Origin of the sequence: Hyphomicrobium sp., assembly GCF_003987855.1 — a bacterium.
GTDB lineage: Bacteria > Pseudomonadota > Alphaproteobacteria > Rhizobiales > Hyphomicrobiaceae > Hyphomicrobium_B.
Genome location: NZ_RXIZ01000006.1, coordinates 1 through 57269, shown reverse-complemented (window position 1 = coordinate 57269; position 57269 = coordinate 1). Strand labels below are relative to the sequence as shown.

The 57269-nt window shown below is 61.3% G+C and carries 54 protein-coding genes, 2 tRNA genes and 1 other RNA gene (1 of these 57 running past the window's edge); 35 read left to right on the top strand and 22 right to left on the bottom strand.

Features of this window, described 5'->3' with window-relative positions; translation table 11 throughout:
* The 6 genes in view from EKK30_RS04690 to EKK30_RS04665 are tightly spaced (at most 30 nt apart) and all read left to right on the top strand, a layout consistent with a single transcriptional unit that may run on beyond the window.
* Positions 1–1158: the 3' portion of a type II and III secretion system protein family protein gene (locus tag EKK30_RS04690; protein ID WP_290981003.1), read on the top strand. Its footprint begins 426 nt before the window's first position; 1158 of the gene's 1584 nt are visible here — the last part of the coding sequence; its start codon lies off the left edge, out of view; it ends in the stop codon at positions 1156–1158.
* A gap of 17 nt (positions 1159–1175) precedes the next feature.
* Entirely contained in the window at positions 1176–1913 is a 738-nt protein-coding gene (locus tag EKK30_RS04685) for a CpaD family pilus assembly protein (protein ID WP_290981000.1), read from the top strand.
* A 22-nt stretch (positions 1914–1935) separates the two neighbouring features.
* The gene (locus tag EKK30_RS04680; protein WP_290980998.1) at positions 1936–3231 is read left to right on the top strand and encodes a CtpF protein; all 1296 of its coding nucleotides are present in this window, start codon (positions 1936–1938) and stop codon (positions 3229–3231) included.
* A 13-nt stretch (positions 3232–3244) separates the two neighbouring features.
* Positions 3245–4738, top strand: coding sequence for a CpaF family protein (locus tag EKK30_RS04675; RefSeq protein ID WP_290980995.1), 1494 nt, complete (start codon positions 3245–3247; stop codon positions 4736–4738).
* A complete protein-coding gene (locus EKK30_RS04670; protein WP_290980992.1) occupies positions 4731–5717 on the top strand; it encodes a type II secretion system F family protein in 987 nt (328 codons plus the stop codon). The genes EKK30_RS04675 and EKK30_RS04670 overlap by 8 nt, the downstream gene beginning before the upstream one ends.
* A gap of 30 nt (positions 5718–5747) precedes the next feature.
* Positions 5748–6734 carry a type II secretion system F family protein gene (locus EKK30_RS04665; protein WP_290980989.1) on the top strand — a complete coding sequence of 329 codons (987 nt, stop codon included), beginning with the start codon at positions 5748–5750 and terminating at the stop codon, positions 6732–6734.
* Positions 6735–6891: 157 nt separating this feature from the next.
* Here EKK30_RS04665 and EKK30_RS04660 read toward each other — a convergent pair whose 3' ends face one another.
* Positions 6892–7869 (bottom strand): tetratricopeptide repeat protein, encoded by a 978-nt coding sequence (locus tag EKK30_RS04660; RefSeq protein ID WP_290980986.1) that lies wholly within the window; start codon positions 7867–7869, stop codon positions 6892–6894.
* A gap of 210 nt (positions 7870–8079) precedes the next feature.
* Between EKK30_RS04660 and EKK30_RS04655 the strand changes: the two genes are divergently transcribed.
* Positions 8080–9501 (top strand): M17 family metallopeptidase, encoded by a 1422-nt coding sequence (locus tag EKK30_RS04655; protein ID WP_290980983.1) that lies wholly within the window; start codon positions 8080–8082, stop codon positions 9499–9501.
* Positions 9498–10391 (top strand): NlpC/P60 family protein, encoded by an 894-nt coding sequence (locus tag EKK30_RS04650; RefSeq protein WP_290980980.1) that lies wholly within the window; start codon positions 9498–9500, stop codon positions 10389–10391. The genes EKK30_RS04655 and EKK30_RS04650 overlap by 4 nt, the downstream gene beginning before the upstream one ends.
* Here the strand turns inward: EKK30_RS04650 and EKK30_RS04645 are convergent.
* The 8 genes from EKK30_RS04645 to EKK30_RS04610 all read right to left on the bottom strand — a co-directional run bounded on the left by EKK30_RS04645 (position 10360) and on the right by EKK30_RS04610 (position 20468).
* Positions 10360–10896: a hypothetical protein gene (locus EKK30_RS04645; RefSeq protein WP_290980977.1), complete on the bottom strand. Its 537-nt coding sequence runs from the start codon at positions 10894–10896 to the stop codon at positions 10360–10362. The two genes, EKK30_RS04650 and EKK30_RS04645, sit on opposite strands and share 32 nt — an antisense overlap.
* Positions 10897–10924: 28 nt before the next feature.
* Complete coding sequence (locus EKK30_RS04640; RefSeq protein WP_290980974.1) at positions 10925–11563, bottom strand: glutathione S-transferase family protein; 639 nt, start codon at positions 11561–11563, stop codon at positions 10925–10927.
* Between the two features lie 19 nt (positions 11564–11582).
* On the bottom strand, positions 11583–13214 hold the full coding sequence (locus tag EKK30_RS04635; protein WP_290980972.1) for an ABC transporter ATP-binding protein: 1632 nt from the start codon (positions 13212–13214) through the stop codon (positions 11583–11585).
* Complete coding sequence (locus tag EKK30_RS04630) at positions 13214–14425, bottom strand: ABC transporter permease (RefSeq protein WP_290981325.1); 1212 nt, start codon at positions 14423–14425, stop codon at positions 13214–13216. Before EKK30_RS04630 ends, EKK30_RS04635 begins: the two co-directional genes overlap by 1 nt.
* Positions 14422–15543: a microcin C ABC transporter permease YejB gene (locus EKK30_RS04625; protein ID WP_290980969.1), complete on the bottom strand. Its 1122-nt coding sequence runs from the start codon at positions 15541–15543 to the stop codon at positions 14422–14424. The genes EKK30_RS04630 and EKK30_RS04625 overlap by 4 nt, the downstream gene beginning before the upstream one ends.
* A complete protein-coding gene (locus EKK30_RS04620) occupies positions 15543–17444 on the bottom strand; it encodes an extracellular solute-binding protein (protein WP_290980966.1) in 1902 nt (633 codons plus the stop codon). Before EKK30_RS04620 ends, EKK30_RS04625 begins: the two co-directional genes overlap by 1 nt.
* A 4-nt stretch (positions 17445–17448) precedes the next feature.
* A complete protein-coding gene (locus EKK30_RS04615) occupies positions 17449–19746 on the bottom strand; it encodes an extracellular solute-binding protein (protein WP_290980963.1) in 2298 nt (765 codons plus the stop codon).
* Positions 19747–19898: 152 nt separating this feature from the next.
* Positions 19899–20468: a cytochrome c family protein gene (locus EKK30_RS04610; RefSeq protein ID WP_366927319.1), complete on the bottom strand. Its 570-nt coding sequence runs from the start codon at positions 20466–20468 to the stop codon at positions 19899–19901.
* A gap of 168 nt (positions 20469–20636) precedes the next feature.
* Here EKK30_RS04610 and EKK30_RS04605 point away from each other — a divergent pair, with 168 nt between their 5' ends.
* The 12 genes from EKK30_RS04605 (at position 20637) to truA (ending at position 30850) form a co-directional block, all read left to right on the top strand.
* Positions 20637–21371, top strand: a complete 735-nt coding sequence (locus EKK30_RS04605; protein ID WP_290980961.1) for a 3-deoxy-manno-octulosonate cytidylyltransferase — start codon at positions 20637–20639, stop codon at positions 21369–21371.
* Between the two features lie 27 nt (positions 21372–21398).
* Complete coding sequence (locus EKK30_RS04600; RefSeq protein WP_290980958.1) at positions 21399–22310, top strand: prephenate dehydratase; 912 nt, start codon at positions 21399–21401, stop codon at positions 22308–22310.
* Positions 22311–22441: 131 nt separating this feature from the next.
* Positions 22442–22537: signal recognition particle sRNA small type (ffs, locus tag EKK30_RS04595), an RNA gene on the top strand.
* A 123-nt stretch (positions 22538–22660) separates the two neighbouring features.
* On the top strand, positions 22661–24490 hold the full coding sequence (locus EKK30_RS04590) for a DNA polymerase III subunit gamma/tau (protein ID WP_290980955.1): 1830 nt from the start codon (positions 22661–22663) through the stop codon (positions 24488–24490).
* A 38-nt stretch (positions 24491–24528) separates the two neighbouring features.
* Entirely contained in the window at positions 24529–24849 is a 321-nt protein-coding gene (locus EKK30_RS04585) for a YbaB/EbfC family nucleoid-associated protein (protein WP_290980952.1), read from the top strand.
* Between the two features lie 144 nt (positions 24850–24993).
* Positions 24994–25599: a recombination mediator RecR gene (recR, locus tag EKK30_RS04580; RefSeq protein WP_290980949.1), complete on the top strand. Its 606-nt coding sequence runs from the start codon at positions 24994–24996 to the stop codon at positions 25597–25599.
* A 27-nt stretch (positions 25600–25626) separates the two neighbouring features.
* Positions 25627–26991, top strand: coding sequence for an MATE family efflux transporter (locus EKK30_RS04575; protein ID WP_290980946.1), 1365 nt, complete (start codon positions 25627–25629; stop codon positions 26989–26991).
* 88 nt (positions 26992–27079) lie between these two features.
* Positions 27080–28054 (top strand): NAD-dependent epimerase/dehydratase family protein, encoded by a 975-nt coding sequence (locus EKK30_RS04570; protein ID WP_290980944.1) that lies wholly within the window; start codon positions 27080–27082, stop codon positions 28052–28054.
* Between the two features lie 48 nt (positions 28055–28102).
* Positions 28103–28609: a peptide deformylase gene (gene def, locus EKK30_RS04565; protein ID WP_290981319.1), complete on the top strand. Its 507-nt coding sequence runs from the start codon at positions 28103–28105 to the stop codon at positions 28607–28609.
* Between the two features lie 84 nt (positions 28610–28693).
* Positions 28694–29629 (top strand): methionyl-tRNA formyltransferase, encoded by a 936-nt coding sequence (gene fmt / locus EKK30_RS04560; protein WP_290980941.1) that lies wholly within the window; start codon positions 28694–28696, stop codon positions 29627–29629.
* Positions 29630–29706: 77 nt separating this feature from the next.
* On the top strand, positions 29707–30021 hold the full coding sequence (locus tag EKK30_RS04555; RefSeq protein ID WP_290980938.1) for a hypothetical protein: 315 nt from the start codon (positions 29707–29709) through the stop codon (positions 30019–30021).
* 67 nt (positions 30022–30088) lie between these two features.
* The gene (gene truA, locus EKK30_RS04550; RefSeq protein WP_290980935.1) at positions 30089–30850 is read left to right on the top strand and encodes a tRNA pseudouridine(38-40) synthase TruA; all 762 of its coding nucleotides are present in this window, start codon (positions 30089–30091) and stop codon (positions 30848–30850) included.
* Here the strand turns inward: truA and folE are convergent.
* The 4 genes from folE to mgtE form a co-directional block, all read right to left on the bottom strand.
* A complete protein-coding gene (gene folE, locus EKK30_RS04545) occupies positions 30837–31430 on the bottom strand; it encodes a GTP cyclohydrolase I FolE (RefSeq protein ID WP_290980932.1) in 594 nt (197 codons plus the stop codon). The genes truA and folE overlap by 14 nt on opposite strands.
* A gap of 163 nt (positions 31431–31593) precedes the next feature.
* Entirely contained in the window at positions 31594–34785 is a 3192-nt protein-coding gene (locus EKK30_RS04540) for an efflux RND transporter permease subunit (protein WP_290980929.1), read from the bottom strand.
* 42 nt (positions 34786–34827) lie between these two features.
* The gene (locus EKK30_RS04535; RefSeq protein WP_290980926.1) at positions 34828–36048 is read right to left on the bottom strand and encodes an efflux RND transporter periplasmic adaptor subunit; all 1221 of its coding nucleotides are present in this window, start codon (positions 36046–36048) and stop codon (positions 34828–34830) included.
* A 285-nt stretch (positions 36049–36333) separates the two neighbouring features.
* Positions 36334–37704 carry a magnesium transporter gene (gene mgtE, locus EKK30_RS04530; RefSeq protein ID WP_290980923.1) on the bottom strand — a complete coding sequence of 457 codons (1371 nt, stop codon included), beginning with the start codon at positions 37702–37704 and terminating at the stop codon, positions 36334–36336.
* Positions 37705–38051: 347 nt separating this feature from the next.
* Between mgtE and EKK30_RS04525 the strand changes: the two genes are divergently transcribed.
* Positions 38052–38282: a hypothetical protein gene (locus tag EKK30_RS04525; RefSeq protein ID WP_290980920.1), complete on the top strand. Its 231-nt coding sequence runs from the start codon at positions 38052–38054 to the stop codon at positions 38280–38282.
* A gap of 36 nt (positions 38283–38318) precedes the next feature.
* Here the strand turns inward: EKK30_RS04525 and EKK30_RS04520 are convergent, their stop codons facing one another.
* A complete protein-coding gene (locus tag EKK30_RS04520) occupies positions 38319–39608 on the bottom strand; it encodes an energy transducer TonB (RefSeq protein WP_290980918.1) in 1290 nt (429 codons plus the stop codon).
* Positions 39609–39701: 93 nt separating this feature from the next.
* Positions 39702–40409 carry a TetR family transcriptional regulator gene (locus tag EKK30_RS04515; protein ID WP_290980916.1) on the bottom strand — a complete coding sequence of 236 codons (708 nt, stop codon included), beginning with the start codon at positions 40407–40409 and terminating at the stop codon, positions 39702–39704.
* Between the two features lie 92 nt (positions 40410–40501).
* Between EKK30_RS04515 and EKK30_RS04510 the strand changes: the two genes are divergently transcribed.
* Positions 40502–41167, top strand: a complete 666-nt coding sequence (locus tag EKK30_RS04510; RefSeq protein ID WP_290980914.1) for an O-methyltransferase — start codon at positions 40502–40504, stop codon at positions 41165–41167.
* 11 nt (positions 41168–41178) lie between these two features.
* Here the strand turns inward: EKK30_RS04510 and EKK30_RS04505 are convergent.
* Positions 41179–41253, bottom strand: a tRNA-Thr gene (locus EKK30_RS04505).
* A gap of 203 nt (positions 41254–41456) precedes the next feature.
* Here EKK30_RS04505 and EKK30_RS04500 point away from each other — a divergent pair.
* The 5 genes from EKK30_RS04500 (at position 41457) to EKK30_RS04480 (ending at position 45490) form a co-directional block, all read left to right on the top strand.
* Complete coding sequence (locus EKK30_RS04500) at positions 41457–41684, top strand: hypothetical protein (RefSeq protein WP_290980912.1); 228 nt, start codon at positions 41457–41459, stop codon at positions 41682–41684.
* A 113-nt stretch (positions 41685–41797) separates the two neighbouring features.
* The gene (gene murA, locus EKK30_RS04495) at positions 41798–43090 is read left to right on the top strand and encodes a UDP-N-acetylglucosamine 1-carboxyvinyltransferase (protein ID WP_290980909.1); all 1293 of its coding nucleotides are present in this window, start codon (positions 41798–41800) and stop codon (positions 43088–43090) included.
* A 93-nt stretch (positions 43091–43183) separates the two neighbouring features.
* A complete protein-coding gene (locus EKK30_RS04490; RefSeq protein WP_290980907.1) occupies positions 43184–43654 on the top strand; it encodes a DUF2948 family protein in 471 nt (156 codons plus the stop codon).
* A 34-nt stretch (positions 43655–43688) separates the two neighbouring features.
* Positions 43689–44987 (top strand): histidinol dehydrogenase, encoded by a 1299-nt coding sequence (gene hisD, locus EKK30_RS04485; RefSeq protein ID WP_290980905.1) that lies wholly within the window; start codon positions 43689–43691, stop codon positions 44985–44987.
* Positions 44988–44992: 5 nt separating this feature from the next.
* Positions 44993–45490 (top strand): UPF0262 family protein, encoded by a 498-nt coding sequence (locus EKK30_RS04480; RefSeq protein ID WP_290980904.1) that lies wholly within the window; start codon positions 44993–44995, stop codon positions 45488–45490.
* A 9-nt stretch (positions 45491–45499) separates the two neighbouring features.
* Here the strand turns inward: EKK30_RS04480 and EKK30_RS04475 are convergent, their stop codons facing one another.
* Together EKK30_RS04475 and EKK30_RS04470 are read right to left on the bottom strand one after the other, a co-directional pair.
* Positions 45500–46780, bottom strand: a complete 1281-nt coding sequence (locus EKK30_RS04475; protein WP_290980902.1) for an adenylate/guanylate cyclase domain-containing protein — start codon at positions 46778–46780, stop codon at positions 45500–45502.
* 32 nt (positions 46781–46812) lie between these two features.
* Positions 46813–47520: a Crp/Fnr family transcriptional regulator gene (locus EKK30_RS04470; protein WP_290980900.1), complete on the bottom strand. Its 708-nt coding sequence runs from the start codon at positions 47518–47520 to the stop codon at positions 46813–46815.
* 147 nt (positions 47521–47667) lie between these two features.
* Between EKK30_RS04470 and EKK30_RS04465 the strand changes: the two genes are divergently transcribed.
* From EKK30_RS04465 to EKK30_RS04455, 3 genes are all read left to right on the top strand, one after another.
* Complete coding sequence (locus tag EKK30_RS04465) at positions 47668–48417, top strand: Maf family nucleotide pyrophosphatase (protein ID WP_290980898.1); 750 nt, start codon at positions 47668–47670, stop codon at positions 48415–48417.
* A gap of 7 nt (positions 48418–48424) precedes the next feature.
* Positions 48425–48649 carry a DNA gyrase inhibitor YacG gene (yacG, locus tag EKK30_RS04460; protein ID WP_290980896.1) on the top strand — a complete coding sequence of 75 codons (225 nt, stop codon included), beginning with the start codon at positions 48425–48427 and terminating at the stop codon, positions 48647–48649.
* An 89-nt stretch (positions 48650–48738) separates the two neighbouring features.
* Positions 48739–48814, top strand: a tRNA-Phe gene (locus tag EKK30_RS04455).
* Between the two features lie 62 nt (positions 48815–48876).
* Here the strand turns inward: EKK30_RS04455 and EKK30_RS04450 are convergent.
* The gene (locus EKK30_RS04450) at positions 48877–50136 is read right to left on the bottom strand and encodes an MFS transporter (RefSeq protein WP_290980894.1); all 1260 of its coding nucleotides are present in this window, start codon (positions 50134–50136) and stop codon (positions 48877–48879) included.
* A gap of 367 nt (positions 50137–50503) precedes the next feature.
* Here EKK30_RS04450 and EKK30_RS04445 point away from each other — a divergent pair, with 367 nt between their 5' ends.
* Together EKK30_RS04445 and EKK30_RS04440 are read left to right on the top strand one after the other, a co-directional pair.
* Positions 50504–51037 carry a tetratricopeptide repeat protein gene (locus EKK30_RS04445; RefSeq protein ID WP_290980892.1) on the top strand — a complete coding sequence of 178 codons (534 nt, stop codon included), beginning with the start codon at positions 50504–50506 and terminating at the stop codon, positions 51035–51037.
* A 132-nt stretch (positions 51038–51169) separates the two neighbouring features.
* A complete protein-coding gene (locus tag EKK30_RS04440; protein ID WP_290980890.1) occupies positions 51170–51862 on the top strand; it encodes a helix-turn-helix domain-containing protein in 693 nt (230 codons plus the stop codon).
* An 11-nt stretch (positions 51863–51873) separates the two neighbouring features.
* Here the strand turns inward: EKK30_RS04440 and EKK30_RS04435 are convergent, their stop codons facing one another.
* Together EKK30_RS04435 and EKK30_RS04430 are read right to left on the bottom strand one after the other, a co-directional pair.
* A complete protein-coding gene (locus tag EKK30_RS04435) occupies positions 51874–52398 on the bottom strand; it encodes a hypothetical protein (RefSeq protein ID WP_290980888.1) in 525 nt (174 codons plus the stop codon).
* A 104-nt stretch (positions 52399–52502) separates the two neighbouring features.
* Positions 52503–52703, bottom strand: a complete 201-nt coding sequence (locus EKK30_RS04430; RefSeq protein ID WP_290980885.1) for a hypothetical protein — start codon at positions 52701–52703, stop codon at positions 52503–52505.
* Positions 52704–52922: 219 nt separating this feature from the next.
* On the opposite strand from EKK30_RS04430, the gene EKK30_RS04425 reads away from it, so the two are divergent.
* The 3 genes from EKK30_RS04425 to cbiB all read left to right on the top strand — a co-directional run bounded on the left by EKK30_RS04425 (position 52923) and on the right by cbiB (position 56393).
* Positions 52923–53741 carry a rhodanese-related sulfurtransferase gene (locus EKK30_RS04425; protein WP_290980882.1) on the top strand — a complete coding sequence of 273 codons (819 nt, stop codon included), beginning with the start codon at positions 52923–52925 and terminating at the stop codon, positions 53739–53741.
* Positions 53742–53889: 148 nt separating this feature from the next.
* Positions 53890–55377, top strand: a complete 1488-nt coding sequence (cobA, locus tag EKK30_RS04420) for a uroporphyrinogen-III C-methyltransferase (RefSeq protein WP_290980879.1) — start codon at positions 53890–53892, stop codon at positions 55375–55377.
* Between the two features lie 41 nt (positions 55378–55418).
* Complete coding sequence (gene cbiB / locus EKK30_RS04415; RefSeq protein WP_290980876.1) at positions 55419–56393, top strand: adenosylcobinamide-phosphate synthase CbiB; 975 nt, start codon at positions 55419–55421, stop codon at positions 56391–56393.
* Here cbiB and EKK30_RS04410 read toward each other — a convergent pair.
* A partial coding sequence (locus tag EKK30_RS04410; protein WP_290980873.1) for a cobyric acid synthase occupies positions 56377–57269 on the bottom strand: 893 nt, incomplete at its 5' end. The genes cbiB and EKK30_RS04410 overlap by 17 nt on opposite strands.

Here is a 57269-nt window from a genome sequence, read left to right as displayed (position 1 = left end):
ATCAAGGTCGAGATGCTCAATCAAACCGTGATCCTCACGGGCACGGTGAAGAACCCGATCGACTCGACGCGGGCGGGCGACATCGCCACCCAATTCATCTCCCAGCAGCTGACGTCGGTCTCCGTGACCGCGAAGGAAGGCGTTGCCGTCGCCGACAGCCAGACCAACCAGATCAAGGAAAACGTCATCAACATGCTCTCGGTGGAGGCCGAAGAGCAGGTGATGCTCAAGGTCACGGTCGCCGAGGTTCAGCGCACAGCGCTGAAGCAGCTTGGCGTGAACGTCGGCGCGATGGTGCAGTCGGGCAGCTTTGCGACGCAGATCTTGACCGAAAACGCTTTTCCCATAACGACATCGCAAGGGTTGGGTCAGCTACCTCAGATCGGCATAGGCGTAGCGACGGCGGCGGGATGCAAGCTTGGTGCGCTTTGCACGGTCAATTCAGGAGCGGGCGGTACGTTCCAAAACAGCGGCGTGACTTCTCAGTGGGGTACCGGGGGCAACACGGTGCAAACAGCCATTCGCGCGCTTGAACGCGATGGTCTCATCCGCACGCTCGCCGAGCCTAACCTTACCGCGATCTCGGGAGAGCCGGCGGAGTTCCTGGCTGGCGGCGAGGTGCCCTACGTCACCGGCGTCGATACGCAGACGGGCGTCAGCTCGGTCGCGTTCAAGAAGTTCGGTGTGCAGCTGAGCTTTACGCCCGTCGTTCTTTCGGAAGGCCGCATCAGCCTCAAGATCGATACGAGCGTCAGCGATATCTCGCAGTTCATCGCCAACAATCCGGTGTTCGACACCAGGCAGGCGAAGACGGTCGTCGAACTGCCGTCCGGCGGATCGCTGGCGTTGGCCGGCTTGATCAGCACGAAGACGCAGCAGAACATCGACGGCTTGCCCGGCGCGAAAGACATTCCGATTCTCGGTACGCTGTTCCGCAGCCGCGATTTTCAAAACCAGGAATCGGAACTCGTGGTCATCGTGACGCCGTACGTAGTGCAACCGACGTCGCGTCAGCAGCTTGCGACGCCGGCGGACGGTTTGGCGCCGGCGACGGATCTCAAGGCGGACTTTCTTGGTCACCTGAACCGCATCTACGGCAAAGGACCCAGCATGCCGTCCGGCGGTCTCAAGGGCGACTACGGTTTCATCGTTGAATAATCGGGGCAAGACGCGTCATGCAGATCAAGAGCACGAGTGCTGGCGTCCCCTCGAGAGCGGGGCTCGGCTTTGGGAAGTTCGTGGCAATCGCCCTTCTCTCGACGCTGGCGTCGGGTTGCAAGCATGACGGCGCGGACGGAAGTCAGGTCGCCGGCTGGACCTTGACCGATCCCGAGCAACGCCATCCGATCCTCGTCTCGCAGCAGCCCGCAACGCTTTCGCTTCGCGTGCCTTCGAGCGCCGATGGGCTGACGCCGCCGCAGCGGGCGCGCGTATTGGAATTCGCAAGCCACAGCTCGACGTCGGACGCTGGCAACAGCCGCATCGTCATCTCCGCCCCTGGCGGATCGGCGAACGAGGGTTCGGCGATGCAAGCCGCCGATGAAATTCGGCAGCTGTTGATCAACACCGGCTACTCGGAAACGAAGATCGCCGTTGAGGCCTACCAGGCATCGGGCCGCGATGCGCCCGTCCGGCTGTCCTACATGCGCTATGTCGCGCAGGCACCCGAATGCGGCGACTGGTCGGAGAATCTGGCGCGCTCCTATCAGAACCTGCCCTATCCCAACATGGGATGCGCGGCTCAGCGCAATCTTGCCGTTCAAGTCGCGAACCCCGCGGATCTCCTCGGGCCGCGCACGATGACGGCACGCGACTCGAACCGCCGCGACACGATGTACAACAAGTACGTTAAGGGTGAAACGCTCGGTGCGGCCAAGGAAGCTAAGACCATCCAATCCGTAGAAGATCAGTGAGCCTTCGGAGACGAGTAGATCCATGTCGACGCAAGCTACCGAGCTAGAGGAACCCTATTTTGAGGACGAGGCGGGCCAAGGGCTGCATCCTTGCGATCGCGCACGGCCAATTCCGCGCATTTCGATACAAGCGTTTTGCGACGACCTTCGCATCGCTCAGGCCCTGCAGCACGCTTCTGTCGATCGGCGGCTGACGAAGGCGCATGTCAGCGTGCACATGGGCGGCATTGCCGCGGCGATCGCGCACTACTCAGAGAACCCGACGCCCAACCTCATCATCGTCGATAGCGAACTTAGCGGCGGCGAACTTCTATCGGATCTCGATCGTCTCGCAGAGAGCTGCGACGTCGGCACGAAAGTCGTCGTGGTCGGCCGTCATAACGACGTGATGCTTTATCGCGAACTGCTCAAGCGCGGCGTCGCCGAATATCTCGTTGCACCCGTCGAGGCCATGGACCTCATGGAGTGCATTTCCAATCTCTACAACAATCCCGAAACCGATCCCGTCGGGCAGGTGTATGCCTTCATCGGCGCCAAGGGAGGCGTCGGTTCTTCGACGATCTGCCACAACGTGGCATGGACCATGTCGGAGAGCTTGAAGACGAACGTCACGATCGCTGATCTTGACCTCGCCTTCGGAACAACGGGGCTAGACTTCAACCAGGATCCGGTTCAGGGCATCGCCGAAGCCCTGTCGGCCCCGGAGCGACTGGACGATCAGCTTCTCGATCGTCTGCTGACCAAGTGCTCCGAGCATCTATCCATTTTCGCGGCGCCGGTCGTGCTCGATCGCGATTACGACTTCTCGCCGGAAGCATGCGAGACCGTTATCGACGTCGCGCGGCAGAACGTTCCCTTCGTCGCCATCGATCTCCCGCATGGCTGGTCGCAATGGTCGAAGCGACTTCTCGCGCAAGCCGACGAGATCGTCATTACGGCCGTTCCGGATCTTGCAAACCTCAGAAACGCGAAGAACATCATCGATCTGATGAAAGTCTCGCGCCGCAACGACGTGAAGCCGTACCTGATCCTGAACATGGCGAATTTGCCGAAGCGGCAGGAGATCAGCGTGCGCGAGTTCGAGCAGGCGCTCGATCTTAAGGTTCTAGCCGTCATCGACCACGACAGCGAAGCCTTCAGCCAGGCGGCAAACAACGGGCAAATGCTGGAAGAATTCAACGCCAAGGCGAAAGCGGTCGAAAAGTTTCACGATGTGGCGATGAAACTAACGCGTCGTAAAGATACGCGGTCCGAAAAGCAGAACTCTCGTCTGTCGGCCCTCGCGCCGATCCTGGAGAAGCTGAAACGCAAGCGTTGAGGACGTCAGCCTAATGTTTGGAAGACGCTCGAACGAACCGCAAGCTGACCGGCGCGTGGCGCCGCGTGCCCCCGAGCCGCAGGCTGCTAGCGCTCCGGCGCCCGAAACCCGTGCGCCAGCGCAGCCAGTACCGGCGGCAGCTCCGGCGCCAAAGCGCGCTGAACCCGTAGCGGAAGCGCCGCAGCGCCGGCATTCTGAAGAATACTATGACGTGAAGACGACCGTCTTCAACGCACTCATCGATACTATCGACCTCACTCAACTTTCCAAGCTCGACAGCGTCGCCGCGCGTGAAGAAATTCGCGACATCGTCAGCGAGATCATCCAGATCAAGAACGTCGTGATGTCGATCTCGGAGCAGGAAGAACTGCTCGAGGACATTTGCAACGACGTGCTGGGCTATGGTCCGCTCGAGCCGCTTCTTGCGCGCGACGACATCGCCGACATCATGGTGAACGGGGCCGCCACGACTTTCATCGAAGTCGGCGGCAAGGTTCAAAAGACCGGCGTGCGCTTCGCCGACAACCAGCAGCTGATGAATATCTGCCAGCGTATCGTCAGCCAGGTCGGACGGCGCGTCGATGAATCCAGTCCTATCTGCGACGCGCGCTTGCCGGACGGTTCGCGCGTCAACGTCATCGCGCCTCCGCTCGCAATCGATGGGCCGGCACTCACCATCCGAAAGTTCAAGAAGGACCGCTTGAAGCTCGAACAGCTCGTCAAATTCGGGTCGATCACGCCCGAAGCCAAGACGATCTTGGAGGTCATCGGGCGTGTCCGCTGCAACGTGATCATCTCAGGCGGCACCGGTTCGGGAAAGACGACGCTTCTCAACTGCCTGACGGGCTCGATCGACCACGACGAACGCATCATCACTTGCGAAGACTCCGCCGAACTTCAGCTGCAGCAGCCGCACGTCGTCAGGCTCGAAACGCGGCCACCCAACCTCGAAGGCGAGGGCGAGATCCGCATGCGCGATCTCATCAAGAACTGCCTTCGTATGCGCCCCGAGCGGATCATCGTCGGCGAAGTCCGCGGTCCTGAGGCGTTCGATCTGCTTCAGGCTATGAACACCGGCCATGATGGTTCGATGGGAACCTTGCACGCCAACAGCCCGCGCGAGGCGCTGAGCCGACTTGAATCGATGATCATGCAGGGCGGCTACGCGCTGCCGGTGAAAACGATCCGCGAAATGATCTGCGGGTCGGTTGACGTCATCATCCAGGCGTCGCGCCTGCGCGATGGCTCGCGCAAGATCACGCACATCACCGAAGTCCTCGGGATGGAAGAAGAGACGATCACGCTGCAAAACCTGATCATCTACGAAATCACGGGCGAGGACGCGCATGGGAAGCTGATCGGCCGCCATCGTTCCACCGGCATCGTGCGTCCCCGGTTGTGGGAACGTGCCGAATACTACAACGAGACGGGAAGGTTGGCGGACGCGCTCGTCAAATCGGAAGTCGAGGACGTGCACGGAACGCCACTGGGAGATCGCAATGGCTGATCTCGACCTCGGGTTTCTCGCGCCAATTCTGATCGCGCTGGCTTTCGCCGGCGCCGTGTTCGCTGTTGCCTATCCCTATTTTTCCGACGACCGGCAGAAGGAAAAGCGGGTCGAGATCGCCGCGCGCACGCGAGATCGCCGGGCGCAAGCAGCGGCCGACATTCAGAGCAGCCGCAAGAAGTCGGTTGCGGAAACGCTGAAAGAGATCGAGACGCGCGAGAAGGCGAGCAAGAAGATCACGATGAGCCTGCGCCTTCTCCGCGCTGGATCGAAGAGAAAGCCGCGCGACTTCTACGTGATCAGCGCTTTGATGGGCTTGCTGTTCGCGGTCATAGCTGTTGGCCCAATGGGCTGGCCACCAATGGCGGGTCTTGTCGCCGCGTTCGTCGGCGGCTTCGGATTTCCGCGCTGGTTTCTCAACAAGATGACGACGCGCAGGCAAAACAAGTTTCTTTCCCATCTCGCGAACGCCATAGATGTCATCGTGCGAGGCATCAAGTCGGGCCTGCCGGTCAACGAGTGCATGAACATCATCGCGCGCGAAAGCCCGGAGCCGCTCGCCGGTGAGTTCCGGGAACTGGTCGATCAACAGAAGCTTGGCGTCTCGCTGGCCGACGGCCTGGATCGCATGTGCGATCGCATGCCGCTTCCCGAGGTTCGCTTTCTGACCATCGTCATCAGCATCCAGCAGCAGGCGGGCGGCAACCTTTCCGAAGCGCTCTCAAATCTCGCGTCGGTTCTACGCGACCGGCACAGTCTGTCGCTGAAAGTAAAGGCACTGGCGGCCGAAGCAAAGGCATCCGCGGCGGTGCTCGCGGCACTTCCGCCGGGCGTCATGACAATGGTCTATTTGTCTTCACCGGATTACCTCCGACCGCTTTTCACGACCACCGTCGGTCACTTCCTGGTCGCGTTCGGCGGGCTCTGGATGATGACGGGCGTTCTAATCATGCGGAAGATGATCAATTTCAAGTTCTAGAAACGGGCACGGATAGCACGGCATAGCGCGATGACCGACTTCGTCGAAACGATCATGAACCCGCAATTCATCGCGACGGCGCTCGCCGCGGTGTGCGTTTTCGCGACGGTGCTGACAGTCGCTCTTCCCATGCTGCAGCGTGACCAGATGAACCGCCGCATGCGGGAAATGGCCATCGAACGCAGTAAAATGCGTTCGGCGCGAATTGCCGAAATGGCTTCCAAGGAGCGCCAGCAGGGCACGAGCCGGCTGCGTTCGACGCCCAAAGGCTTCATGCAGCAGGTGGTTGATCAACTGAAGCTGCGCGAACGGTTCGATAACGAAGAGCTGCGTGAAAACCTGAAGCGCGCCGGTTTGCGCGGTCAGGCGAACATCGTCGCCTTCATGTTCTTCCGCGTGGCGGCGCCGATCATCATCTTCTTCCTGGCGCTCTTTTATCTCTTCGTGCTCTACGACAGCGGCTATCCGGCTTCCGTCAATTTGCTGATCGCGTTGGGTGCCGGGTTTCTCGGCTTCTACGTGCCGAACATGTTCATCTCGAACCGCGTGCAGAAGCGGCAGATGTCGATCAAGCAGGCGTGGCCGGATGCGCTCGACATGCTCTTGATCTGCGTCCAGTCAGGCATGTCGGTCGAAGCCGGGTTTGCCAAGGTCGGCAAGGAAGTCGCCAACCAATCTCTCGAGCTTGCCGAAGAAATGGCATTGACGACCGCCGAGCTCTCCTACCTGCAAGACCGTCGCCAAGCCTACGACAATCTCGCCAAGCGCACCGGACTTCCGGGCGTCAAGGCGGTGACGACGGCCCTCGTCCAGGCCGAGCGCTACGGTACGCCGGTCGGTCAGGCGCTGCGGACGATGGCGAAAGAGAACCGTGAAATCCGCCAGTCGGAAGCTGAGCGAAAAGCTGCCGCGCTGCCGCCGAAACTCACCGTGCCGATGATTGTGTTCTTCCTGCCGGTGCTTTTTATCGTCATCCTCGGTCCCGCCATCATCAACTATATGTCGATGAAGAATTAGGATTAGCCCTGTCTGGGCGTCAAAATCGGTGTTGCGTCAGCCCTGGCCGTCTTCGGACGGCTGGGGCCTTTTGCTTTTCAGATCATCGCGCGAAAGAAAATGCCCGGAGCACTTGGCTCCGGGCTACGCGAGAAATTCGCAATCTTCTGAAGCAGTGTCAGTGCGAGGCCGTCGCGCTGGAATTTTCCGTGGTCGTCTGCCAGACGCCCTGATTAACGGGCAGTTGGCCATCGTCGGCGGAGGCTCTTTGCACGACCAGTCGCGGCGTCGTCGTTGGGCTGACGGAGGTATTGTTGGCGAAGCTGTTGGCGTCGGGCATGGCGGTCGTCGGCGCGAGCTTCACCATTTCCTTCAGGTAATCGGCGTTGGCGGAGGCTGTATCTGAGTTGAGAACGGCGGTGGCGACGGCCTTGGACTCATCGTAGCGGCCTTGCAAACCAAGCACGAGCGCGAGGTTCTCGCGAACCTTCGGTGTGGCGCCGGGAAGCACAATTGCCTGGCGGAGGATGCTCTCGGCTTTTTTCGCATCGCCCGTCATCGCGTAGGCCATCGCGAGATTGTTCATGACGGTCGGATTGTTCTGCGAAAGGGTCAGGGCGCGCTCGTAGAAGGGGATGGATTCGGCGTACTTGCTCTGCTTCGCGAGAACCGTACCGCGCGCGGAGATGACACGCCAATCCGGCTTTTCGAGATTATCGGCAATCGTCAGCATCTGGTTGGCGAGGCCGACCTGTTCCATCTCGAGCGCAAGGCGGCCGTACTCACCGGCGAGCTCCGGGTCATTGCCATGCAGGAGCGATGCCTGCTGCAGCACAGCGAGAGCCTTCTCCTTCTCGCCGAGTGCCTTCAGGTCCTTCGCGTAGTTCAATGCAGGCTTAAGCTGCGAGGGGTTCTTGGAATACTCCTTGCCCCAGTAGATCGTTGCCTTCTGCAACTCGGACTGCGGGGACGTCGGCTGGCTGTTGTCGGCGGTCGCGCCTGTCGTCGTGTCGCTCGGCTTCATGGCGATGCTCGGCAGCATGTCGGTCGACATCGAGCAGGCGCCGAGGAGCAGGGATGAAGTCAGGACCGCCATGATTCCGAAGCGGCGCGGGCGTGTCGAGGCTGGCAAAAGATGGGCCGCTCGTGGCGTCATAACAGTCTCCGTGGGATGATTCGCAAGCTACCCGGCGAATCGATGAGACCGTCAGTTTCTGGGCCAGGGGTCAACAAACGCTTAAGGTTTGCCCCGGACCTGTGATACCTGCAAACGCCGAAGCCACCCGTATCTGTGGTGCAACTGAATAAGTTGGGACGGGACGGCCAATCGGCTTCGGAATGCCTGAGAAAAGCGAACGAGAGACTTATGGTTGAGACGAAAGCCTGGTCGGCGGCGGAGATGTTTGCGCTTGGTGCCTCTGATGCGAGCGACATTCCGATCCATTTTATCGGTTCCGACGGCGGCGAAAAGAATGGTGCGCTCGACGCTGCGCAACAGGCGTGGCTTGCCGCGCAAAGCTTTTCAGGCAGCGCCAAACGCGCGGTCCTCATTCCCAATGCCGAAGGCAAGCTCGCGGCGGTGGCCTTCGGAACCGGCAATGGACAGCAAGGCGAGCCCAGCGGACCGTCGGAGCTTTTGACGGGGTTGCTCGGCGCGTCGCTGCCCGCAGGCACCTACCGGATCGCATCAGAACTCTCGCAGACTGATCTTGCGGCGCTCGCCTGGGGGCTCGGCGGTTATTCGTTCACGCGGTATCGCAAGAGAGAGGGTAACGGCGCGCGCGCAAAATTGAGGCTGGCTGAAGCTGGCGCCTCCGGCGTCGTCAATACGGCCGAAGCGGTTTGGCTCGGGCGCGATCTTATCAACACGCCGGCGTCCGACATGGCACCAGCCGATCTGGAAGCAATCGCGCGGGAACTGGCGGATCGGCACGGCGCCAAGATCTCGGTGATCATCGGCGATGATCTCATTGCGAAGAATTTTCCGCTCATTCACGCTGTCGGCAGGGCGAGCCCGCGCGCGCCTCGCCTCATCGACATGACATGGGGACCTGCGGGCGCTCCGAAGATCACGCTCGTGGGCAAGGGGATCAGCTTCGATACCGGCGGTCTCGACATCAAGCCCGCAAGCGCCATGCTTCTGATGAAGAAGGACATGGGCGGTGCGGCGACGGCGTTGGCGCTGGCTCACATGATTATGGGGCAGAAGCTCAACTGCCGCCTGCGCGTTCTGATCCCGACGGCGGAGAACTCGGTCGGCGGCGATGCCTTCCGTCCGGGCGACATCCTCAACAGCCGGTTGGGCCTCAGCGTCGAAATCGGCAATACCGATGCGGAGGGGCGATTGGTGCTGGCCGATGCGCTGGCCCTCGCCGACTCCGAGGAGCCGGATTCGATTTTCGTTTTTGCCACGCTGACGGGTGCGGCGCGGACTGCGCTCGGGCCGGACCTGCCAGCGTTCTTTACGGATGACGAAGGCTTGGCGCAGAGCTTGCCACCGCTTGCGGCGTCAATCGGCGATCCTGTCTGGCGGCTGCCGTTGTGGGAAGGTTATCGCCGCAATCTCGACAGCGACATCGCCGATATCAACAACGTCTGGGAATCGCCGTTTGCAGGCGCGATAACAGCAGCGCTGTTTCTGAAGCGGTTCGTCAGCAAGGCGCGGCGCTTTGCACATTTCGATCTTTATGGCTGGCGTCCGGCGGCGAGACCTCTTGGTCCGAAGGGCGGTGAGCCGCAGACGGCGCGAGCGGTGATGGAACATCTCAAGCGAGAGCTGACATCGTGACCACGGGATTGCCGCCGCGCCCCACCGGATCGCTTGATCCGCGGCGCAACGCCTTCCGCCCCGATCTTGCGGCGCAGTCGCTGGAAGGCGTGGTGCGGGCGGAGCGTTTTGTTGCGGGCGAACCCGGTTTCGTGGTTCGCGCATCCGTTCCGCTTCGGAAAACGCCGGAACCGAGCCGTGGGTTTGAAACCGAGGTGTTGTTCGGCGAAAGTCTCACGATCTTCGAAGACGTGAACGGCTGGAGCTGGGTGCAACTCGCACGGGACGGGTACGTGGGCTATGTGGCCTCCGACGCAATCCGCCGTGGAATCAAGCACGCGACGCACCGTATACAAACGCTCGGCACGTTTCTTTACGGTGTGCCGAATATCAAGTCGCCGCCGATCATGCATCTTCCCCTCAACGCACAGATCGCGGTCCGCAGCGGGGATGAGCAATTCCTGGAGCTTGACGGTGGCGGCTTTGTCTTTGCGCGACATGCGGCATCCGGGGATCGTTTCGCACGCGATTTCGTCGAGATCGCCGAACGGTTCGTCGGCACGCCGTATCTCTGGGGCGGACGGACGCGGATCGGCATCGATTGTTCGGGCCTCGTGCAAACATCGCTTCACGCAGCCGGCGTTCCGGCTCCGCGCGACAGCGATATGCAGCAGGCCGAGCTTGGCGACAACGTGCTCGTCGGAGACGATCTTGAGGGTCTTGCGCGCGGCGACCTGGTGTTCTGGAAGGGGCACGTCGGCATCATGCTCGATGGCGTGCTGATGGTTCATGCCAATGGCCATCACATGCTGACGCTGGTCGAAACGTTGCCCGAAGCTGTCTTGCGGATCGGCAAGACCGGAAGCCGTATCAGTGCGATCAAGCGTCTGCGAGGATATTCGCACCGCTGACGCGGGTGTTTTCCGGGCTGCGCCGATACGGCAGGTAGCGATGCGTGCGCCACTCTTCGTCGGTGCTTGCGGGCGAAAGCCTTCTCTCCTCGATCCAGTCCCAGCCCGGAGCCAAGGCGACGCGCATGGCGACCGCCACGAGCGCATCGGTCATCGTGCTGTATTTCGAGATCTTCTCGACCTGGCCCGCCTCGATCGCGCGGACGAGGTGGGGGAAAAGCTCGAACCGGTCGACGGGAAGCCTCGTGTAGGCTTCGTTCGCGAGCTTCAGGTTGAAGGTCTGATCGGCGCAGATCATCAGATCGAAGGGGCATGCAGCCGCGAGGTTCGGCATGACGATCGCGCGCCAATAATTGGGCTTGGCGGTCACGCTGACCGCCGCGCATTCCCGTAGTCGTGCGGCGCTTGCCTCGATCTCCACAAGCGTCTGCTCTAGGCGGTGGCGGAAAACGTCATCGGGAAGCATCGCGGATCTCGTGTCGATGATTCGGATCATCGACAGCATAGCCGATCCTCCGCCTGCGGAAAGCCTTTCAGGACGCGAGCTGACGGGCGAGGGCCTCGTCTTGCTCGAACGCGCGCTGGAAGGCGGGACGCGAAGTCAACCGCTCGACGTAGCTCTTGAATTCGGGCTTGTCGGGCAGAAGCTTGAACATCGTGAGCCATCGGACCGCGCCGCCCAAAACGACGTCGGCGGCGGAGAAACGTTCGCCCAGAATGTAGGGGCCGTGGCTTAGCGCCGTTACGATCCCGTTCACGGTGTCGTCGTAGGTGCCATAGCAGAGCGCAGATGCGGGCATGCCGCCGGGTTCAATGTTGCGCGCCTTGTCCATGATCGCCGGCTCGACGTCGGCGTGATTGAAAATGATCCATCGCAGGTAGGTGCCGCGCGCCGGATCTTCGAGCGTGGGAGCAAGGCCGGCTTCGGGAAAAAGATCCGCGAGGAAAATCGCAATGGCGCCGACCTCGGTTACGGGCACGCCATCCGCCGTGAGGGTTGGAACCTTGCCCATCGGATTGATGGCGAGAAATTCCGCGGTCTTGTGTTCGCCCTTCTTCATGTTGAGCACTTTGAGCTCATGAGGCGGGGAACCCAATTCCTCCAAGAGCCAGCGCGTACCGAACGAACGCGTTTTCGGGGCGTGATAATGGACGAGCTTCGGCACAGCCATGAGGTGCTATTCTCCGCGGTCAGCTCGCGAGCGCGCCCCGGTACGCGACCTTGATGTCGAAGGCGGCGGCAAGCAGAGCCTTGGTATATTCGTTCTGCGGCTTTTCGAAGATGTCGCGCGCGGGGCCCTCCTCGACGACCTTGCCGTTGCGCATGACGATCACGTAGTTGCACAGCGCGCGGACGACCTTGAGATCGTGGCTGATGAAGAGGTACGCGAGGCCGTTACGTGCCTGCAGGCCGCGCAGAAGATCGACGATCTGCGCCTGCACGCTCATGTCCAGCGCGCTTGTGGGTTCGTCGAGCATGACGAACTTGGGCTTCAGGACCATTGCGCGGGCGATGGCGATACGTTGGCGCTGGCCACCGGAGAATTCGTGCGGATAGCGATCCTGCGATGCGGGATCGAGCCCGACTTCCTTCAGTTCGGCGCCAACGCGTTCGCGACGCTGTTCCTCGTCCATCTCGGGGTTCTGGATGATCAGGCCTTCTTCGATGATCTGCCCGACAGTGAGGCGCGGCGACAGGGAGCCGTAAGGATCCTGGAAGACGATCTGCATTTCCTTGCGCAGCGGGCGCATCTGCTTGTTCGTCAGCCCGTCGATGCGGTTGCCGATATAGGCGATCGGCCCTTGCGATGAGATGAGGCGCAGAATGGCAAGGCCGAGCGTCGTCTTGCCGGAACCGGATTCGCCGACGACGCCGAGCGTCTCACCGGAACGCAGTTTCATCGACAGTCCATCGACGGCCTTTACGTAATCGACCGTTCGCTGCAGCCAGCCCTGCTTGATGGGAAACCAGACCTTGAGATCGTCCGTCTCGACGACGACGGGACGCGAAGGATCGGTCGCCGGTGGCATCCCCTTGGGTTCGGCTTCCAGAAGATGCCGGGTGTAGGCGTGTTTCGGGGCGGTGAAGATCTCTTCGGCGGTGCCTGTTTCAACAATGTCGCCGTTGCGCATGACGTAAACGCGCTCGGCCATGCGGCGCACGATGCCCAGATCGTGCGTGATCAGCAGCATCGCCATGCCGAGTTCTTTCTGGAGCGATCCCAGAAGCTCGAGGATTTGCGCCTGGATCGTCACGTCGAGCGCGGTGGTCGGCTCATCGGCGATGAGGAGATCGGGCTTGTTGGCGAGAGCGATGGCGATCATCACGCGCTGGCGCTGGCCGCCGGAAAGCTCGTGGGGATAAGCGCCAAGCCGCTTCTCGGGATCGCGAATGCCGACCTTGGTCAGAAGCTCGATGACGCGCTCGCGCGTCGTATCATCGGGCAGTGCCTGGTGAAGCCGGATGATCTCGCCCACCTGCTTCTCGATCGTGTGAAGCGGATTGAGCGATGTCATCGGTTCCTGGAAAATGATGGAGATGCGGCGACCGCGAATGTTGCGCAGCTGCGCGCCGTTCATCTTCAGGATGTCGCTGCCTTCGAACAGGATCTCGCCCGTGGGATGGGAGGCCGAGTTCGGAAGAAGGCGGAGGATCGACATGGCCGACACGGTCTTGCCGGAACCGGACTCGCCGACGAGGGCGACGGTTTCACCCTTGTTGATGTGAAACGAGACGCCGTTGACGACCTGCGTCAGGTTCGGGCTCTCGCCGAAAGCGACGGAGAGATTGCGCACGTCGACAAGGGGAAGCGCGTTTGTCATCAGTGCTTAGCCCTGAACGATTTGCGCGGATCGAGCGCATCGCGCACGGCCTCGCCGATGAAGATCGCAAGCGACAGAATGATCGATACGGAGATGAAGCCGGAGATGCCGAGCCATGGGGCCTCGAGGTGCTTCTTGCCCTGAAGCAGCAGTTCGCCGAGAGACGGCGAACCCGGCGGCATGCCGAGGCCGAGGAAGTCCAGCGCGGTCAATGCGGCGATACCGCCGGAGAGCTTGAACGGCAGGAAGGTCAGCGTCGCGACCATCGCATTGGGCAGCAGATGCTTGAACATGATCTGCCAGTCGGAGAGCCCAAGTGCGCGGGCGGCGCGGACGTATTCGAGATTGCGTCCGCGCAGGAACTCGGCGCGCACGAGGCCGACGAGCGAGGTCCAGCTGAAGATCATCAGGATGCCGAGCAGCGTCCAGAAGCCGGGAATGAACAGCGACGACAGGATGAGCAAGACGAAAAGCTCTGGGATCGAGTTCCAAATCTCCAGTAGACGCTGGAAGATGAGATCGACGCGGCCGCCGAAGTAGCCCTGGACCGCACCGGCGACGATGCCGACTGCGGAAGAGACGATCGTCAATATCAAGCCGAACAGAACGGAGATGCGGAAACCGTAGATGATGCGGGCGACGACGTCGCGGCCTTGATCGTCGAGGCCGAGCCAGTTGGTGTTGCCAAGCTCGTTGAAGCGCGCGAGCTGATCGGCCGGCGCATCGCAAAGCTTGAGCGACGTCGACCAGGGAGGTGGTGCCGGATATCCAAGGCAGACGCCGTTGTCGCCGACGCGGCCGGGATAATCCTTGTTGATGGTCGCATAGGAGTAGCGGATCGGCGGCCACAGCATCCAGCCGTTGGCTTTGATCTCGTTCTGAATGTCGGGCGTGCGATAATCGGTGATGGCGAGGAAGCCACCGAACTTTTCTTCCGGATAGTCGACGAGCACGGGGAAGAGGAGTTCGCCCTTGTAGCTGACGATCAGCGGCCGATCGTTGGCGACCAACTCGGCGAAGAGCGATACCACGAACAGTGCCGAGAAGACGACGAAAGACCGATAGCCGATCTTGTGGGCCTTGAACCGTTCCCAGCGGCGCCGGTTCACGGGCGACAGGTGGAACGTGCGTTGCCACCAGGATTTCTTCTTCCTCGCTTCCGGCGTTTCGACGATGTCGGCCGGCGTGTCGGCTCTCTGATCCATCCTCAGACCTCGCGCGATTCAAAGTCGATGCGCGGATCGACTAGGGTGTAGACGAAGTCGGAGAGAATGCCGACGAGAAGGCCGACAAGCGAGAAGATGTAGAGCGAGGCGAAGACGACGGGATAGTCGCGCTTCTCGATGCTTTCGAACGACAAGAGGCCGAGGCCGTCGAGAGAAAAGATCGTTTCGATCAGCAGCGCGCCGGAGAAGAAGGCGCTGATGAATGCGGACGGGAAGCCGGAGATGACGAGCAACATGGCGTTGCGGAATACGTGGCCGTAAAGAACCTGATGCTCGGTCAGGCCCTTGGCGCGCGCGGCGACCACGTATTGCTTGCGGATCTCATCTAGGAACGAGTTCTTGGTGAGGAAGGTCATCGCCGTGAAGGAGCCGACCGCCATCGCGATCATCGGCAATACAAGATGCCAGAGGTAATCGGTGACTTTGCCGAAGAAACTCAGCTGGTCCCAATTGTCGGAAAAGAGCCCGCGCGAGGGAAACCACTGGAAAAACGACGAACCGGCGAACAGGATCAACAACAGCACCGCGAAAAGAAATCCCGGGATCGCATAGCCGACCACGAGCACGGCGCTCGACCAGGTGTCGAAGGGTTCGCCGTCGCGCACGGCCTTGCGAATGCCGAGCGGAATGGAAATGAGGTAGGTCAGCAGCGTCATCCAGATGCCGAGCGAGATCGATACGGGCAGCTTCTCCTTGATGAGCTGAAGAACGGAGACATCCCGGAAGTAGCTCTTGCCGAAATCGAAGGTCAGGAAGTTCTTCATCATCAGATAGAAGCGCTCGGGCGCCGGCTTGTCGAAGCCGAACTGCTTTTCGAGGCTTTTGATGAAGGCCGGGTCGAGGCCCTGGGCGCCGCGGTATTTCGACGTGATGGAATCGCCGCCGCCGACACCCAGCTGGCTATTCATGCCGGAGTTGCCGAGGGTGTCGCCACCGCCGCCGCTCATGCGGCTGACGATGGAAGACGACTGTCCGGTCAGTTCGGCGATCATACGCTCCACGGGTCCACCCGGTGCGAACTGGATGATGACGAACGAGAACAGCATGATCCCGAGCAGCGTCGGGATCACCAGGAGCAGGCGCTTTAAAAGGTATACGGCCATCAACGGGTCGCCGGTTGTTGCGTGGGCTTTGCTTCAGTTGCGCCGGAACTCAAGGCTGCGGCCTTCTGCGGATCAATCCACCAGGTGTCCAGCACGCCGTTATCATACTTCGGCTGAATGGCAGGACGCGAGAACTTGTTCCAGTAGGCGACCGAGTATGCGGGCTTGTACCAATGCGGAACCCAGTAGCGCTCGGCGCGCAGGATCCGATCGATGGCGCGTGTTGCCGTCGTCAGCTCGGCGCGAGACTTAGCCGCGATGATCGTGTCTATCAGGGCGTCGATGACGGGATCGCATATTCCTGCGAGATTGAACGAGCCGTCGGCCTTGGCTGCGTCGCAGCTCAGGAATGTGCGCATGTCGACGCCGGGCGTGAGACCTAGCGAGAAGCGCTGCGTCGTGACGTCGAAGTCGAACGATTTCAGACGCTGCTGATATTGCGCCGGATCGACAAGCCGCCACGTCGCGTCGATGCCGATGCGCTTCAGGTTTTGCGTATAGGGCAGCGTGATGCGTTCGAACTGCGCTTCGAAGTCCAGGAATTCGATCGTCAGCTGCTCGCCTTTATCGTTGCGAAGCTTGCCGTCGGGGCCGGGTTTCCAACCGGCGCTGATCAGAAGGTCGCGCGCCTTCTTCAGGTTGTCGCGATTGTTGCCGCTGCCGTCGGTCACGGGCGGAAGGTATGGCTCGCCGAAGACTTCGGGCGGCAGCTTATTCTTATATGGGTTCAGCAGCGCCAACTCGTCCGGGCTCGGCGGCCCGACGGCTTTCATGTCGGAGTTTTCGAAGTAGCTCGTGGTGCGCTTATAGAGCCCGTAGAACAGCTTCTTGTTCGACCACTCGAAGTCGAAGACAAGATCGAGCGCGGCCCGAACACGGGGGTCTTTGAACTTGTCGCGGCGCGTGTTGATGAAATAGCCCTGGGCGCCCGAGGGACGCCGATCCGGAATGAGTTCTTTGATGAGGCGGCCGTCACGCACGGCCGGGATATCGTACTGCGTCGCCCAGCCGAGACTTGAGAATTCTTCGCGATAATCGAAGCCGCCGGACTTCATCGTTTCGAGCTCGATCGTGCGATCGCGATAATAATCGAGCCGGATCTCATCGAAGTTGAAGCGGCCCTTGTTCACGGGCAAATCTTTCGCCCAGTAGTCGTTCCGGCGTTCGTAGGTGACGGAGCTGCCGGGATTGAACGTCTTGATGCGATAGGGGCCGGAGCCAAGCGGCGGCTTCAACGACGTCTGATCGTAGGGCTGTGTCGCGTAGTACGCCTTCGGCAGGACGGGCAACTGCGCGACGAGAACGGGGAGGTCGCGGACTAGCGTGCCTTGGAAGGTGTAGCGCACGGTTTCGGGATCGAGCGCTTCCGCCTTCACGACATCGCGGAGGGGCTGGGAATACTGCGGGCGCGTCGCGGTGCTTTTCAGAAGGCTCAGCGTGTTGACGACGTCGTCGGCTGTGACCTGTGAACCGTCGGCGAACTTCGCTTCGGGCCGGAGCTTGAACGTCACCGACATGCGGTCAGGGGCAACTTCGGCGGACTTGGCGATAAGGCCGTAGACCGCATCCGGTTCGTCCTGCGCGCGCGCCATCAGGCTATCGTAGAGGTAGTCGAGATCTTGAGCCGCATCGCCTTTGACGATGAACTGATTGAACGAGTCGAATGTGTTCACGTCGGCGGTGCCCATCGTCACCATGCGGCCGCCCTTGGGCGCTTCGGGATTGACGTAGTCGAAATGCTGAAATCCGGGCGGATACTTCAACTCGCCGAAGATCGACAGGCCGTGACTCGGTTCGGCTGCAGCGTCACTAGTGATTGCCGCGCAGAACAGCGTCGCGATCGCGCCGACGAGGCGCAACGCCGCCCCATCAACCTTCCATGATCGAGGAAATCGCAGCACCAGGTCACTTCCCCTTCGCGGCCTGGACAGCTTTCGCTTTGTCCGCGTCGAACCACCAGACCTGGGTGAGTGCTGACCCTTGCGACGGCAATTTCGCGGGACGGCCGAAAATGTCCCAATAGGCGATGCGGTCGTAGGGATAATACCAGTGCGGCACGACGTAGTAGTTCCAGAGCAGGACGCGGTCGAGGGCATGCGTGGCTGCAACGAGGTCATCGCGGTCCTTCGAATAGACGATCTTGTCAATCAGGTGATCGACGGCAGGACTCTTGATGCCGATGATGTTGCGGCTGCTGTTCTTATCCGCAGCCGCCGACCCCCAGAATTCGCGCTGCTCGTTACCCGGCGAATTCGACTGCGGGAAACTGCCGACGACGATGTCGAAGTCGCGGTTGTCAACGCGCTGCTGATACTGAGCGTCATCGACGTTACGCACCGTCGCCTTGATGCCGAGCGCCGCCAGGTTCTGAACGTACGGCAGAATGATGCGCTCGAACGTGTCCCCGTTGATCAGGAACTCGACCGTCATCTGATCGCCCTTGTCGTTGCGGAGAACGCGCGCCGTTGAAGCCGACGATAAGCCAACCGCCTGCTTGATCTTGCACCACGTGCCGCAATTGGGATCGGCAACGGCTTCGCTGCGGATCTTCCAGCCGGCGGCTTCGAACAGCTTCAGGGCTTCCTGCTGATGCTTGCGATAATCGCCTTCCTGGTTGTTCACCGGGTTCGTGTATTCCCCGGTAAAGACCTCCGGGGGAACCTCGTCCTTGATCTCGTTCAGGATCTCGAGTTCGCGGCCCTGGGGGGCGCCCTTCGACTGCAGGTCGGAATTGGCGAAATAGCTGTTGAGGCGAACGTAGGCATTGTTGAACAGCGACCTGTTCGCTTCCTCGAAATTGTAGAGCAGGTTGAAGGCGTGGCGGACTCGCGGATCCTGGAACTGCGAACGCCGAATGTTGAAGGCGAAAGACTGCATCCCCGCGACGCGCTCGACCGGAACCTCCTCCTTCTTCACAAGGCCTTTCTTCAGAGCGTCGAAGTTATACTGCGTCGCCCAAGCCGAAGCGCGGTTCTCGGCCCAGGAATCGATCCTGCCGGACTTGAAGTCCTCGAAGGCGGGCGTGCGATCGCGGTAGTAGGTAAAGTCCAGGATGTCGAAGTTCTGCTGGCCCTTCATCACAGGCAGATCTTTTGCCCAGTAATCGGGAACGCGCTCGAAGACGATCTCGCGGCTGGTGTCGACGGACTTGATCTTGTAGGCGCCGTTTCCGAGCGGGGGTTCGACTGTCGTTTCGCCGAGGCTACGCGGCGTGCCGTCGGCGCGCTTGCCTTCCCAATACGCTTTGGAGACGACGCTCAGCTCACCGACGATCATCGGCAGCTCGCGGTTACCTGTTTTATCGAAGGTGAATTTCACCTCGTGGTCGCCGGTCTTCTCGGCCTTGACGACGTTCTTGTAATAGAACGCGTAGAACGGATTGACCTTCTTGAACTGGTCGAAGGAGAAGATCACGTCTTCCGGCGTGATCGGCGTGCCGTCGTGGAATTTCGCTTCGGGGCGCAGTTTGAACGTCACCGAGGAGAAATCGGCGGGATAGGAGGCGCACTCGGCGATCAGACCGTACTCGGTGCCTGGTTCGTCGGGGCTCGTCGCGAACAGGCTGTCGTCGATGAGGCTCAAGCCCACCGCCTGAACGCCCTTGTCGGAAAATCTATTCAGAGTGTCGAAGGTGCCCTCCGCCCAGGAGTGCAAGGTTCCGCCCTTTGGGGCATCCGGGTTGACCCAATCGAAATTCTTGAAATCCGGGCCGTACTTCGGCTTGCCGACGAGCGACAGCGCGTGGTGGCATTCGGCATCGGGCGCGGCTGCGGCTTCGGCGGGCTTCGGCGCTTCCGCTGGAGCAGCGGCAGGCGCGGGACTTGCGGCCTCCGCGGGGTTCGGCGCAGGCGCCGGAGTTGCCGCCTCAGCCGGGTTGGGAGCTGGCGCGGGCGTCGCGGCCTCGGCAGGCTTTGGCGCTTCGGCGGGAGGCGTAGCTTTGGCAGGCTTGGGTGCGTCGGCCGCGGGCGTGGCTTCGGCAGGTTTTGGAGCTTCAGCGGCAGGCGATGCTTCAGCGGGCTTTGGAGGTTCGGCAGCAGGCGGCGCTTCCGCCGGCTTGGCGGTGTCAGAGGCGGGAGGGCTTGAGGCGGGCGCCGCAGCTTCCGGCGGTTTCGGAGCGTCCTGAGCGGCTGCCATGTTCGACAGCGCCGGGAATGTCATCAGCGCCAGCGCGGCTACAATCAACGGCGTCAGGCGCATCTGCATCTTCAACTTCCGTCCTTCCAAATTCTTGCATCCGGGCGAAGACTAACATGGCTTCAAGACGCGGGGATAAGTTCGCGTCCCGGACACAAAACGACCCCGCCAAGAGCCGGCAGGGTCGCAAACTTTTCTACCCATAGCGAGTTAAAACGCCGTCATTTTGGCAGGGGAACAGGCGTATCTGCAAGAGTCGCCAAGTAGGCGATTACGTCTGCTTCATCGGAGGGCGAACCAAGGCCGTTGAACAGCATTTTCGTGCCCGGAACGAACGCCTTCGGGCTGTGCAGAAATTGCGCAAGCTGATCAAATGACCATTCGCCGCCCTTCTTCTGCATGGCCTCCGAATATTGGTAACCGGGATAGCTGCCCTTCTTACGGTTGACGACATCCCAGAGGTTTGGGCCGACCGTCGGCGCCTTGCCCTTTTCGGCGACGTGGCATGCTTGGCATTTCTTGAAAATGGCTTTGCCGTTATCGGCATTGGCCTTGGAAAGAAGCGCGATGACGTCTTCGCCGTTTGCGGCAGCAGGAGCGGCGGCAGCGCCTTCTGCCCCGCCAGCGGGTGCAGCGGCAGCTTCCGCAGGAGGCGCTGCAGGCAACGTATAGCCCGGCTTCTCCGGGTGGTGCCCGACATTCATGTCGATGATGGTTCTGGTGCCGAAGATCAAAAGTAAGGCCGATAGAACGGCGCCGGCGAGTTTCGTGAACTCGAAACTGTCCATCATGTCTCAGCTCCTTGGACGGTCAATTTCCCCCATACGCGCAATTCAAGGTGACTAGATCAATTTGCGGTATATAAGCTCCGCCACCCTGCAAGCGCGTCGTCGTTTTTGTGTGAATGTCGATAGCGATATCGGGGCGATTTGTCACCCGAACAAAAGAATACGCTCGCAGTGCCCCAAGAAGCTCTCGTTCTCATTCCCGCTCGCATGCAGGCGACGCGTCTTCCCGGCAAGCCGCTCGCCGATATTCACGGATTGCCGATGATCGTGCATGTCTGGCGGCGGGCTATGGAAGCCAAAGCCGGACGCGTCGTCGTGGCAACCGACAGCCGGGATATCCTCCAGGCCGTCGAGGCGGCCGGCGGAGAAGCGGTGATGACGCGCGATGACCACGCGTCGGGTTCGGACCGCATTCATGAAGCGATCACGACGCTCGATCCCGCGGGGCAGGCCCAGATCATCGTCAATCTCCAGGGGGATTTGCCGACGCTCGACCCCGCGCTGGTGACCGAATGCATCGCGCCGCTCGCCTCGGGGGCAACCGATATCGCGACGCTCGCCGCGGTCATTTCGGAGGACGAGGAGAAGACAAACCCCAACGTCGTGAAGGTCGTCGGGACGCCGATCGGCGAAAGCCGCCTGCGCGCGCTCTACTTCACGCGCGCGACGGCGCCCTACGGCGAGGGCCCGCTTCATCACCACATCGGCATTTACGCCTATCGGCGCGAAAGCCTCGAACGGTTCGTGGCCCTGCCGCAAGGCACACTCGAGAAGCGGGAAAAACTTGAGCAGTTGCGGGCACTTGAGGCCGGAATGCGGATCGACGTCAGCGTCGTTGACACCGTTCCCCTCGGTGTCGATACTCCCGCCGACCTCGAGCGCGCCCGCCGCCTCATAGCGCCCTAACGTTTATCTTCCCGGACAACCAACGCCATGACCAAATCTCCAGGTTCCGAAGCCGGAGCCTTCAAAATCTCGTATCAAGGCGAACCGGGTGCCAATTCGCATCTTGCGGCCCGCGAGGTCTATCCGGATGCCGAAAGTGTCGCGTATCCGACCTTCGAGGACGCGCTTGCGGCGGTGAAGACCGGCGAGGCGACCTACGCCATGATCCCGATCGAGAACTCGGTCGCGGGGCGCGTCGCGGATATCCATCATCTCCTGCCTGAGGCTGGGCTCTACATCGTCGGCGAGCACTTCCTTCGTGTCCGCCACCAGCTGATGGCTAAGCCAGGCGCCAGCCTTGCCACGATCAAGCGCGTGATGAGCCACACGCAGGCGCTCGGTCAATGCCGTGCGACGCTCCGGAAGCTCGGGTTGAAGCCGGTTCCTGAAGCCGACACGGCGGGCTCGGCGCGCCTCGTCTCGGAAGGTGACGATCTGACGACGGCTGCCATTGCTTCGCGGCTGGCGGCGGAGATCTACGGGCTTGAGATCCTCAAGAGCGATGTCGAGGATCAGTCGCACAATACGACGCGATTCATCATCCTCGCCAAAGAGCCCGATGACGCGGAGCCCGGCAACGGGCCGGTGATGACGACATTTCTGTTCCGGGTCAGAAACGTGCCCGCCGCGCTCTACAAGGCGCTGGGCGGATTTGCGACCAACGGCGTCAACATGACGAAGCTCGAGAGCTATCAGGAGGAGGGCACGTTCAACGCTTCGCGCTTCTTCGCCGACATCGAAGGACATCCCGTCGACCGCCCCGTGCAGCTGGCGCTCGAGGAACTGTCGTTCTTCTCGACCCAGACCCAGATCCTCGGCACCTATCCGGCGAGCCCCTATCGCAAGGAAGCGGCTGAGCTGGCGGCGAACGGGCTCGTGTCGATCAAGCGGTCGGTTTGATCCTAACGGTCGGTCGGCATTGGCCAAGCATGGTGAGCCGGTCAAGTCGGTTATCCCCGCAGAATTGCTCCAACTTTTCACGCCGGGCTGCCTGAGGGTTGTAGTTTTCCTCTGGCCAGCCCATTATATCGACGGGCTGGCGGCGGACGAGTTCGTCGCCAACCGGGTCAGGTCCGGAAGGAAGCAGCCCTAACGATCAGAAATCGGGTCGTTCGCCAGCCTTTCTACTCGCTCATGAGCGGTACTCGGATCGCACGCGTTCCGGCGCTCTCCGCGGGGGCGCGGTCTCGTTTTCGGAGATCTGGCGCGGGTCGCCTTGCTCCCTCGGGCGGATGTTGGCGCAGGGATTAATGGCGAAGAAAAAATCAGACTCCCCCGAGAACGAAGCGTCTTCCGGCTCCGAGCCATCGAAGCCGTACGTCGTCCTCGCGCGCAAGTACCGCCCGGCGACGTTCGACGATCTCATCGGACAGTCGGCGATGGTGACGACGCTGCGCAACGCGTTCGCGTCAGGCCGGATCGCACAGGGCTACATGCTGACCGGCGTGCGCGGCGTCGGCAAGACAACGACGGCGCGTATTCTCGCTCGCGCCTTGAACTACGAAGCGCCGGGCTACGACAAGCCGACGATCGACATGCCGGGCCTCGGCGTCCACTGCAAAGACATCATGGAGGGCCGTCACCCGGACGTGCTCGAAATGGACGCCGCTTCGAACACCGGCGTCGACAACATTCGCGAGATCATCGAGAGCTCGCAATACACCCCGCTTGTGGCGCGCACGAAAGTGTTCCTCATCGACGAGGTTCACATGCTGTCGAAAGGCGCATTCAATGCGCTCCTGAAGACGCTTGAGGAGCCGCCGTCGCACGTGCGCTTCATCTTCGCGACGACGGAAATTCGCAAAGTGCCCGTAACGGTGCTGTCGCGGTGCCAGCGTTTCGACCTGCGCCGCGTCGAGCAGCCTGTGCTGGCGGCTCATTTTCAGAAGATCGTTGGCCTTGAAGGCGCGCAGGCGGATGCGGACGCGCTCCAGCTTATCGCGCGCGCCGCCGAAGGTTCGGTGCGCGATGGCCTCTCCATCCTCGACCAGGCGATCGCCATGGGCGAGGGGCATGTAACGGCGACGAAGGTTCGCGACATGCTTGGGCTCGCCGATCGCGCGCGCATTTTCGATCTCGCTGAGAGCCTCTTCAAGGGCGACGTCGCTGCCGCCATTCGCGGTTTGGAATCGCTGCATCGGGATGGGGCGGAAGCGGCCGAGATCGTCGCCGATCTCGCCGAGGCGGTCCATGCGATCGCGCGGGTCAAAGCTGTCGGCGAGGAGCCCGCCGGCGAAGCGCTTACGGCCGAAGAGAAGGCGCGCATCGCCAGCCTCGCGTCGCGCCTGTCGATGCCGTATCTGGCGCGGGCATGGCAAATGCTCGTCAAAGGCTATGAAGAGGTCGCGCGCGCGCCCAATCCGCGGGTTGCGGCCGAGATGGTTCTCATTCGTCTGGCCTACACGTCCGATCTGCCGACGCCGGATGAATTGATCAAGACCCTAGGAGGCGGCGCGGTCGCACAACGGCGTCCGGCCCTACCTGCAGGTGACGCACCCGCGAGCGAGCGGACGCCGCTCAATGCCGCCACCCGACAGCCCATCGCGCAGAATGATGCCGACGAATTCGGCGATGCCTTCGAGTTCGATGACGGTCTCCCGGCTGGCGAAGAGGAGAGCGAGGACGAACTCGCGATCGAGGGCGGCTCATCCGTTTCCGCAGCGGCGATGAAGTCTGATCCGCGTTCCTTCGCCGATGTCATCGCGCTCGTCGGCGAGAAGCGCGATGCGAAGCTCAAGATCCACCTCGAGGATCACGTCAGCCTCGTGAAGTTCGATGCTGTTGCTGGTTCGATCGATATCTTTCTTCTGCCCGATGCGCCTGCGGAGCTTGCGAACGATCTGCGCGAGAAGCTCAATTCCTGGACCACGCGCAAGTGGGTCGTCGTACTTTCGAAGGAGGCTGGCGCTCCGCCTGTCGGTGTCGTTCGTAGAGAACGTGAAGCGCAAGAACTGCAGTCGCTGAAGGAACATCCGGCGGTGCGCGCGGTGTTGGAAGCCTTTCCCGATGCGAAGATCGCCGAGGTGCGGCGGATCGCTGGGCGTGAGACAGATACGGACAGTGAGAGCGAAGCCGTTTAAAGATTGAACCGGATTCGGCGACGTGCCGCGAGGATGAAATGAAAGACATTATGGGAATGATGAAGCAGGTGGGCCAGATGCAGGCGCGCCTGAAAGAAATGCAGGATGAACTCGCACGCGCCGAGATCGAGGGGCAGTCCGGCGGCGGTCTCGTCCACGTGACGGTCGATGGCCGGGGCGAGCTCAAGAAAGTGCGGATAGATCCCAGCCTTTTGAAACCGGAAGAGGTCGAGATCCTCGAAGATCTGATCGTTGCGGCTTCGACGGACGCGCGGGCAAAGGTCGATGGCATCATGCAGTCGAAGATGGCCGAGATCACCGGCGGCCTGCCGATCCCACCCGGCTTGAAGCTTTTCTAAGCCGCACCTATTCAACGTCATGGCCGCGCTCTGCGCGGCCATCCGTAACAAACAACTCAAATGTAGATCGCGCGGCTCTGGATGGCTGGGTCAACTCCGGCCATGGGGTAATCAAGAACTGGCGCGATAAATTGGGACCGGAGCATGGCCCGCAAAACGGCAGGTCCTGAGATCGAGCGGCTTGTGCAGCTTTTGGCGCGCATGCCAGGGCTTGGTCCGCGTTCGGCGCGAAAGGCTGTGCTTGCGCTCCTGAAGCGGCGAAACGATCTGCTGCTGCCGCTTGCCGATGCTCTGCAGCAGGCGATCGCAAAAATCGCCGAGTGTCCGGTTTGTGGAAACCTCGATACCGTATCGCCGTGCAGCGTTTGCGCCGATCCTCGCCGCGACCCCAGCCTGATTGTCGTCGTGGAGGAAGTCGGGGATCTCTGGGCGCTCGAACGGGCGAGCATCGTGTCGGCTCGCTATCATGTTCTTGGCGGACACCTCTCGCCGCTGGATGGCGTCGGGCCAGAGCAGCTCAATATCGGAAATCTGATCGCGCGCGCGAAATCGCCTGATGTCAAAGAGATCCTTCTCGCTTTGAACGCGACGGTCGAAGGGCAATCGACGGCGCATTACCTCTCCGACCAGCTCCAGGGAACCGACGTGACGGTGTCCCGTTTGGCGCAGGGCGTTCCTATCGGTGGTGAACTCGACTATCTCGACGACGGCACACTGGCTGCCGCATTCAAGGCGCGACGCAAACTATAGGCGAAGGACGCCGGAAACGTCAGGCAAATGGCCGAAATCGAAATCGTCCGGAGAGGCGGTGAAGGTCCGAAGTTCGTAACGGGGTCGCTCCTTCGCCACATTCTCGCGATGACGGCTGCGGGCGCCATCGGCCTGATGGCGATCTTCGTCGGCGATCTTGCCAACATCTACTTTCTTTCGCGGATCGGCGACGATGCGATCGTCGCCGCCGTGGGCTATGCGAGCTCCATTCTCTTCTTCTCAACGTCGATCGGCATCGGGCTTTCGATCGCGGCGACATCGCTTGTTGCGCCGGCACTCGGAGCGCAACGACGTGCTCGGGCGCGGCGGCTGACGGCGAATGCTCATGTTCTGGCATTCGCTTTTTCAGCGATCGCGAGCCTTCTTCTTTGGCTCACGGTCGGCCCCGCGCTTCGTCTGCTTGGCGCCAGCGGAAGAACATTCGATCTCGCGAGCTTTTATCTCGCCTATCTTCTTCCGACTTTGCCATTCCTAGCGCTGGGCATGACCTCGTCGGCGGTGTTGAGGTCGGTCGGCGATGCGCGGCGCGCCATGAACGTCACCCTTTGGGGCGCCATCGCCAATACGATCCTCGATCTGATCTTCATCGTACATTTCGGATTGGGAATTGAGGGAGCGGTCCTGTCCTCGGCCATCGCCCGTGTCGTGATGATGGGTGTCGGTCTTTGCGGCGTCGTTCGCGTGCACGACCTCATGGGCCGTTCGAAAATCGCGACGCTTCGGCAGGACGTCTCGCCCTATTGGCGGATTGCGCTGCCAGCGGTGCTGACCAACGTCGCGCCCGCCGTGGGCAATGCCTACATCACGCACGCGATTGCGCCATTCGGCGATGCGGCCGTGGCCGCTTGGGCGATCATCGGCCGGATCACGCCAGTGGCTTTCGGCGCGATCTATGCGCTTTCGGGGGTGGTCGGGCCAATCCTGGGGCAGAACTTCGGCGCCCGCGCGCATACGCGGATGCGCGACGCCTACACGCTGTCGCTTCTCACCATGGCCGCGTTCACCGGTGTCGCCTGGTTGCTGCTCGCAGCACTCGCCGGCCCACTCGCGAGCCTGTTTCATGCGACAGGCGAAATACGACAGCTGATCGTGTTTTTCTGCCGGTGGCTCGCGCCCTTGTTCGTCTTCCTCGGAGCGGTTTTCATAACGAATGCAGTGTTCAACACCCTCGGGCGGCCACATCTTTCGACGCTGCTCAACTGGGGGCGGGCGACTGTCGGTACCGTGCCGTTCGTGATCTGGGGCGGCCAGTTGTACGGCGCGGAGGGGGTGCTCGCTGGGAATATGGTGGGCGGCATCGCCTTCGGTTTGATTGCCATATTGGCAGGCTATCGTCTCATCGCGCAGGTTGGGGAAACGATGAGGCTCTGACCGGCGTGGCGTTGCGCTTCAGTGCGGCGGGGACCTAGACTCGATCCCCGAGTCGATCAGTGTGCTTGGCGATTAGCGGAGAGCCAGTGTGGGCATCGCCCAACGCATTCTCGTGACCGGCGCGTCGGGCTTTATCGGTCAGCATGTCGTTCGCGTGCTGGCGGAGCGCGGCTATAGCGTCAGGGCGGCTGCCCGGCATCCGATCGTGTTCGATAGCCCCAGGGTCGAAGGCGTCGCGGTCGGCGACATGTCGCGTTCGTTCGCGGCGGAATTCCTCGTCCGTGGCGTCGATGCCGTCGTGCATGCGGCGGGCCTATCGCATGCGCGATCGGATTTGCCGGCCGCCGCTTATACTGCGATCAATGTGGATGCAACTCGCCAATTGGCCCGGGCGGCGCGTTCGGCGCGTGTGAAGCGGTTCGTGCTGATGTCGTCCATCCGTGCTCAAGTTGGCGTCACGCACCCCGACATCGTGACCGAGGAAACGCCGGCTGCCCCAACGGATGCCTATGGCCGCTCGAAACTTGAAGCCGAGAAGGTCATGGCGGCCGCGCTCGAAGGATCATCGACGAGGTGGACGGTTCTGCGGCCGGTGCTCGTTTACGGTCCCGGCGTCAAGGGCAACATGGCTGCGCTCATGCGTATTGCCGGGCTGCCGGTGCCACTGCCGTTCGGCGCACTCAAGGCGCGGCGCTCGCTTGTCAGCATCGATAATCTTATCAGCGCGGTGCAATACGTGCTGCAGACCCAAACCGCTGAGAACACGGCGTTTATCGTAGCCGACCGAGACGCATTGACGATGGCGGACATCATCAGGGCATTACGGCGCGGAATGGGCCGTTCGCAGCTTCTGCTGCCGGTCCCGGATTCCTCGCTAGCGGGGCTGTTGAGGCTCGCCGGAAAAGCCGATTTGGCGGACCGGTTGATGGGTGATTTAGTGGTCGACGCCGCTAGGCTTAGGCGGATCGGGTGGGCGCCGCCGGAAACCGCCGCGGATGCGCTTGCAGCCTCCGCCACTGCCATGCGTCCGGCTGTCCGGGGCCAGGAAGCAGCAACGTTATAGAGACGCACGCCATTGACCGCGACAGCGGCCTTTCATATGTCAGGCGCCATGGCCGTACTCCCGATTATAACCATTCCCGATCCCGTTCTGCGCAAGATCTCCGATCCGGTCGAGCGCGTGGACGAGGCCGTCGTCAAGCTGATGGACGACATGCTCGAGACGATGTACGCGGCGCCCGGCGTCGGCCTTGCCGCGCCTCAGGTCGGCGTGCTCAGGCGCGTTCTCGTTCTCGACACCTCCGAAGAGGGGGAGCCGCCCAATCCGATCGCCATGGCGAACCCCGAACTGATCGCTATCGGTTCGACGACGCGGGTGCATGAAGAGGGCTGCCTGTCGATTCCGGACGTGCGGGTCGATATCGAGCGCCCCGCGGAGGTGACGGTCCGCTTCATTGATCGGAACGGCAACGAGCAGGAGCTCAAAGCCGACGGCCTGCTGGCGACCGCAATCCAGCATGAGATCGATCATCTCGACGGTCAGCTCATCATCGACTTCCTGTCACGACTGAAGCGCGACATGATCATCCGGAAATTCAAGAAGCAGGCACGAACCTAGTTCCCCGGCGCTGGCGACTCCGCTGCGCGGAGCTAGCCGCCAGCGGCAATCTGGGTCGTTGCCTGCGCCAACCAATGGGCTTGCATGCCGCTCAAGATCGTTTTCATGGGAACGCCGGATTTTTCCGTGCCCGTGCTCGATGCGGTCGTCGCGGCGGGACACGACGTGCTTGCCGTCTATAGTCAGCCGCCGCGTCCGGCGGGGCGTGGCATGGCGGAAGTGAAATCGCCGGTGCATCGTCGGGCCGAGGCGCTCGGCATTCCGGTACGTACGCCGGTCAATTTCAAGTCCGATGAGGATCGGTCGGCGTTCGCGGGGCTCGAAGCCGACGCCGCCGTCGTCGTGGCCTATGGTCTTCTGCTGCCGAAAGCGGTTCTCGATGCGACCCGTCTCGGCTGCTTCAACGTGCATGCCTCGAAGTTGCCGCGCTGGCGCGGTGCGGCTCCGATCCAGCGCGCGATCATGGCCGGCGACACGTTGACGGCCGTCGATGTCATGCGCATGGAGCAGGGTCTCGACACCGGCCCCGTTTGCTTGGCGCGGGATATTCCAATTCCTCCTGAGATGACCGCGGGTGAACTTCACGACGCGCTCTCGCAAGCTGGCGCGGCGCTCATGAGGGAAGCGCTCGAGAATCTCGAAGCTGGCACGCTTCAGTGCGTGCCGCAGTCCGCTGAAGGCGTGACCTATGCCGCCAAGATCGACAAAGGTGAAACCCGCATCGACTTCGCCATGCCAGCGAAATCTGTCGTCGATCATATTCGCGGGCTATCGCCGTTTCCGGGCGCATGGTTCGAAGTTTCGCTTGGGGGCAAGGCGGAGCGGATCAAAGTGCTCGCGGCCAAGGAGGTCAGCGGGTCGGGGGAGCCCGGCATGTTGATCGACGATGCTTTGACGATCGCCTGCGGGAGCGGCGCCGTTCGCGTCGAGAAGCTGCAAAGGGCGGGCAAGCAGCCGATGGCAGCGGCGGACTTTCTTCGCGGGACGCGTCTTCCGGCGGGAAGCCGGCTCGGCCGTTAAGGATCTCGCATATCTCGGCTGCACGTCGGCGCGCTTGGGGCTACAACCCATGTTGGTCGGTTGTTGTGAGTGCGGCGATGTTTGCGCGTATCCTTTTTTCCTTGGCGTCGATGGCTACTCTTGCGAGCGCGGCGGCGGCTGCGGATTTCGGTGGGCCGGACCCATCGGCGCGTGGTCAGACCGTGCCTGGCGCTTACGTCAGAATGGAGCACGGCGTCCGCGTGATACGCCCGATCCCTTGGGATCCCGCCTGGGTCGCGAACGAAGAGACACCGATCCCCGGCGGCGTGGTCTATCACGGCGCTGCTTTCTACCGTGCCCCGCATGGATCGACGGCCAAGGTTGGGCACAGATCCCAATCTGGTCCATCCAACAAGGCGCCGTTCGAATAAGCAGCGTTGAGGCGCCGCGGTGGAACGGTTAGGGATGGCCGCACTCGTTCCGCATCACCGAGCTTGAATGCCACGCTTCCGCATCACCATCGAATACGACGGCACGTCTTTTGTCGGCTGGCAAAGGCAGGCTCAGGGTCTTTCGATCCAGGGGCTGCTCGAGGACGCCATCGCCAAGTTCAGCCATGAGACCGTTGGTGTTCGCGGCGCCGGTCGCACGGATGCGGGCGTGCATGCGCTGGGACAAGTGGCGCATTTCGATTTGAATAAGGAATGGGCTCCGGGTCGCATCCGCGACGCGATGAATTTTCATCTGCGGCCGCATCCGATCGGGGTCGTCGCCTGTGCGCAAGTCGAAGCGGATTTCGATGCTCGCTTCAGTGCGATCCAGCGACACTATCGCTATCGGCTGCTGACCCGCCGCGCGCCGCCTATTCTGGATCGCAATCGCGTGTGGTGGACGATGCAGGAACTCGACGCGGGAGAAATGCACGAAGCCGCGCAGTCTCTCATCGGCAAGCACGACTTCACGACCTTTCGGGCAGCCCAATGTCAGGCCGCGTCACCGGTCAAAACGCTCGACATGTTCGAGATTACGCGCGACGGCGACGAGATCGTATGCCGTGTTTCCGCGCGTTCGTTCCTGCATCACCAAGTGCGATCGATGGTCGGCAGCCTGAAGCTCGTCGGCGAAGGAAAATGGAACCGCCGCGATCTCGAGGCCGCGCTCGCGGCGCGCAACCGGGAAGCTTGCGGGCCCGTCGCACCTGCGGCGGGCCTTTATCTTGTCGCGGTCAATTATCCCACGGGAGAGGTCAGGACGTTTTAGTGTCGTCGGTCACCATCGCCAAGAACTCCTGGCGGGTGATAGGGCTGTCACGGAAGACGCCGAGCATGCGGCTCGTCACCATGTCGGTGCCAGGCTTGTGGACGCCGCGCGTCGTCATGCAATGATGCTCCGCCTTCAGCACGACCGCGACGCCCTGCGGATGCAGCACGTTCTGAATGGTATTGGCGATCTGCGCGGTCATCTTCTCCTGGATCTGGAGCCGCTTCGCGTAAGCGTCGACGACGCGAGCCAGCTTGGAGATACCGACGACGCGGCCATTCGGAATGTAAGCCACCCATGCGCGGCCGATGATCGGCGCCATGTGGTGCTCACAATGGCTCTCGAAACGAATGCCACGAAGAACGATCATCTCGTCGTAGCCTTCGATCTCTTCGAAGGTCTTGTCGAGAATGGTTTCAGGATCTTCGCCGTAGCCGCGGAACCATTCCTCGAACGCCTTCGTCACGCGGGCCGGAGTTTCGATCAATCCGTCGCGGGTGGGATCGTCGCCCGACCAGCGAATGATGGTTTTCACCGCATTTTCGACGTCGGCGCGCGTCGGTTTGTTATCTGAATTCATCTGGGTTCTTACTGTTCTGATCGTTGTGACGCCGATGGGCCATGAAGGAAACGCCCTTATAGCCCGGTCGGATTTACGACGGCAAACCCCGTTGCCGCCGCACTAAGTGGCGATTGTTCCCTGGTTGTCGATGCCGAGGCGGTTAACGAGTTAATCCGCCCTTTCATCCCGTCGGGGCGCCTGCCTCCGGCGAATGGTGTTCCCCGCCTTCGGGGGCCTTTCGCGGCGACAGCCACCTCACCAATACGTAGAACACCGGCGTGAAGATCAGTCCGAATGCCGTGACGCCCAGCATGCCGGCGAATACGGCTGTGCCAAGGGATTGCCGCATCTCGGCGCCCGCGCCTTCGGCGAACACCAGCGGAACGACGCCGAGGATGAAGGCGAGGGACGTCATGAGGATTGGCCGCAGCCGGGTTCGCGCGGCTTCGACGGCCGCATCGACGCGCGAAAGTCCGTTATCTTCGCCCTGCTTCGCGAACTCGACGATTAGAATGGCGTTCTTGGCGGCGAGGCCGACGAGAACGATCAGGCCGATTTCCACGAGAACGTTCCGGTCGAGGCCGCGGATGTTCACGCCGATCATGGCCGCGAGAATACACATCGGCACAATCAGGATGACGGCGAGCGGCAGCATCCAGCTTTCATACAGCGCCGCGAGCAGCAGGAAGACGAAGACAACCGAAAGCCCGAAGGCGTATATCGACGTATTCCCTGCGAGTTTCTCCTGCAGGGCGATTTCCGTCCATTCGAAGCCGAACCCCTGCGGCAGAACCTTTTCGGCGATTGCTTCCATCGCCGCGATCGCGGTGCCGCTCGAATAGCCGCGCGCCAGCTGAACCTGCACTTCGGCGGCAGGATAGAGATTATAGCGCGGCACGCGATAGGCGCCCGTCGTGTCCTGGAACGTCGCGACAGAGCCGATCGGCACCATGTCACCGTCGGCGTTGCGCGTTTTCAGGTTCGAGACGTCACGCAGCGACAAGCGAAATGGATTGTCGCCCTGAGCCGTGACGCGATAGGTGCGGCCCAGGATGTTGAAGTCGTTGATGAAGGCTGAGCCCATGTAAACGGACAAGGTCTCAAAAACGCGACTGATCGGAACGCCGAGCTGCTCGGCCTTCGTGCGGTCGATGTCGGCGTAGACTTCGGGCGTGCGCACGTTGAAGAGCGTGAAGGCCTGGGTGAAGCCCGGCGTCTGACCTGTCGTGCCGGCCATGGCCCAGGCGGCGTTCTCAAGTGCGGGCAAGCCATTGCCGCTCTTGTCCTGGACGTAGCCCTTGAGGCCGCCGCCCGTGCCGATGCCGGGAACGGATGGCGGTTCGAGCACAAAGATAAACGCGTCTTTGAAGACGGCCATCTGCTGGCGGAGATCGGAAAGGATCGCGTCCTTGCTCAACCCGCTGGCTATGCGCTTTTCAAAAGGCTGCAAGCTGACGAAGACGACGCCAGTGTTTGGCGCGTTTGTGAATGTCGCGCCGTCGAAGCCTACGAACTCGACCGCATGCTCGACGCCTGGACGCTGCATGATGATTTCGGAAGCACGACGCACGACCTCGTCTGTCCGCTTCAGTGTCGAGCCGGGCGGCAGCTGGAACACGGTGATGAAGTATGCGCGATCAAGCTGCGGAATGAGGCCTGTCGGCGTCGCCGTTAGGCGCTCATAGGTGACGTAGAGAAGTCCGGCGTAGATGACGAGCAAAACGGCGCCGATGCTGATCAGATGTCTGGTCAGCCATGCATAGCCCGACGAGAGTGCGCCGAACGCCCAGTTGAAGCCAGCAAAGAACCAGCGCAACGGGGCGCCGAGGATACGTACGAATAGGTTCTGCTTCTCGTGGCCCTTGGCGTGCGGCTTCAACAGCAGAGCCGCCATGGCGGGCGACAGCGTCAACGATACCATCAGCGAGATGGCGGTCGATGCGGCGATGGTGATCGCGAACTGCTTGAAGAACGAACCCTGCAAGCCGGTAATGAAAGCGGTGGGGAGGAACACCCCGATCAGCACGAGCGAGATGGCGAGCAGCGCGCCGCCGACTTCGTCCATGGTCTTGTGCGCGGCTTCCTTCGGCGTCATCCCCTGCTGAATATAGCGTTCGACGTTCTCCACGACGACTATGGCGTCGTCGACGACGATGCCAATGGCCAAGACGAGACCGAACAACGACAGCGTGTTGAACGTGATCCCGGCCAAGCTCATGATGAAGAATGTGCCGACCAGCGACACGGGGATTGCCAGGATCGGGATGATCGCGGCGCGCCACGTCTGTAAGAACAGGATTACCACGAGCACGACGAGCACGAGCGCTTCGATGAGCGTGTGAATCACGGCGTCGATGGAGAACTGGATGAACTCTGTCGGATTGTAGACGACCGAGTAGCCGACGCCCGGCGGGAAGTCCTTCTTCAGGTGCTCCATTTCGGCGCGGACGGCGGCGGCCGTCGAAAGCGCATTCGAACCGGGCTTCTGGAAGATAACGAGCGCGGTCGCGACCTTGTTATCGAGGTAGGCATTGACGGTGTAATCCTGGGAGCCCAGCTCAACGCGAGCGATGTCGCGCAGACGGACGACAGATCCATCGGGCTCAGCGTGGACAACCGTGTTTTCGAACTGTTCGGGCGAACTCAAGCGTCCGAGCGTCTTGACGTTGATCGTAAATGCGCCGTCCGAGCTTGCGGGCGGCTGGTTGATGGAGCCTGCCGCGACCTGCAAGTTGGCCGCCTGCAAAGCCTGGACGACTTCGCCGGCCGTTAGCCCGCGAGAGGACACCTTGTCCGGATCGAGCCAGATCCGCATTGAGTAGTCGCGTGCGCCGAAGACCTGCACGTCGCCAACGCCGTCAATACGGGTGAGCACGTCTTTGACGTAGAGCGTCGCGTAGTTCGAGATGTACTGTTGATCGCGCGAGCCGTCGGGTGACGTCATATGGACGACCATCATCAGGTCGGGCGATGCTTTGCGAACCGAAATGCCGAGACGGCGCACGTCGTCCGGCAGACGCGGTTCGGCCACGGCGACGCGGTTTTGAACGAGGACCTGTGCCTGATCGATGTTGGTGCCCGGCTTGAAGACGACGTTGATCGTCAGCAGCCCATCACCCGTCGACTGCGAGTTGATGTACAGCATGTCGTCGACGCCGTTGACTTCCTGTTCGATCGGCGTGGCGACGGTCTCGGCGATGACTTGCGCGGAGGCGCCTGGATAGGTCGCATGGATGGCGACGGTCGGCGGCGCGATGTCGGGATATTCCGCGATCGGCAGCAGCCGAACCGAAATCAATCCCAGGATCGTGATGATCAGCGACACAACGGCGGCGAAGATCGGCCGGTCGATGAAGAAATGAGAAAGGCGCATGGGGCCCTCGGCGTTTGAAGCTCAGTCTAAGGGCGGGCAATTCTATTTTTCGGCGGTCGAGCCCTTGGTCGCGGCTGCCGTCTGAGGGGGCTGAATCGTGCCTTGGGTCGGCGCAACCTTCGTTCCCGGACGGATTGCCGGATTGGCGACGCCTTCGATGACGACGCGATCATCGGGCTTCAATCCGCTTCGGACCACGCGTAACCCCTCGTAAAGCTGACCGAGCGTGACCGGCGTCGCAACGATGACGTTGTCGGCGTTGACCGTGTAGAGGATCTTGTGGGCTTGGTCGGACACGATGGCGGCGTCTGGCACAAGAAGCGCGTCGATGTCGCCGCCGTAAACCGAGATGCGCGCGAAAATGCCGGGAGAGAGGATGTCGTCCTTGTTCGGTAGCACCGCGCGACCGCGGATAGTGCCGGAACGCTGATTGAAGGAGTTGTCGATGAAGTCCATCACGCCTTCATGCGCCCACGTGGTTTCGTCGCCCAGTTTGATGCGCACGGGGTTCGGCGCCAGTCGCGACGACGGCAAAGCGCCCGACTGACGCAGGCGAGCGTAACGAAGATAGTCGGCTTCTGACGTATCGAAGACGAAGTGGATGGGATCGACCGTCACGATCGTCGCCATCAGGGTCGAGTTGACCTGGCCGCCGAGGACGAGATTGCCGACGTCGATTTTCTTGTCGGAGACCCGGCCCGAGATCGGCGCGCGCACCTCGGCCCATTCGAGATTGAGTTCGGCGGAATGCAATTGTGCCTGGGCTGCAAGGACCTGAGCCTCTGCAACGCCCAAACTCGACTTCCGCTGTTCGAAGACCTGTTCGCTCAGCACTTTGGTTTCGACCAACGGGCTCGCGCGTTCGAGGTCCGCCTTCGCAAAAATGACCTGCGCCTGGGTGCGGGCGACCTCTGCTTTAGCGGCGTCGACGGCGATCTGGAACGGACGCTTGTCCAGAGTAAAAAGGAGGTCGCCCTGCTTCACGAGAGCGCCTTCGGTAAAGTGCACCTTCTCGACGTAGCCGCTAACGCGGGGGCGAAGCTCAACGCGTGCAACGGCTTCGAAACGGCCAGGAAATTCATCCCAGGTCTTGATGTGCTTTGCCAGCGGCGGTGCGACCGTCACCGGAAATGCGGGCATGGCAGATTGGGCGCTCGCCGAACCCGCAAGCGAACCGACAGCCCCCGCTGCCATCGTCAGGGCCGCGAACACAGTCGACGTGCGCCGGAAAGCCTGGCGCGAATTTTGGATGGTCGCCGTCATTTTTCGTAATCCACCAAGGGGAAAGTCAGGATCGAGCAGAGTCGCAATTCCATGACGCGCCGACGTCGCGGAATATTTAGCACACCAAATGCATGCGGGTGATTGGAATTTCAATGATGCCGAGTTTCGCCCTACGGCACATTGGCGCGCGAATTGGACATTTACGTGCAGGACAGTGGCCCGAATGCCGCGATTAGTGCGAACACTTCCAAACTTGCATTTCAGTTTGGGCATGCAGGAAGGCAACCTTCTGCATGCCGAAAACGACGGTCTTTCGGCGGACGATTAAAGCAGCGTGCCTTGGAGGACGAGCAAGGCCACGGTGAAATAAATCATCAGACCAGTGACATCGACCAGCGTCGCAACGAATGGTGCCGATGCGCTCGCCGGATCGAAGCCGATCCTTTTGAGAAGGAAGGGCAACATAGCACCCGTAAGCGACCCGAACGTGACAATGCCGATAAGGCCAAGGCCAACGGTCAAGGCGACCAGTTTCCAATACTGACCATAGTCGAAAATCCCGGTCAGCTGCCAAACCGTGATGCGCGCCATACCGATGACGCCCAGGATCGCGCCCAGCGTTATGCCCGTCGGGATCTCGCGCAGCGCAACTCGCCACCAGTCGCGAAGCCGCAGTTGTCCGAGCGCCAGGGCGCGGATCAGAAGCGATGTCGATTGCGAGCCCGAGTTTCCGCCTGAACTCATGATGAGTGGGATGAAGAGCGTGAGGACCACGGCCTTTTCGAGTTCATCGGAATAGTGCTGCATGGCGCTTGCCGTCAGCATCTCGCCGAGAAAGAGCGCGCAAAGCCAGCCGGCGCGCTTCTTGATCATTTCGAGAAAGCCGATTTCAAGATACGGCTCGGCCATGCCTTCCACGCCGCCGAACTTCTGGACGTCCTCCGTACTCTCGGCGAGGATCGCGTCGATTACGTCGTCGACGGTGACGATGCCGAGTACGCGGTGCCGCGCGTTGAGCACCGGAACGGCGAGAAGGTCGTGGATGGAGATAAGGCGCGCAACCTCTTCGCGATCGGTGTCGGGGTCGACCCAGATCGGATCGCGGTCCGGCGCGATTTCGAGAATATTCTGGTCGGGCGAACCTGTGATGAGCTGGCGCAGCGTGACGGTGCGCACGAGTTCGCGAGAGACAGGGTCCGTTACGTAGATCGCATAGACCGTCTCGCGCGTGTGCTCGACCTCACGGATGAGGCGGAGGGTGTCGGCAACCGTGAAAGTTGACGGCACGCTGACGAACTCCGTCGTCATGATGCTGCCGGCGGTGCCTTCCTGGTAGGCCAGGAGCAGCTTCAAGGACTGCGCAGTTTCGAAGTCGAGCAGAGACAGCAGCTTGGTGCGATCCGGCCCATCGAGCTGGCGAAGAAGGTCAGCCGCCCGGTCGGCCGACATGCCGGTCAGCACGTGCCCGGTGAAGTCCTCGGGAAGCTCCAGGATCAGATCACTGGCGCGGGAGAGTTCCGGGCGGTCGAAGATCTCAACGACGCGGTCAAGCGGCAGCTGCGAGAGAATCGAGGCGGCCGTCTCGAGGTCTTCTTCGTTGAGTTGGGCGACAATGTCGGCGTCGTGCTCTTCGAGCAATTCGACCAGGACGATCGGGTCGACATCGTCGCCCGATGCGTTGCGGATATTTTCCATGGCTCACCTTTCGATCCGCCGTCGCACGGATCGCGGGAGCCGACCCAACGGTCAGTCCACGAGCCTCGACGGCCGGGGCAATCGACTACTGTCGCTAGACAAGGGTTGGATTCCTTCGGATTCACGGCGTCAAAGTCAGGACAGCCGCGGGGTCCTCATGAGCTGACTTTGATGATTAGTCAAGGTAGCCCGCCTCAGATAACGCAAATTTCCAAGGTCCGCTTTCGACTTGCTGGCGCGGCGGCCACCGAAATGAAGAATCGAGTGGTCGAAGCGCGCTCTTGCCTTGCGTGATCGCAGCTTTCACCGGCACAATCACGCTCGCTCTTGCGGATGCAGCGTGACACATGAGCCAACCCAGGACTGGCGCGCCCGACATCCTGGAACCCGGAACCCATGTGTTCTCGGGGACCATTAGAGTTTGGCGCAGTGACTACGGCGAACTCCTGACCGACAGCGGCGTGACGGTGCAACTCGTCACGCAAGGCCAGCCTATGATGCGCGAAGGTGAGCGCGTGACCGTGGTGACCCGCCGCTTCCGGCCGCTCTATCAGGTGGAACAGATCATCGAGGGGTGATCAGCCTGTCTTTGGCATGCGCCCGACGGGCGAACATCAGCGCAGGATGAACTTGAACGTCTGCGTGAAGGTCACCGGTTTTAGGCTCACCTCTGGCGGTACGGGAGGAAAGGGCTTCGCTCTTTCAACGGCTGCCAAAGCTGCCTCATCGAGAGCTGGGGACCTTGATGACGAGATGATCTGCTTCGACAAAAGGGTGCCGTCGGGGGCGATCGTGTATTTCAGGATGACAAAGCCGGTCTGCCGCGAGTTCGGATATACCTTCGCCTTCTGGACACGCTGATTGACCTTGGCGATGTACATCCCGACGATGCGCGGATTACCGCCGGTCTTGGCTCTGCCAGAGCTTTCTTCGGTGACAATCGCGACCTGCTGCGGCTGAGCTTCGACTGCTTTGGGGTCGGGTTTTTCCTCGGGCTTGGTGTCCGGCGTTTGCTCTTTCACCGGGTCTGGCGGCGAAGGCACATCCAATTGCGTGACCTGCGACTCCTTTAGCTCGACCGGCGGCGGCAATTCACCCGGTTTTCCTGCGCTTGCCTCTCCAAGCGGAAGGGGCACGGGCGTGTCGGTGGCTTTAGGGATGTCTCGTTCTACAACACTTTTCTCCGCCGCCTTCAGGTCAGTCATTTGTTCTGTTGGCTTGGCCGTCGGGCGCTGGGGCGCGGGCTGCTGCTCTTTGACGGGCGCGCTGTCGTCGACCTTCTTAGTCTCGAGCGGCTCGGCGGCATCGTGCAGTTGTTCGGAAGTCGAAACGGTGGGTCGCTGCTGGGGCGGCTTCTGATCCTCGATCGGGGCGATGTCCTCCGTGACCTGCTTGCCCGAGTCGACCGGAAGGTCGATCGCCGGCTGGGAAGACGTGATCGTTGGCGGCTGCTCCGAAGGCTGTTGCGGCGTGAGTGCCGGCGCCTGCTGGACATCGCGGGCCTGCTCCTGGTCCTCGCTGTCATGCAGCACCTTCGACGGCTCCGCGGCCGATTTCAGTGGAGTTGGCTTTTGCTGCGAGATGGCGGCAACTTCTTCGGACGGCTTTTTCGAAGTTTCGCCGCTCACGTCATGAAGAGGGGCGGGTGCCGGAGACACCGACGGCTGCGATGACGGCTTGCGCGCGTCGACAGGGACGGACTCGGGTGTCGTGATGGTTGCGATGTTATCGCCGCGGCTGGACAGTTCATCCATCACCATGCCTTGCGGCATCAGTTCGATGTCCTGGCCGCTGCCAAAGTCGAGGACGTCCAGTTCTTCTTGCTGAAGTCTTGGCAAGAACGCGAGCCCGATGAGCCCGTGAAGTGTCAGCGAGACGAGCAGGGCGATGGTCCGCAGCCACATGGCGATAAACCCTGGTCATCCGATGCCGGCCGCGATGGCCTGCCGGCCGACGCATGAGTCACTGGGAAAGATTAGTTTTTCCCCCTGTCGTGATCAACACTGCCGCGTTGTAAGTCCCCTGGGCTTATTCGACGGGCGCCCGTGCCGAGATGTCGCGTTTCGAGGGGTTAGCGGTTGCTGAAGGCTTTCCAGATACGCGCACAACATGTCGGCCAGGCTGTCGGCGAATGCTGAGATTTCCGCCGCTGATCTCGGCGTTTCCGAAAACTGCTTACCCACGGTGCTCAGCGTGATTTTAATGAGCTCTCCAGCTCGCGCTTGTTCACCTTTAGGCGATAGCGGAAGAACCTCACGGATGAAAAGCTGCATGGTGCGATCGCCGGACGCCTTTGCTTCCCGCGCCTCTGGAGCGCTGCGATAAAGCGGCGCCGCATCATCGAGGGCGACGCGCACGGCAGCTTCGTCACATTCCGATCGAATGAAGGCATGGACGAGCGCGCGCAGTCTTGCCATCGGCGGTCTCGTCCGGTCTTGCAAAATATGCTGCAGAAGCTGCGTCGTCTCACGCCACTCATTGCTTTGCAGGCGGAACAATATGGCTGTCTTGTTGGGGAAGTACTGATAGAGCGAGCCAACGCTGACGCCGGCCTTTTCCGCAACGCGCGCCGTCGTGAACCGATGCGCGCCTTCCTTCGCCAAAACCTGAACAGCTGCATCCAGGATAGCCGTCACAAGCGCTGCGGATCGCGTCTGCTTAGGTTGCTTTCGCGAGGAAATCTGCGGTTTTCGACGGGTGCTCATGTGTATCAATTCTAATGCGAATAGCGAATGCGAGCAATTAGTCGTATTTCTGCCGACAACGCAAGGATGGTTTCAAGAGACTGGAAAATACGATGAGTTCATTGACGACAGCGCCGCTCGCACCGCTTTTGAAAAAGCTCTTCGAGGCTGCTGCGGCGTCATCGCCGTTTGTGAGCCCTGCCATCGCAGATCTGACAGCCAAAGATCGCACGCGCTTGATGCGCAGCAAGACTCACTATCGGTATTTCTACCGACGCCTGAAGGATTTTCCGCTCGCCGTTTCTCCGGAGACTGGGCAGCTGCTCTACATGCTTGCTCGAAGCACGCGTGCTCGAACGATCGTCGAGTTCGGGACATCGTTCGGAATCTCCACCCTGCACCTTGCAGCGGCGCTGCGCGACAATGGCGGTGGCCGGCTGATCAGCACCGAGTTCGAGCCATCGAAGATCGAAAGGGCGCGCGAGAATCTCACGGCCGGAGGCCTCGCCGATCTCGTCGAAATTCGGCAGGGCGACGCGCTGCAAACGCTGAGCGTCGATCTTCCCGATGAGATCGATCTGCTTCTGCTAGATGGTGCGAAGGCCCTCTACCCCGATATCCTGGACTTGGTGGAACGCCGCCTGAGGCCCGGGGCGTTGATCGTGGCCGATAATGCGGATCACAGCCCAGACTACCTCGCGCGCGTTCGCTCGCCCGCGGGAGGATACCTATCCACGCCGTTCGCCGAGGACGTGGAGCTTTCCATGCGGCTTGCATGAGACGCGGAAACTGGTGCTGCCGGAGGGGATTGAACTCTCGACCTCTCCCTTACCAAGGGAGTGCTCTACCACTGAGCTACGGCAGCTGATACGGCGTTTCGCCTGTCGGATCACGAAACGGAGTTTGACCCACGCCAAGCGGCGAGGCGGAAATCTCCAGCTTCGGGCGGGCGGACACTGCCACAAGGCTTGACGGCGAGCAAGCCGGAAAGCCAAGCTGTCCTGGGGGTGATTGTGGAGCAAGAAAAATGGGGTGCATTCGACGCTTTTCGCCGCGAGTGGCTAGCTAATGGGCGGGCAGCCGCCGGGCAAGACATCCACAAACGCGGGCGCAAAGTCCACACCGGCACAGTTGAAACGCCAGCAGCGCCTTGCTGAGGAACTTCGGGCCAATTTGAAGCGGCGCAAGGCTGCGGCGCGCCGTCACAAAGAGGACGGCATGGTCGACGACGATGACGCGGGCGATGTAGACCCCGTGCCCGGAGCCAGCAAAGCTGGCGACGGCAGCGGCGCATAGGTATGTGAGATACCAATTGCGCTTGCCGATGACCGGGCGCACCAGATAATCACGCGGCCTCGGGCTCCGCTCCGATTCGCAAAGTTTTCCCACCAGGAGACGATTGGAATTTCATGGATCGGATTAGAATCGTCGGCGGCAAACCTCTTCGCGGCACCATCCCGATTTCGGGGGCAAAAAATGCAGCGCTGCCGCTCCTGATCGCGAGCCTGCTGACCGAAGATCGCCTAACGCTGAAGAACGTTCCCAACCTCGCCGACGTCAACCTGCTCGTGCGCATTCTGCGAAATCATGGGGTCGACTTGGCCGTAGACGGCAAGCGCTCAAGCCCGCAGGGTCATCTCGGCGATACGATTCATCTCACGGCGCGCGACATCGTCGACACAACGGCGCCTTACGAGATGGTTTCGCGTATGCGGGCGAGCTTCTGGGTGCTCGGGCCGCTGATCGCTCGCATGGGGCAGGCGAAGGTGTCGCTGCCGGGCGGCTGTGCTATCGGTACGCGCCCTGTCGACCTGCATCTGAGTGGGCTCAAGGCACTTGGCGCCGAAATCGACATCGACAGCGGGTATGTCGTTGCCAGGGCGCCGAAAGGTCTGCGGGGCGCGCACATCGTGTTTCCGAAGGTTTCGGTCGGCGCCACACACAACGTCCTGCTGGCCGCCGCATTGGCCAAAGGCGAAACGGTGATCGAGAACGCTGCGCGCGAGCCGGAAATTGGCGATGTCGCCGCGTGTCTCACCAAGATGGGGGCGACGGTCGAAGGTATCGGTACGTCGATGCTGCGCATCCAGGGCCGGGATCGGCTGGAGGGTGCCGTCCATACAGTCCTTCCCGATCGCATCGAGACGGGAACATTCGCCATGGCCGTGGCCGCTACCGGCGGCGACGTAATCCTCGAAGGGGCAAAGCTTCACGATCTTCAGACAGCTCTCGACGTGCTCGCCGAGACCGGCTCATTGGTAGAAGAGACCGAAGCCGGCGTGCGTATTGCGCGCAATGGTGGCGGTATTTCTCCGGTGTCTGTCGAAACGCAGCCGTTTCCCGGCTTCCCGACCGACCTGCAGGCGCAACTCATGGCGCTGCTGACGCGCGCTTCCGGCACGAGCGTCATTCGCGAAACGATTTTCGAAAACCGCTTCATGCATGTGCAGGAGTTGGCGCGGCTTGGCGCCGATATCCAACTTCACGGCGACACCGCGACGATCAAGGGCGTCAAGACGCTGAAGGGCGCGCCGGTCATGGCTACGGACTTGCGTGCGTCGGTTTCGCTTGTCATCGCGGGTCTTGCGGGCGAGGGCGAAACTATCATCAACCGCGTTTACCATCTGGATCGCGGTTTCGAGCAGCTCGAGCGCAAGCTCGGAGGCTGTGGGGCGGAGATCGAGCGGCTTGCGAGCGGCTGAGGTGAGGATTCGGCGGGCGTTGCAGCTTTCGACAGCTGTTTGTAACACTCGTGCCTTCCTATTCCTCGCCTGCCGTGGAGACATGCGATACCGATGCCGGACCTGAAGCTCATTGCGTTCGATACTGTAGATCTCGGCGTCGTCTCGGCCCATTTGCAGGATGCGGTCGTGCGGGTGGGCGATATGACGTACCTTCCCAAGGAGAAGCGCTTCGTGGCGATCGCCAACCGGTTTGATTGGGCGAAGGCAGTGAAGCCAGGGACATCGACCAGAAATCAGAACGGCGCGCATGAGCGCCGCCGCGCCGGGGTTCGCTTCGAGCGAGTGAACTCCGTGAAATTTCAAGGTTTCGACTTCAACGACAAGAGGACCTCACTGGCTCTCTTGGCGGTCACGTTCACGCCGGCAGCCGGGGAGGACTCTCCGGAAGGCGATGTCACGTTGACATTTTCGGGTGGGGCGGCCATTCGGCTGGCCGTCGAATGCATCGAGATGGAATTGAAGGATCTCGGCGCCGCATGGGCAACAAAACGCTCGCCTGAGCACCCTGAGGACGCCAACTGATTTCGCTGCGGCCGGTTCGCGAGGAAGAATTGCAATGCCCGTGCGGCTCCACAATAGCGATAATGATTTCGAGGCACGATTTACCGAGCTTCTTGGCCTCAAGCGCGAGGCTTCGGTCGATGTCGATAATGCCGTGCGCGAAATCATCTCGGACGTGCGCAATCGCGGCGACGCGGCGCTGATCGAACTCTCGAAGAAATTCGATCGCGTCGATCTCAATCGGACCGGGATCGCGATCGGCCAAGCCGAGGTGGATGCCGCGTACGCTTCATGCTCAAAAGAAACGCTCGACGCGCTTACGTTTGCGCGAGATCGCATCGCCGACCACCATCAACGTCAGCTTCCCTCGGATGATCGCTACACGGATTCTGCGGGTGTCGAACTCGGCCATCGCTGGACGGCGGTCGAATCCGTCGGGCTCTACGTTCCGGGCGGGCTTGCGTCCTATCCCAGTTCGGTTCTGATGAACGCCGTGCCGGCGCGCGTCGCGGGCGTGCCGCGCATCGTCATGGTCGTGCCGTCGCCGAGCGGGGAACTCAATCCGTTGGTGCTTGCGGCAGCGAAGATCGCGGGCGTCAGCGAAATCTATCGCGTCGGCGGAGCGCAGGCTGTGGCCGCGCTCGCTTACGGCACGCAGACGATAAAGCCGGTGGTCAAAATTGTCGGACCCGGCAACGCGTATGTGGCCGCGGCCAAGAGGCAGGTGTTCGGCGTCGTCGGCATCGACTCCATTGCCGGTCCTTCCGAAGTCTTGGTGATCGCGGATAAAAACAATGATCCTCAATGGATCGCCGCGGATCTGCTGGCGCAGGCCGAGCACGACACGGCGGCGCAGTCGATCCTGATGACCGATGACGCGGGCTTTGCGGACGCAGTTGAAAAGGCCGTTCGCCAGCAGCTTGAGACACTGCCGCGTGGAAATATCGCGGGCGAAAGCTGGAACACCTACGGCGCGACAATTGTTTTGGGCTCGCTCGGTGAAGCCGTGCCGCTCGCTGATAGGGTCGCCGCCGAGCATCTCGAAATCGCAACCGAGGATGCGGAAGATTTGTCGAGGCGCATCCGAAATGCGGGAGCAATTTTCATCGGAAGCGTGACGCCCGAGGTCATCGGCGATTATGTTTCGGGTTCGAACCACGTTCTTCCGACGGCGCGGAGCGCGCGTTTTTCGTCCGGGCTCGGAGTTCTCGATTTCATGAAACGCACTTCGATCTTGAAACTTGATCCGGCAGCGCTGCAGAAGCTCGGCCCGGCTGCCATGACGCTCGCCCGGTCTGAAGGCCTCGAAGGGCATCGGCGTTCGGTTGAAATCCGGCTTGGGAAGGCAGGTTGATACGTATGGACCAAACCCTTGCCACAACTGAGAAGGGCCGGGACCGTCTTGTCGAGATCACGTTGGATCCGAAGTCGCTCGGCCGCGCGAATTCCAACATCGAGCATGAACGCGAAGTCGCGATTTTCGATATCCTCGACGGCAACGCCTTCCGCGTCGAAGGGACGGACGCTGGCCCCTACAAGCTCAACCTCGCGCTGATGGAAGAGCGTCTGCTGCTGGAGATCACTCCGGCGGAAGGCGGCGAGACGACGGAGCACGCAATCGCGCTCGCGCCGCTCAAGCGGATCGTCAAAGATTATTTCATGATCTGCGAATCCTATTACGAGGCCGTGCGTACGGCGCCGCCGGCTCGCATTCAGGCGATCGATGTCAGCCGTCGCGGTCTGCATGATGAAGGAAGCAAGCTGCTCAAGGACAAGCTGCTGCCGAAGATCATCGTCGATGAAGACACGGCGCGCCGTCTCTTCACGCTGGTCTGCTCGCTGCACTGGAAGGGCTGATCGGCCCGCTCATTTGCGGCCGACGAGATACCAGGATTCCTGTGGGCCGACGCCCTTGATGTCGATCGTTCCTCGCCGTTCGAGTTCGAAGCCTTCGTGCAGACGATCAGCACACGTTGGACAAATGGCGATGGCGCCTGGCGTACTTGATTGCTCAAGACGGCTCGCGAGGTTGACCGGATCTCCCCACACGTCATAGCTGAATTTGTTCTTGCCGATGATACCCGCCATCATCGGTCCCGACGCCATGCCGACACGTACGCCGATTGCCATGTTTTCTTCGACGCTGATGCGCTGGACGGCGGCGACAAGATCGAGCCCCATACTGGCCAGCGCTTGCACGTGATCCTTGCGCGGGATGGGAACGCCGGCGGCGACCATGTAGGCGTCACCGATCGTCTTGATCTTCTCGACCCCATGGCGATCCGCGAGTTCGTCGAAGGCGCTCACGAGCTGGTTGAGCAGCGCGACCGTGCGGTCCGGCCCCAGCGAGCGCGCCATCGTGACGAAGCCGGTGATATCCGCAAACATCACGGAGGCATCAGAGAAGCCGTCGGCGATGCGCTTGCCCGGCGATTCTTTCAGGCGCTCGACGACGCTGTCGGGGAGGACGTTGCGAAGCACCGTCTCCGTTTCAGCTTTGGCGCGTTCGAACAGACTGAATGCATAGTAGACGCAAGCCGCGATGAGCCCGAACGTGGTGACTGCGGCCTGGACATAAAGCGAATTTATCGTCTTGTCGTCAGCGTGGAACTGCGCGGCTTCCATCGGGAACGTGAACCAGACGTACAGATGCAGGATCAGCGCTAACGAAACGACGGCGAGGATCAGCCGAAAGCGCCGCGCCTCGAAGATGACGAAAGGAGCCGCAGCGGCGATCACGTATTGCAACGGTGCTCCGCCCATCCGGCCAAAGAAAGCCGTGAAGCCGATCAATGCGGAGAATTCGGCGACGACGAGAAGGAGACCACCGGCAATCTCGTTGTAGCGATGCATGAAGGGCACGAATGCCACGATCAGCGCGACGGCAAGATTGATGTAGACGGCCGGCAACATCTCTTTCACGCCGGAACCCCAGAGCTGGGCGGCGTAAATGCAGGTCGTCGTGACGACGAGCGCCGAAATGACGTTCACGATTTTCAAGCGGCGGCGGATGTCGGGCGGGTAGTTCAGGATGCCGAGATTGGCGATGCCGCGAATGATGGCGCTAAATCCGGCCAGCGCGCCGCGCGCTGCCGCCGCCAACGCCGCTAGCCGAGCCGGTTCCTTGTGCCGATCAGAGATCGTCATGCGTTTGCCCCGGCGAAAGACTGCGACAGGGTCTATTCTTTATCATCGAGCCGGCCGATGCCGCTCAACGCCGCTATATTGCAAATAACCTGCTGACCACGGCGCTCGATCGCGCCTTCCGATTCCAGCATGCCCAACGCGGCGTTGACCTTCGGACGGCTGGCGCCGACGAGCAGGGCGAGTTCGCTTTGCGAGATTGGAAGGGGCAGCGAAACCGTCTCGGCCTTGCCTGCCGGGTCCTTCTGGCGGACCGCGGCCAGGAAGAAGCGCGCGAGCCGCGCCTCGATCGGATGGAGCGCAATGGCTTCCAGTTGTTCGTCGGCATCGCGCAGGCGGCCGGCGAGAAAGCGTACGGCAGCTTCGCCAACGGAAGGCTGCGTTCCGAGCAGGCGCACGAACGACGCTTTCGACAACATCAGGGTCTCGACCTTGTTGACGGCGGTGGCATCGGCCGAGCGCGGGCGGCCATCGAACACGGCCAGCTCTCCGAAGATCGAGGGCGCTTCGACGTGGGCGAATGACAGCTCGCGTCCGTCCGAAGTGAGGACGGAAAGGCGAACGCGGCCTTTCGTTACGATGTGCAGCTCTGAGCCGGTCTGGCCGCGTGAAAAAATGATCTGACCCGGTTCGTAGGCCGCTTCGCGCAATTCGTTGGCGACGGCTTTCCGGCTCGACTCGTCAAGGGAGCCAAAGAGCGGCGTTCGGGCGAGTACGTCTGCCGGGTCTGTTTTCAGAGCCATTGCCGCCATCAATTCTGTCAAAGGATGGGGTATTCATGCCCTGTTTTGTTGGCCGCCGCAACGCACCTAGGCTTGCTATTGCCCCAACGCCTACGTCATTGTCCGGCAAGCTTGCGCCGGTAGGTAGGCCTCCACGTAGTCACGGTGATGATAACGAGCCTCATGAGCAGCTTATTTCCATCGTTCGCCCGGTCGGACGCTCCCAGCCGAGAATCGCTGCGCCGCACTCTGGCGCGGGAAAGGGCCGATACCAACGCTGGGATCGAGCGGCCGCAACTCGTGCTGGCGAGCTCCAGCCCAAGGCGCGTGACGCTGCTAGCTCAGGTCGGCGTGACGCCTGACGCCCTGCGCCCCGCCTCAATTGACGAAACGCCGAAGCGTGGAGAGATGCCGCGTGCGCTGGTCTCGCGGCTCGCCCGCGCGAAGGCGGAGGTCGCCCGCAATCAGATCGCGAACGACCGGGATCTTGCCGGCGCGTATGTTTTGGCGGCTGACACGGTCGTCGCCATGGGGCGGAAGGTGCTGATGAAGCCGGCCCACATCGAAGAGGCAATGGCGTCCCTACAACTTCTCTCCGGACGTACGCATAAGGTGCAAACGTGCGTGTGCCTCATCACGCCGGACGATCGCGTACGGACGAAGATCGTCGATACCCGCGTGCGCTTTCGCTACATCAACAAGGCGGAACTTGAATCCTACATCGCATCGCGCGAGTGGCGCGGCAAAGCCGGGGGCTATGCGATCCAGCGGCTTGCCGGCTGCTTCGTTCAGCGGATCATCGGGTCCTATACCAACGTGGTTGGGCTGCCCTTGACGGAAGTGGTTGCGCTTCTCAACTCGGAGAAGTTCCCCATCCAGTACAACTGGCTGAAGTACGCCGAAGTAGACCGCGATTGAGTTTCTGATGTCTTCGTCCTCCAGCGCCGCCAAGCCGCTGCGGTGTCCGATTTGCGGCAAGAATGCTGTCGATGCGTATCGGCCGTTCTGCTCGAAGCGGTGTGCGGATATCGACCTCGCCCGCTGGTTCTCCGGCAGCTACGGCATCGCGGGGCGGGACGAAGATGAAGGCGATCCTGCCGCGCCAGCGGACCGTCAAAGCGGCTCCGGAGGCGACGATGAAGAAGCGTGATTTTGCAGTGCGCGAGGCGCTTGCATCCGCGTGAGCGCCCACCTATAAGGACCGCCTACTTCGTTCGGGGCTCAGCGCCGCGGAGGCAGGCCCAGGTAGCTCAGTTGGTAGAGCATGCGACTGAAAATCGCAGTGTCGGCAGTTCAATTCTGCCCCTGGGCACCATTGCCCAACCCGTCCCTCCAAACTTTCTGAAAAGTGTTTTTGAGGCGGTGTCCGTTTCCCATTCAGACGGGATTGGCGGCAACGCCTGATCGAACCAGCCAGATACCGACCCCGATGCCGATGAGACAGAGGAACAAGAGATAGTAGAGGTGCGCCAGGGGGTGGATCAGCATCAGTGGGGGAATGATGACCGGCGTCAGTCCCCCGGATACGGCGTAGGCAACGTTGTAGGAGAACGACAGCCCGGAAAATCGGACTGCTGCCGGGAAGACCCGCACCATCACAACGGGCACGCCACCCACGATCCCCACAAGCAGGCCGGTGACGGCGTAGAGCGGCATCAGCAGCGAGGGATCGGCGACTCCGGCCGTGTAGAAGAGGCTCGCGCCGATCGCCAACAGGCCACAGCCGACCGTAAAGAACCGTCCTGGACCGATGCGATCGATGATTAGGCCGCCGACGATGCAGCCGATCGTCAGGAAGAAGGTGGCGACGGTATTCGCCTGCATGATCGCCTCACGCGCAACGCCCTGATGCTGGAGAAGCGCGGGCGTCATGAGGATGATGAGAACGATGATGCCCGACAGCATCCACGTCAGCAGCATGGACACGATGATCGCGCTCCGATGATCGCGCACGACGGTCTTCAACGGCAACTCGGCGGCAAGGCCTTTACGCGCCTTGAGTTCGAGAAAAATCGGCGTCTCGGACAGAAGCAGGCGCAGATAGATCGACATTAGGCCGAAAGCCCCGCCGAGCAAGAACGGGACGCGCCAAGCCCAAGCTGCAATTTCGGCCGGGGCGTAGACGTGGTTAAGGACGGTCGCGACGAACGATCCGAGGAGGATGCCCGCGGTCAAGCCAGCGGTGAGGGTCCCGCAGGCGTAGCCGACGCGCCGGACGGGGACGTGCTCGGCGACGAACACCCAGGCGCCGGGTACTTCGCCACCGATGGCCGCGCCTTGGACGATACGCAGAAGCAGCAGCAGAATGGGCGCGCCGATTGAAATTTGACTGTAGGTCGGCAGCAGGCCCATGCCGAGCGTCGACGCCGCCATCAAGATAATGCTGAACGTAAACATTCGCTTGCGGCCGAGAAGATCGCCAAAGTGCGCCATTACGATCCCGCCGAGGGGACGCGCCAGATAGCCAGCGGCGAAGATCCCGAAAGTCTGCACCTGTCGCAGCGCATCGGGCATTTCAGGCGGAAAGAACAGCGCGCCAAGAACATTGGCGAAGAAGACGAAAATGATGAAGTCGTAGAATTCCAGAGCGCCGCCGAGGGCCGCGAGGACAAGCGTCTTGTAATCGCCTGCGGTCAATGGCCGCCTCGAGGCCAAGTCGGTATTACTCATAGGGAGGGGGGCTCTTCGGGTTCGCGCGCTGATGGTCCGGCGATTGATGGCAGAACAGATCGAGGATGGCTACGTCTGTCCGCCGCACGACACAGACGACACAGGCGACGAACGATTTACCTGGATCAATGAAGGATTTGCGGACTTCTCCACATGATCAGCAAGTTCGCGCGAAAAGTCGCAATCCTTTATGGAATTTTCATCCAAGCCGCGCGAAGCTGGCATTGCGGTGCTTCCAAAGCCATCCCATTCTAACGGAAGCCGCGTCGACTGAATTGTTGGTTCGGGCGTTTTTCGAGCGGAAAATCGTCCCTGAGTAGCGAGGCTTCGCTCCGTGAAACTGCCGGTCTATTCAGTCTTGGCGATGTTGGCATTGGCGCCTTCGGGTGCGCGCGCCGACGCGGTGGCCGATTGCAACAATGACTCCGACCTGACGCGCCAGATCCGCGGGTGCACCAAGGTCATCAGCAAGACGATGCTGGGCGATCCGCTGTCGACAGCCTACATGAACCGAGGCATCGCGTACGCGCAGCGCAAGGACCTAAAGAAGGCCGTTGCGGATTTCAGCTCGTCGATCAACGCAAACTCTGCGAACAATTTCGCCTATTACAATCGAGGAAACGTCTACCTCGATCTCGGCAAGCCCAAGCTCGCCATCGCCGACTATTCGAAGGCTCTCGAAATTGCGCCGGACATGTCACCGGCTCTTCTCAACCGCGGCTTGGCCAATGAGATGGTCGGCGATAAGGACGCGAGTATCGCCGATTTTCGTGCGGCATTGGCGCTGGAACCCACCTTGTACGCCGCGATTGAAGGCCTGAAACGGCTCGGCGCGGACGTCGCTATCGGCGAGCAGAGCTCGCGTTAAGCCCGCTAGCCCAGACGCGCATTTTTCTCCGTTACAAACTGTTACAAACCGTTACGGACCGCGCATATCGGTCGAACGAAGCACCGCTAAACGTCCTGACGTACCGCAGAGGTGGTAAGCAGGAGGACGGACATGCTGGGTTCATCGCAGGCCATCGAGGCCAACGTCTATGGGGGCCGAGTTTCGTCGTCAGCAGTCCCCACAAGCGAGCCGGCAGATCGGTTCGAACGGGGTACAATTCGGCGCATCGAAGCCAAAGAGCATGTGTTCTGCGACGGCGATCCCCGCACCCACGTCTTCCGGATCGAGGAAGGGGTCATCGCCCTTTCCAAGCTTTTGGGCGACGGACGCCGCCAGATTATCGAATTTGCCTATCCCGGCGACTACATTGGCCTTGGAACGCTGCGTGAGCACATCTTCGACGCCCAGGCCACTTGTGCCGCGAAGGTCCGTTGCCTGTCGGCTGCTGCTCTCGAGCAGGAAGCCTCACGCGATGCCAGCCTAGCGCTTCGTCTCTACAAAGCCGTTTCCGCCGAGCTTGCCGCCGCCCGCAGTCTGCTGGTGTCGGTTGGCCAGCAAAGTGCGATGGAGCGTCTCTCCGGCTTTCTTCTCAGCCTTTCCACGCGGGCTCCGAGCGAGAGCGACGAGACGGTCGTGAAGCTGCCGATGCGCCGTTCGGATATTGCCGATCTTCTGGGGCTGACCATCGAAACCGTCAGCCGGACCATAACGAAGCTGCGGACGATGCGCGTCATCGACGTGGTGCGCGGCACCGAAGTGCATATTCTCGACAGCGAACGTCTCGCAGAACTTGCCGGGCAGTAGGGCCCGGCAGCCTAGGGCTGCTTCCCGGTCGTAGGGGGCAGCACCGGTTCGACCGCGGTCAGTTCTGCCGCAGCTTCGGCCTTTGAGCTGCGGGATGATCGCAGGGCCTTTATCAAAAGGCTTATCAGGGGCAGGATCACGGAACTGATCAGCGCTTCTCCTGCAGGATACAGGTAGGCGTTGCTCATCGGCCCAGCGGCGAGGTTCTGTTCGAGAGCGCCGATCGACGATCGTCGCATCTCCACGGCCACCGCGAATTCCCGGCTCGGACGCTGAAGGATCGCAACGACGGCGATCATTCCGGCGACGAGCAGGCCGATTACTCCTACCAGCACCGTTGCGCCGATCACGCCGAGGCTTTGCTCAAGGAGCCAGTACAGGGCCAGCCCAAGGAGCACGAAGCTGATCGTCGCGAGAAGGCACGCGAGCACATAGAGCGCGCCTTTGCGAAACATGTAGCGGAGGTAGCTGTCAGCGACGACGGCATCGGCGGTCGCTAGCTTGTCGAGGTCGCGGGCAAGGTTTGGAAGATCCACGAGGCATCCACTCGAGTGGTCAAGGTTGGCGGCGACATATTAGCAGGCCGCGCAAAAATCGCGAGCGCTTCAAAATGGGCCGGCACTCGCACGGCGTCGCGCGTCTAGCTCTTCAGCTTCTGCCGTTTGGCATTGACCCAATCGCTCAACGTTTCCCAGAAAGCTGCAATCGCCACGACGATCGTGATCAGAAACAGCGCGACGACCATCTGGATGACGTTGAAGTTGACGGCGTCACTGGCGACGAACCAACCTGCGACGATTGCGGCCAAAAACATGATCGGACGAAGAAGTAAGTTTACCATCTCGGCGTTTCCGGTTGGTCGCTCCTAACTTAGGAGAGAGTACCATCTGGACGTTGCAGAACGTTGATGCGGATCAAGAAATAAGCTTCAATTTGGAGGTGTGAGTTCCGCGTAATTCCATTCTCTTGCGCGTTGGTCCCGCAGCCCCTATGGAATTCGCGCCGTGATCCGAAATCGCTGGATAGAGCGGTCAACACCCTTAGCTCTGGAAGTACGCTTGTGGCCGTGAAAGTCGCCGCGTTTTATAAATTCGTTTCGATCTCCGATCCTGCAGAACTGCAGGCGGCGCTTCGGGCGCTGTGCGAAGAGCAGGCGATCAAGGGTACGATCCTTCTTGCGAAGGAAGGCATCAATGGAACGGTTTCCGGCAGCCCGGCAGCGATCGACGTTCTTTTCGACCTGTTGAGGTCTGATGCTCGCTTTGCTGATCTCGCGGCAAAATTCTCGGAGAGCGACGATCATCCGTTTCAGCGGCTGAAGGTGAAGATTAAGCGCGAGATCGTCACGTTCGGCGTTCCTGACGCACAGCCCGCCGTCGCCATGGGCGAACTGGTAGAGCCTGAAGATTGGAATGCGCTGATCTCGGATCCCGAAGTTCTCCTGATCGACACGCGCAACGATTACGAGGTCGAGGTCGGAACGTTCGAAGGCGCCCGAAATCCGAAGACGCGGGCGTTCAACGAATTTCCCGACTATGTCCGACAAACGATCAGCGGCGATCGCAATAAGAAAATAGCGATGTTCTGCACCGGCGGGATCCGATGCGAGAAGGCGAGCGCGTTTCTGCTGAACGAGGGCTTCTCCCAAGTCTATCAGCTCCACGGCGGGATCTTGCGATATTTGGAGCTAATTCCGGCAGAGAAAAGTCTTTGGCGCGGAGAATGCTTCGTCTTCGATGAACGCGTTGCCTTGGAGCATGGCGTCAAGGAAGGCAGCCATACGCTTTGCGCTCACTGCGGATTTCCTATCAAGCGGGACCCGTCCGTGCACGAGGGCTTATGCGACCGATGCGCGTCATCGGCCGCCAGCGAGCCCTAAAGGCATCGAACGGCAGCCGGCCGATGATGAAACGGCTGTAAATGCCACCCTTTACCGACCTTGCCCGGAAGCCTGGAATTGATGCTATAGGTCGTCGGGCGTGACGCTTGCGTAATGGCGCGACCACGAATTCCAAACGTTTTACGGCATGACGAACAGTAACCCTGAAGATCCCGCGCCGCAGCCGCACGCACCCGCGACCCTCGAAGAGCTGGTGCGCTGGCGCCGCGACGTGCGCCGCTTTCGCTCAGAAGCCGTGCCTGACCAACTGATCGACCGACTGTTGAGGCTCGCCGATCTGGCCCCCTCGGTCGGGAATAGCCAGCCGTGGCGGATCGTGAACGTGCGCGCGCCTGAAACTCGGGCGTCGATCGTCAAGAACTTTGAGGAAGCGCGCACGCGTTCGGCCGAGGCGTATGCCGGCGATCAAGCAGACCTCTACACGCGATTGAAGCTCGCGGGCTTCGATGCGGCGCCCGTCCACCTCGCGGTGTTTTCCGATCGTAGCGCGCTCCAGGGTCACGGGCTGGGTCGGCAGACCATGCCCGAGACACTCGATCACTCGTGCGCGTGCATGGTCACGGTGCTGTGGCTTGCGGCGCGGGAAGCCGGCCTGGGACTCGGGTGGGTATCGATCGTCGATCCGGAACGCGTCGCCGAGGCCGTTGGGGCTCCAGCCCATTGGAAGCTTGTCGGCTATCTGCTGCTCGGGTGGCCCGAGGAAGAGCATCTCGATCCCGAATTGGAGAGGCACGGCTGGCAACCGCGTACTCCATTCGAGACGCGCTATTCCAAGGAGATCGTGCGCGTAACAGGTGAAGCCGGTGAGGCTCGCCAAGGCGCGGGTTCCATCGGGTCGGTATCGCTTGTCGGCGCTGGGCCGGGCGATCCCGAGCTTCTGACATTGAAGGCGATCAAGGCGCTTAAAGCTGCCGACGCCGTTCTGTTCGATGATCTGGTCGCGAAGCCGATCCTCGCTCTTGTGCGTCCGGAAACGCGCATGATCAACGTCGGCAAGCGCGGATATCGAACGTCATGCAAGCAACCCGATATCAACGCCATGATGGTCACGCTCGCGCGTGAAGGGCTGAAGGTCGTTCGCCTGAAGTCGGGCGATCCGCTAATTTTCGGCCGTGCGGGAGAGGAGATCGAGGCGTGCCAGGACGCTGGAATCGAAATCACGGTGGTGCCAGGGGTGACGTCGGCGCAAGGCGCGGCGGCGAGCCTCAAGGTTTCGCTGACCAATCGCGATCATGCTCGCCGCCTGCAATTCATCACTGCGCATGACCGGCGCGGTCACCTACCGCAGGACATCGATTGGAGCGCGGTTGCGGACAGCGCTGCGACAACCGTCATCTATATGCCGAAGCGAACGCTGGCGGAACTGACCGAAGTCGCGCTGGTGCATGGGCTCGATCCCAAAACGCCGGCGATTGCGGTCGCGAATGCAACCCGTCCCGACGAGCAGGTGTTCGTTTCGACTGTAGGAGCCATCGCTGCCGAGCTCGATTCCGCGCATCCGGAGGGACCGGTTCTTGTCATGGTCGGCGAGGCGCTTCGATATGCGATTGCCAAAGATAGTGCGGAGCTAACTGAGGCGCTCGCGGCGACGCTCGACGTGACGGGGCGCTCATGATGCCTTCGTTTCTGCTCAGATCACGTCGCTAGCGCAGCTCCGTGACCGCCGCGCAAACCCTCTTCGTCCTGGTCGGAGCGCTCGCTCTCGAAGCGACGTTCGGATACCCGGATTGGATCTATCGGCGGATCGGCCATCCCGTTTCGTGGATCGGGCATCTCATCGCATTTCTCGACAATCGCCTGAATAAAGAAGCCGACAGCGCCGATGCGCGCCGGAACGCCGGCATTCTGGCGCTTGTCATTTTGCTCATCGTTTCGGGGCTTCTGGCCTGGATCCTGGAGCAGATTTTCGACCACGTCTTGTTCGGCTCATTTTTCATCGCGGTGATAACATCGACGATGATCGCAAGTCGAAGCCTCTACGATCATGTTGCTGCCGTGGCCCGGGCGCTGGATCAGTATGGTCTCGACAATGCGCGCGACGCCGTTGGCCGCATCGTCGGACGGAATCCGCAGACGCTTGATCAACACGGCGTCGCGCGGGCCGCGATCGAGAGTCTGGCCGAGAATGCATCCGACGGGATTGTGGCGCCGGTATTCTGGTTCGCAATCTTCGGGCTTCCCGGCCTCGTGGTCTACAAGGCCGTCAATACCGCGGACAGCATGATCGGGCATCGCACGCCGCGACACGAGGCTTTCGGCTGGGCGTCGGCGCGGCTCGACGATGTTCTCAACTTGCCCGCCTCGCGATTGACTGCACTGCTGCTCACAATTGCAAGTTTTGTCACGCCGGGAGCTTCAGCCGCCGGGGCTCTCGAAGCGATCACGCGCGACGCGGCCAAACATCGTTCGCCGAATGCAGGATGGCCCGAAAGCGCCACGGCCGGAGCCTTGGGACTGAAGCTCAACGGGCCGAAGGTGTATGGTGATCGGCATGTCGAGGATGCTTACATGGGCGACGGGCGCCGGGACGCCACGGCGGAGGATATTCGGGCCGCGCTGCGTTTGACGACGACGGCGTGGGGCATCATGGTCGGCCTGCTGCTCGTCATCGCGATCACACTGCGAGTTTGAGGAGGTCTTCGATGGCGATGTGCTTCGCCAGATGCTCGGCGAAGCGATCGAGAATGTCGTCGACTTCGGCTTCATAGCGCGCGCCGGCCAAATCGATTCCAAAGGTTGCGAGAAAGGCGCTGCGTGCAAGGTCGGATGAGAAAAGGCCGTGGACGTAACAGCCTGCCACGCGATCGTCGCGGGAGGTGGCGCCATCGGCTCTCCCGTCCGAGAACGTCAATACTGGTCGGGCCGTGTCGGGACCGGTTGTCTGGCCGACATGCATCTCGTAGCCGTCGAAAGGTGCGCCTGAGTCGGCAAGCGTTCCGGACACGCGCGCCAAGGTCTTGCTGGTTTCGAACTGGGTGGCGATATCGAGCAGTCCCAGACCTTCGACCGTGCGCGGCGGACCTTCGATGCCAAACGGATCTGCGATCGTTTTTCCGAGCATCTGATAACCGCCGCAGAGGCCAAGAACCCGACCACCGCGGCGAACATGGGCTCGGATGTCTATGTCCCAACCTTCGGCGCGCAGGGCCGCAAGATCGTCAATCGTCGTCTTGGAACCCGGTAGAAGCACGAGGTTGGTGTCCGCCGGAATAGCGGTTCCGGGTTCGACAAAAAAGACGGATATGCCGGGCTCGCTGCGCAAGGGATCGAGGTCGTCGAAATTGGATATTCGCGGCAGCATAGGAACCGCAATGCGGAGCTTATCGCCGTCTTGTGGTTTCGCCGCCGCCAGTTCCTTCAAGGCAAGTGCGTCTTCGGCAGGCAATTTGCGCGCATCAGGAAAGAAAGGAACCAGGCCCAACGGTGTCCATCCCGTTCGTTCAGCAATTGCAGTCATGCCGGCGGCAAAAAGGCCCGGGTCGCCGCGCATCTTGTTGACGATAAAGC

Coding starts and splice junctions, on each gene's coding strand:
- EKK30_RS04670 (WP_290980992.1), top strand. CDS start 4,731: ATGGCTGATCTCGACCTCGGGTTTCTCGCGCCAATTCTGATCGCGCTG.
- EKK30_RS04470 (WP_290980900.1), bottom strand. CDS start 47,520: ATGGCTCTGAAAACAGACCCGGCAGACGTACTCGCCCGAACGCCGCTC.
- cobA (WP_290980879.1), top strand. CDS start 53,890: ATGACGAACAGTAACCCTGAAGATCCCGCGCCGCAGCCGCACGCACCC.
- EKK30_RS04655 (WP_290980983.1), top strand. CDS start 8,080: ATGGTTGAGACGAAAGCCTGGTCGGCGGCGGAGATGTTTGCGCTTGGT.
- EKK30_RS04640 (WP_290980974.1), bottom strand. CDS start 11,563: ATGGCTGTGCCGAAGCTCGTCCATTATCACGCCCCGAAAACGCGTTCG.
- murA (WP_290980909.1), top strand. CDS start 41,798: ATGGATCGGATTAGAATCGTCGGCGGCAAACCTCTTCGCGGCACCATC.
- truA (WP_290980935.1), top strand. CDS start 30,089: ATGCCACGCTTCCGCATCACCATCGAATACGACGGCACGTCTTTTGTC.
- recR (WP_290980949.1), top strand. CDS start 24,994: ATGGCCCGCAAAACGGCAGGTCCTGAGATCGAGCGGCTTGTGCAGCTT.
- EKK30_RS04590 (WP_290980955.1), top strand. CDS start 22,661: ATGGCGAAGAAAAAATCAGACTCCCCCGAGAACGAAGCGTCTTCCGGC.
- folE (WP_290980932.1), bottom strand. CDS start 31,430: ATGAATTCAGATAACAAACCGACGCGCGCCGACGTCGAAAATGCGGTG.
- EKK30_RS04555 (WP_290980938.1), top strand. CDS start 29,707: ATGTTTGCGCGTATCCTTTTTTCCTTGGCGTCGATGGCTACTCTTGCG.
- EKK30_RS04430 (WP_290980885.1), bottom strand. CDS start 52,703: ATGGTAAACTTACTTCTTCGTCCGATCATGTTTTTGGCCGCAATCGTC.
- EKK30_RS04635 (WP_290980972.1), bottom strand. CDS start 13,214: ATGACAAACGCGCTTCCCCTTGTCGACGTGCGCAATCTCTCCGTCGCT.
- EKK30_RS04490 (WP_290980907.1), top strand. CDS start 43,184: ATGCCGGACCTGAAGCTCATTGCGTTCGATACTGTAGATCTCGGCGTC.
- EKK30_RS04440 (WP_290980890.1), top strand. CDS start 51,170: ATGCTGGGTTCATCGCAGGCCATCGAGGCCAACGTCTATGGGGGCCGA.
- EKK30_RS04615 (WP_290980963.1), bottom strand. CDS start 19,746: ATGCAGATGCGCCTGACGCCGTTGATTGTAGCCGCGCTGGCGCTGATG.
- hisD (WP_290980905.1), top strand. CDS start 43,689: ATGCCCGTGCGGCTCCACAATAGCGATAATGATTTCGAGGCACGATTT.
- def (WP_290981319.1), top strand. CDS start 28,103: ATGGCCGTACTCCCGATTATAACCATTCCCGATCCCGTTCTGCGCAAG.
- EKK30_RS04465 (WP_290980898.1), top strand. CDS start 47,668: ATGATAACGAGCCTCATGAGCAGCTTATTTCCATCGTTCGCCCGGTCG.
- EKK30_RS04585 (WP_290980952.1), top strand. CDS start 24,529: ATGAAAGACATTATGGGAATGATGAAGCAGGTGGGCCAGATGCAGGCG.
- EKK30_RS04600 (WP_290980958.1), top strand. CDS start 21,399: ATGACCAAATCTCCAGGTTCCGAAGCCGGAGCCTTCAAAATCTCGTAT.
- EKK30_RS04535 (WP_290980926.1), bottom strand. CDS start 36,048: ATGACGGCGACCATCCAAAATTCGCGCCAGGCTTTCCGGCGCACGTCG.
- EKK30_RS04680 (WP_290980998.1), top strand. CDS start 1,936: ATGTCGACGCAAGCTACCGAGCTAGAGGAACCCTATTTTGAGGACGAG.
- EKK30_RS04540 (WP_290980929.1), bottom strand. CDS start 34,785: ATGCGCCTTTCTCATTTCTTCATCGACCGGCCGATCTTCGCCGCCGTT.
- EKK30_RS04645 (WP_290980977.1), bottom strand. CDS start 10,896: ATGCTGTCGATGATCCGAATCATCGACACGAGATCCGCGATGCTTCCC.
- EKK30_RS04525 (WP_290980920.1), top strand. CDS start 38,052: ATGAGCCAACCCAGGACTGGCGCGCCCGACATCCTGGAACCCGGAACC.
- EKK30_RS04660 (WP_290980986.1), bottom strand. CDS start 7,869: ATGACGCCACGAGCGGCCCATCTTTTGCCAGCCTCGACACGCCCGCGC.
- EKK30_RS04685 (WP_290981000.1), top strand. CDS start 1,176: ATGCAGATCAAGAGCACGAGTGCTGGCGTCCCCTCGAGAGCGGGGCTC.
- EKK30_RS04675 (WP_290980995.1), top strand. CDS start 3,245: ATGTTTGGAAGACGCTCGAACGAACCGCAAGCTGACCGGCGCGTGGCG.
- fmt (WP_290980941.1), top strand. CDS start 28,694: ATGCCGCTCAAGATCGTTTTCATGGGAACGCCGGATTTTTCCGTGCCC.
- EKK30_RS04475 (WP_290980902.1), bottom strand. CDS start 46,780: ATGACGATCTCTGATCGGCACAAGGAACCGGCTCGGCTAGCGGCGTTG.
- EKK30_RS04610 (WP_366927319.1), bottom strand. CDS start 20,468: ATGATGGACAGTTTCGAGTTCACGAAACTCGCCGGCGCCGTTCTATCG.
- EKK30_RS04480 (WP_290980904.1), top strand. CDS start 44,993: ATGGACCAAACCCTTGCCACAACTGAGAAGGGCCGGGACCGTCTTGTC.
- EKK30_RS04515 (WP_290980916.1), bottom strand. CDS start 40,409: ATGAGCACCCGTCGAAAACCGCAGATTTCCTCGCGAAAGCAACCTAAG.
- EKK30_RS04520 (WP_290980918.1), bottom strand. CDS start 39,608: ATGTGGCTGCGGACCATCGCCCTGCTCGTCTCGCTGACACTTCACGGG.
- EKK30_RS04510 (WP_290980914.1), top strand. CDS start 40,502: ATGAGTTCATTGACGACAGCGCCGCTCGCACCGCTTTTGAAAAAGCTC.
- EKK30_RS04575 (WP_290980946.1), top strand. CDS start 25,627: ATGGCCGAAATCGAAATCGTCCGGAGAGGCGGTGAAGGTCCGAAGTTC.
- EKK30_RS04500 (WP_290980912.1), top strand. CDS start 41,457: ATGGGCGGGCAGCCGCCGGGCAAGACATCCACAAACGCGGGCGCAAAG.
- yacG (WP_290980896.1), top strand. CDS start 48,425: ATGTCTTCGTCCTCCAGCGCCGCCAAGCCGCTGCGGTGTCCGATTTGC.
- EKK30_RS04665 (WP_290980989.1), top strand. CDS start 5,748: ATGACCGACTTCGTCGAAACGATCATGAACCCGCAATTCATCGCGACG.
- mgtE (WP_290980923.1), bottom strand. CDS start 37,704: ATGGAAAATATCCGCAACGCATCGGGCGACGATGTCGACCCGATCGTC.
- EKK30_RS04625 (WP_290980969.1), bottom strand. CDS start 15,543: ATGGCCGTATACCTTTTAAAGCGCCTGCTCCTGGTGATCCCGACGCTG.